Origin of the sequence: Pseudarthrobacter sp. NIBRBAC000502770 (genome assembly GCF_006517815.1) — a bacterium.
GTDB lineage: Bacteria > Actinomycetota > Actinomycetes > Actinomycetales > Micrococcaceae > Arthrobacter > Arthrobacter niigatensis.
On record NZ_CP041197.1, the window covers coordinates 1 to 53,788 of the forward strand.

60 protein-coding genes (1 of these 60 cut by a window edge) are annotated in these 53,788 nt (G+C 65.3%); 38 read left to right on the forward strand and 22 right to left on the reverse strand.

Going from position 1 to position 53,788, the window contains the following annotated elements; translation table 11 throughout:
• The first annotated feature begins 47 nt into the window (after nt 1-47).
• The 3 genes from NIBR502770_RS21380 (at nt 48) to NIBR502770_RS21050 (ending at nt 1,837) form a co-directional block, all read left to right on the forward strand.
• Complete coding sequence (locus NIBR502770_RS21380; protein WP_246857236.1) at nt 48-329, forward strand: hypothetical protein; 282 nt, start codon at nt 48-50, stop codon at nt 327-329.
• Nucleotides 330-557: 228 nt separating this feature from the next.
• Nucleotides 558-1,472 carry a ParA family protein gene (locus tag NIBR502770_RS00010; protein ID WP_141180579.1) on the forward strand — a complete coding sequence of 305 codons (915 nt, stop codon included), beginning with the start codon at nt 558-560 and terminating at the stop codon, nt 1,470-1,472.
• 152 nt (nt 1,473-1,624) lie between these two features.
• On the forward strand, nt 1,625-1,837 hold the full coding sequence (locus tag NIBR502770_RS21050; protein ID WP_246857240.1) for a hypothetical protein: 213 nt from the start codon (nt 1,625-1,627) through the stop codon (nt 1,835-1,837).
• Nucleotides 1,838-1,922: 85 nt separating this feature from the next.
• On the opposite strand, the gene NIBR502770_RS00015 is transcribed toward NIBR502770_RS21050, so the two are convergent.
• Complete coding sequence (locus tag NIBR502770_RS00015) at nt 1,923-2,558, reverse strand: TlpA disulfide reductase family protein (RefSeq protein ID WP_141180580.1); 636 nt, start codon at nt 2,556-2,558, stop codon at nt 1,923-1,925.
• Nucleotides 2,559-2,574: 16 nt separating this feature from the next.
• Nucleotides 2,575-3,324, reverse strand: a complete 750-nt coding sequence (locus NIBR502770_RS00020; protein WP_141180581.1) for a cytochrome c biogenesis CcdA family protein — start codon at nt 3,322-3,324, stop codon at nt 2,575-2,577.
• A 191-nt stretch (nt 3,325-3,515) separates the two neighbouring features.
• On the opposite strand from NIBR502770_RS00020, the gene NIBR502770_RS00025 reads away from it, so the two are divergent.
• The 6 genes from NIBR502770_RS00025 to NIBR502770_RS00050 are packed head-to-tail and all read left to right on the forward strand — an operon-like array spanning nt 3,516 to nt 9,158.
• Nucleotides 3,516-3,899 (forward strand): helix-turn-helix transcriptional regulator, encoded by a 384-nt coding sequence (locus NIBR502770_RS00025; RefSeq protein WP_141180582.1) that lies wholly within the window; start codon nt 3,516-3,518, stop codon nt 3,897-3,899.
• Nucleotides 3,896-5,851: a cation-translocating P-type ATPase gene (locus NIBR502770_RS00030; protein WP_141180583.1), complete on the forward strand. Its 1,956-nt coding sequence runs from the start codon at nt 3,896-3,898 to the stop codon at nt 5,849-5,851. The genes NIBR502770_RS00025 and NIBR502770_RS00030 overlap by 4 nt, the downstream gene beginning before the upstream one ends.
• Nucleotides 5,848-6,357 (forward strand): signal peptidase II, encoded by a 510-nt coding sequence (lspA, locus tag NIBR502770_RS00035; RefSeq protein WP_141180584.1) that lies wholly within the window; start codon nt 5,848-5,850, stop codon nt 6,355-6,357. Before NIBR502770_RS00030 ends, lspA begins: the two co-directional genes overlap by 4 nt.
• 49 nt (nt 6,358-6,406) lie before the next feature.
• On the forward strand, nt 6,407-7,006 hold the full coding sequence (locus NIBR502770_RS00040) for a cadmium resistance transporter (RefSeq protein WP_141180585.1): 600 nt from the start codon (nt 6,407-6,409) through the stop codon (nt 7,004-7,006).
• 37 nt (nt 7,007-7,043) lie between these two features.
• Nucleotides 7,044-8,414, forward strand: a complete 1,371-nt coding sequence (locus NIBR502770_RS00045; protein WP_141180586.1) for a phenylacetate--CoA ligase family protein — start codon at nt 7,044-7,046, stop codon at nt 8,412-8,414.
• Nucleotides 8,415-8,468: 54 nt separating this feature from the next.
• Entirely contained in the window at nt 8,469-9,158 is a 690-nt protein-coding gene (locus NIBR502770_RS00050) for a thioredoxin domain-containing protein (protein ID WP_141180587.1), read from the forward strand.
• A 28-nt stretch (nt 9,159-9,186) separates the two neighbouring features.
• On the opposite strand, the gene NIBR502770_RS00055 is transcribed toward NIBR502770_RS00050, so the two are convergent.
• From NIBR502770_RS00055 to NIBR502770_RS00085, 7 genes are all read right to left on the reverse strand, one after another.
• Nucleotides 9,187-10,254, reverse strand: coding sequence for an ATP-dependent DNA ligase (locus NIBR502770_RS00055; RefSeq protein ID WP_141180588.1), 1,068 nt, complete (start codon nt 10,252-10,254; stop codon nt 9,187-9,189).
• Nucleotides 10,241-10,525 carry a hypothetical protein gene (locus tag NIBR502770_RS00060; protein ID WP_141180589.1) on the reverse strand — a complete coding sequence of 95 codons (285 nt, stop codon included), beginning with the start codon at nt 10,523-10,525 and terminating at the stop codon, nt 10,241-10,243. Before NIBR502770_RS00060 ends, NIBR502770_RS00055 begins: the two co-directional genes overlap by 14 nt.
• A 43-nt stretch (nt 10,526-10,568) precedes the next feature.
• Nucleotides 10,569-10,943: a hypothetical protein gene (locus NIBR502770_RS00065; RefSeq protein ID WP_141180590.1), complete on the reverse strand. Its 375-nt coding sequence runs from the start codon at nt 10,941-10,943 to the stop codon at nt 10,569-10,571.
• Entirely contained in the window at nt 10,940-11,278 is a 339-nt protein-coding gene (locus NIBR502770_RS00070; RefSeq protein ID WP_141180591.1) for a hypothetical protein, read from the reverse strand. Before NIBR502770_RS00070 ends, NIBR502770_RS00065 begins: the two co-directional genes overlap by 4 nt.
• A 44-nt stretch (nt 11,279-11,322) precedes the next feature.
• Complete coding sequence (locus NIBR502770_RS00075) at nt 11,323-12,603, reverse strand: Y-family DNA polymerase (protein ID WP_246857241.1); 1,281 nt, start codon at nt 12,601-12,603, stop codon at nt 11,323-11,325.
• 10 nt (nt 12,604-12,613) lie between these two features.
• Nucleotides 12,614-13,045, reverse strand: a complete 432-nt coding sequence (locus tag NIBR502770_RS00080; protein ID WP_141180593.1) for a LexA family transcriptional regulator — start codon at nt 13,043-13,045, stop codon at nt 12,614-12,616.
• A gap of 348 nt (nt 13,046-13,393) precedes the next feature.
• Nucleotides 13,394-14,050 carry a helicase associated domain-containing protein gene (locus NIBR502770_RS00085; RefSeq protein WP_141180594.1) on the reverse strand — a complete coding sequence of 219 codons (657 nt, stop codon included), beginning with the start codon at nt 14,048-14,050 and terminating at the stop codon, nt 13,394-13,396.
• 435 nt (nt 14,051-14,485) lie between these two features.
• On the opposite strand from NIBR502770_RS00085, the gene NIBR502770_RS00090 reads away from it, so the two are divergent.
• Nucleotides 14,486-15,463: a DUF4192 domain-containing protein gene (locus tag NIBR502770_RS00090; protein WP_141180595.1), complete on the forward strand. Its 978-nt coding sequence runs from the start codon at nt 14,486-14,488 to the stop codon at nt 15,461-15,463.
• A 189-nt stretch (nt 15,464-15,652) separates the two neighbouring features.
• A complete protein-coding gene (locus NIBR502770_RS21055; protein WP_168223087.1) occupies nt 15,653-15,802 on the forward strand; it encodes a hypothetical protein in 150 nt (49 codons plus the stop codon).
• A gap of 85 nt (nt 15,803-15,887) precedes the next feature.
• Here the strand turns inward: NIBR502770_RS21055 and NIBR502770_RS00095 are convergent, their stop codons facing one another.
• On the reverse strand, nt 15,888-16,133 hold the full coding sequence (locus NIBR502770_RS00095; RefSeq protein ID WP_141180596.1) for a hypothetical protein: 246 nt from the start codon (nt 16,131-16,133) through the stop codon (nt 15,888-15,890).
• Between the two features lie 415 nt (nt 16,134-16,548).
• Here NIBR502770_RS00095 and NIBR502770_RS00100 point away from each other — a divergent pair, with 415 nt between their 5' ends.
• On the forward strand, nt 16,549-16,977 hold the full coding sequence (locus NIBR502770_RS00100) for a hypothetical protein (RefSeq protein ID WP_141180597.1): 429 nt from the start codon (nt 16,549-16,551) through the stop codon (nt 16,975-16,977).
• 635 nt (nt 16,978-17,612) lie between these two features.
• Nucleotides 17,613-18,956: a ParB/RepB/Spo0J family partition protein gene (locus NIBR502770_RS00105; RefSeq protein WP_141180598.1), complete on the forward strand. Its 1,344-nt coding sequence runs from the start codon at nt 17,613-17,615 to the stop codon at nt 18,954-18,956.
• Nucleotides 18,957-19,306: 350 nt separating this feature from the next.
• Here the strand turns inward: NIBR502770_RS00105 and NIBR502770_RS00110 are convergent, their stop codons facing one another.
• Nucleotides 19,307-20,680: an ATP-binding protein gene (locus NIBR502770_RS00110; RefSeq protein WP_141180599.1), complete on the reverse strand. Its 1,374-nt coding sequence runs from the start codon at nt 20,678-20,680 to the stop codon at nt 19,307-19,309.
• A gap of 182 nt (nt 20,681-20,862) precedes the next feature.
• Complete coding sequence (locus NIBR502770_RS00115) at nt 20,863-21,888, reverse strand: hypothetical protein (protein WP_141180600.1); 1,026 nt, start codon at nt 21,886-21,888, stop codon at nt 20,863-20,865.
• Nucleotides 21,889-22,173: 285 nt separating this feature from the next.
• Here NIBR502770_RS00115 and NIBR502770_RS00120 point away from each other — a divergent pair, with 285 nt between their 5' ends.
• Nucleotides 22,174-22,764, forward strand: a complete 591-nt coding sequence (locus tag NIBR502770_RS00120) for a recombinase family protein (RefSeq protein ID WP_141180601.1) — start codon at nt 22,174-22,176, stop codon at nt 22,762-22,764.
• A gap of 81 nt (nt 22,765-22,845) precedes the next feature.
• Here the strand turns inward: NIBR502770_RS00120 and NIBR502770_RS00125 are convergent, their stop codons facing one another.
• Together NIBR502770_RS00125 and NIBR502770_RS00130 are read right to left on the reverse strand one after the other, a co-directional pair.
• The gene (locus tag NIBR502770_RS00125) at nt 22,846-23,526 is read right to left on the reverse strand and encodes a haloacid dehalogenase type II (RefSeq protein WP_141180602.1); all 681 of its coding nucleotides are present in this window, start codon (nt 23,524-23,526) and stop codon (nt 22,846-22,848) included.
• 93 nt (nt 23,527-23,619) lie between these two features.
• Nucleotides 23,620-24,009: a heavy metal-responsive transcriptional regulator gene (locus NIBR502770_RS00130; protein ID WP_141180650.1), complete on the reverse strand. Its 390-nt coding sequence runs from the start codon at nt 24,007-24,009 to the stop codon at nt 23,620-23,622.
• Nucleotides 24,010-24,292: 283 nt separating this feature from the next.
• Between NIBR502770_RS00130 and merA the strand changes: the two genes are divergently transcribed.
• From merA to NIBR502770_RS00155, 5 genes are all read left to right on the forward strand, one after another.
• Nucleotides 24,293-25,735, forward strand: a complete 1,443-nt coding sequence (gene merA, locus NIBR502770_RS00135; protein ID WP_141180603.1) for a mercury(II) reductase — start codon at nt 24,293-24,295, stop codon at nt 25,733-25,735.
• Between the two features lie 49 nt (nt 25,736-25,784).
• Complete coding sequence (gene merB / locus NIBR502770_RS00140) at nt 25,785-26,450, forward strand: organomercurial lyase MerB (protein ID WP_141180604.1); 666 nt, start codon at nt 25,785-25,787, stop codon at nt 26,448-26,450.
• 340 nt (nt 26,451-26,790) lie between these two features.
• The gene (locus NIBR502770_RS21385; RefSeq protein ID WP_246857238.1) at nt 26,791-27,144 is read left to right on the forward strand and encodes a hypothetical protein; all 354 of its coding nucleotides are present in this window, start codon (nt 26,791-26,793) and stop codon (nt 27,142-27,144) included.
• A 154-nt stretch (nt 27,145-27,298) separates the two neighbouring features.
• On the forward strand, nt 27,299-28,648 hold the full coding sequence (locus NIBR502770_RS00150; RefSeq protein WP_141180606.1) for an NAD(P)/FAD-dependent oxidoreductase: 1,350 nt from the start codon (nt 27,299-27,301) through the stop codon (nt 28,646-28,648).
• A gap of 77 nt (nt 28,649-28,725) precedes the next feature.
• On the forward strand, nt 28,726-29,232 hold the full coding sequence (locus NIBR502770_RS00155) for a DUF1440 domain-containing protein (protein WP_141180607.1): 507 nt from the start codon (nt 28,726-28,728) through the stop codon (nt 29,230-29,232).
• Nucleotides 29,233-29,347: 115 nt separating this feature from the next.
• Here the strand turns inward: NIBR502770_RS00155 and NIBR502770_RS00160 are convergent, their stop codons facing one another.
• Nucleotides 29,348-30,319 carry a cytochrome c biogenesis CcdA family protein gene (locus tag NIBR502770_RS00160; RefSeq protein ID WP_141180608.1) on the reverse strand — a complete coding sequence of 324 codons (972 nt, stop codon included), beginning with the start codon at nt 30,317-30,319 and terminating at the stop codon, nt 29,348-29,350.
• A gap of 13 nt (nt 30,320-30,332) precedes the next feature.
• A complete protein-coding gene (locus tag NIBR502770_RS00165) occupies nt 30,333-30,842 on the reverse strand; it encodes a TlpA disulfide reductase family protein (RefSeq protein WP_210418845.1) in 510 nt (169 codons plus the stop codon).
• Between the two features lie 588 nt (nt 30,843-31,430).
• Between NIBR502770_RS00165 and NIBR502770_RS00170 the strand changes: the two genes are divergently transcribed.
• From NIBR502770_RS00170 to NIBR502770_RS00185, 4 genes are all read left to right on the forward strand, one after another.
• Entirely contained in the window at nt 31,431-31,838 is a 408-nt protein-coding gene (locus NIBR502770_RS00170) for a hypothetical protein (protein ID WP_141180609.1), read from the forward strand.
• Between the two features lie 146 nt (nt 31,839-31,984).
• A complete protein-coding gene (locus NIBR502770_RS00175) occupies nt 31,985-33,157 on the forward strand; it encodes an ATP-binding protein (RefSeq protein WP_141180610.1) in 1,173 nt (390 codons plus the stop codon).
• 37 nt (nt 33,158-33,194) lie between these two features.
• Nucleotides 33,195-33,506, forward strand: coding sequence for a thioredoxin family protein (locus tag NIBR502770_RS00180; RefSeq protein WP_141180611.1), 312 nt, complete (start codon nt 33,195-33,197; stop codon nt 33,504-33,506).
• Nucleotides 33,507-33,739: 233 nt separating this feature from the next.
• Nucleotides 33,740-34,078: a YnfA family protein gene (locus tag NIBR502770_RS00185; RefSeq protein WP_141180612.1), complete on the forward strand. Its 339-nt coding sequence runs from the start codon at nt 33,740-33,742 to the stop codon at nt 34,076-34,078.
• Nucleotides 34,079-34,204: 126 nt separating this feature from the next.
• Here NIBR502770_RS00185 and NIBR502770_RS00190 read toward each other — a convergent pair whose 3' ends face one another.
• Nucleotides 34,205-34,735 carry a DinB family protein gene (locus NIBR502770_RS00190; RefSeq protein ID WP_141180613.1) on the reverse strand — a complete coding sequence of 177 codons (531 nt, stop codon included), beginning with the start codon at nt 34,733-34,735 and terminating at the stop codon, nt 34,205-34,207.
• A 587-nt stretch (nt 34,736-35,322) separates the two neighbouring features.
• Nucleotides 35,323-35,628 carry a hypothetical protein gene (locus NIBR502770_RS00195; RefSeq protein WP_141180614.1) on the reverse strand — a complete coding sequence of 102 codons (306 nt, stop codon included), beginning with the start codon at nt 35,626-35,628 and terminating at the stop codon, nt 35,323-35,325.
• 248 nt (nt 35,629-35,876) lie between these two features.
• Here NIBR502770_RS00195 and mobC point away from each other — a divergent pair, with 248 nt between their 5' ends.
• From mobC to NIBR502770_RS00210, 3 genes are read left to right on the forward strand one after another with little or no spacing between them, the layout of a single operon-like run.
• A complete protein-coding gene (gene mobC / locus NIBR502770_RS00200) occupies nt 35,877-36,272 on the forward strand; it encodes a plasmid mobilization relaxosome protein MobC (RefSeq protein WP_246857239.1) in 396 nt (131 codons plus the stop codon).
• A 7-nt stretch (nt 36,273-36,279) separates the two neighbouring features.
• Nucleotides 36,280-37,884 carry a relaxase/mobilization nuclease domain-containing protein gene (locus NIBR502770_RS00205; RefSeq protein ID WP_141180615.1) on the forward strand — a complete coding sequence of 535 codons (1,605 nt, stop codon included), beginning with the start codon at nt 36,280-36,282 and terminating at the stop codon, nt 37,882-37,884.
• A gap of 9 nt (nt 37,885-37,893) precedes the next feature.
• Nucleotides 37,894-38,652 (forward strand): hypothetical protein, encoded by a 759-nt coding sequence (locus tag NIBR502770_RS00210; protein ID WP_141180616.1) that lies wholly within the window; start codon nt 37,894-37,896, stop codon nt 38,650-38,652.
• 131 nt (nt 38,653-38,783) lie between these two features.
• Here the strand turns inward: NIBR502770_RS00210 and NIBR502770_RS00215 are convergent, their stop codons facing one another.
• The 4 genes from NIBR502770_RS00215 to NIBR502770_RS21305 all read right to left on the reverse strand — a co-directional run bounded on the left by NIBR502770_RS00215 (nt 38,784) and on the right by NIBR502770_RS21305 (nt 43,899).
• Nucleotides 38,784-39,065 (reverse strand): hypothetical protein, encoded by a 282-nt coding sequence (locus NIBR502770_RS00215; protein WP_141180617.1) that lies wholly within the window; start codon nt 39,063-39,065, stop codon nt 38,784-38,786.
• Nucleotides 39,066-40,233: 1,168 nt separating this feature from the next.
• Nucleotides 40,234-42,738, reverse strand: coding sequence for a cation-translocating P-type ATPase (locus NIBR502770_RS00220; protein ID WP_141180618.1), 2,505 nt, complete (start codon nt 42,736-42,738; stop codon nt 40,234-40,236).
• A 77-nt stretch (nt 42,739-42,815) separates the two neighbouring features.
• A complete protein-coding gene (locus tag NIBR502770_RS21390; RefSeq protein WP_246857230.1) occupies nt 42,816-43,154 on the reverse strand; it encodes a heavy-metal-associated domain-containing protein in 339 nt (112 codons plus the stop codon).
• A 352-nt stretch (nt 43,155-43,506) separates the two neighbouring features.
• Nucleotides 43,507-43,899 carry a hypothetical protein gene (locus tag NIBR502770_RS21305; protein WP_210418843.1) on the reverse strand — a complete coding sequence of 131 codons (393 nt, stop codon included), beginning with the start codon at nt 43,897-43,899 and terminating at the stop codon, nt 43,507-43,509.
• Nucleotides 43,900-44,155: 256 nt separating this feature from the next.
• Between NIBR502770_RS21305 and NIBR502770_RS00235 the strand changes: the two genes are divergently transcribed.
• The 12 genes from NIBR502770_RS00235 to NIBR502770_RS00290 form a co-directional block, all read left to right on the forward strand.
• The gene (locus NIBR502770_RS00235; RefSeq protein WP_141180620.1) at nt 44,156-44,473 is read left to right on the forward strand and encodes a metal-sensitive transcriptional regulator; all 318 of its coding nucleotides are present in this window, start codon (nt 44,156-44,158) and stop codon (nt 44,471-44,473) included.
• A gap of 19 nt (nt 44,474-44,492) precedes the next feature.
• Entirely contained in the window at nt 44,493-44,720 is a 228-nt protein-coding gene (locus NIBR502770_RS00240) for a heavy-metal-associated domain-containing protein (protein WP_141180621.1), read from the forward strand.
• A 53-nt stretch (nt 44,721-44,773) separates the two neighbouring features.
• Nucleotides 44,774-47,023: a cation-translocating P-type ATPase gene (locus NIBR502770_RS00245; protein WP_141180653.1), complete on the forward strand. Its 2,250-nt coding sequence runs from the start codon at nt 44,774-44,776 to the stop codon at nt 47,021-47,023.
• 194 nt (nt 47,024-47,217) lie between these two features.
• A complete protein-coding gene (locus NIBR502770_RS00250) occupies nt 47,218-47,691 on the forward strand; it encodes a hypothetical protein (protein ID WP_141180622.1) in 474 nt (157 codons plus the stop codon).
• Nucleotides 47,692-47,830: 139 nt separating this feature from the next.
• Nucleotides 47,831-48,433: a DUF305 domain-containing protein gene (locus NIBR502770_RS00255; RefSeq protein ID WP_141180623.1), complete on the forward strand. Its 603-nt coding sequence runs from the start codon at nt 47,831-47,833 to the stop codon at nt 48,431-48,433.
• A gap of 69 nt (nt 48,434-48,502) precedes the next feature.
• On the forward strand, nt 48,503-49,384 hold the full coding sequence (locus tag NIBR502770_RS00260; RefSeq protein ID WP_141180624.1) for a F510_1955 family glycosylhydrolase: 882 nt from the start codon (nt 48,503-48,505) through the stop codon (nt 49,382-49,384).
• A gap of 4 nt (nt 49,385-49,388) precedes the next feature.
• On the forward strand, nt 49,389-50,138 hold the full coding sequence (locus NIBR502770_RS00265; RefSeq protein ID WP_141180625.1) for a cytochrome c biogenesis CcdA family protein: 750 nt from the start codon (nt 49,389-49,391) through the stop codon (nt 50,136-50,138).
• A gap of 36 nt (nt 50,139-50,174) precedes the next feature.
• Entirely contained in the window at nt 50,175-51,755 is a 1,581-nt protein-coding gene (locus tag NIBR502770_RS00270; RefSeq protein ID WP_141180626.1) for a multicopper oxidase family protein, read from the forward strand.
• Between the two features lie 12 nt (nt 51,756-51,767).
• Nucleotides 51,768-52,673: a prolipoprotein diacylglyceryl transferase gene (gene lgt / locus NIBR502770_RS00275; protein WP_141180627.1), complete on the forward strand. Its 906-nt coding sequence runs from the start codon at nt 51,768-51,770 to the stop codon at nt 52,671-52,673.
• Complete coding sequence (locus tag NIBR502770_RS00280) at nt 52,670-53,305, forward strand: DUF3105 domain-containing protein (RefSeq protein WP_141180628.1); 636 nt, start codon at nt 52,670-52,672, stop codon at nt 53,303-53,305. The genes lgt and NIBR502770_RS00280 overlap by 4 nt, the downstream gene beginning before the upstream one ends.
• Before the next feature lie 30 nt (nt 53,306-53,335).
• Nucleotides 53,336-53,590 carry a hypothetical protein gene (locus NIBR502770_RS00285; RefSeq protein WP_141180629.1) on the forward strand — a complete coding sequence of 85 codons (255 nt, stop codon included), beginning with the start codon at nt 53,336-53,338 and terminating at the stop codon, nt 53,588-53,590.
• A gap of 2 nt (nt 53,591-53,592) precedes the next feature.
• Nucleotides 53,593-53,788 carry the 5' end (the start) of a cytochrome c oxidase assembly protein gene (locus NIBR502770_RS00290; RefSeq protein WP_141180630.1) on the forward strand. The gene runs 722 nt beyond the window's last position, so the window shows 196 of its 918 coding nt (coding positions 1-196); it begins with the start codon at nt 53,593-53,595; the stop codon falls past the right edge of the window.

Here is a 53,788-nt window from a genome sequence, read left to right on the forward strand (position 1 = left end):
GTTCCACAGGACTCAGCCGTACAGCCGTCGAGACGGCCCTAGGCGCCATGAGCAGCTTTAACATGATCGAACGTCGGTACGGGCAATGGAGAATTACGGCCGGGACCAGCCTGACGGCGCTAGCCCGCCGGCTCGGGGCACTTGACGATGCTGCCGAGCAGATCAGCCGCCATCGAAAGCAGCGCGCAGCCTGGCACGCATGGCTCGACCGAAACCTGGTACCTGAACTTTCAGAATACGAAGTGGCAGACCCCGACTTGGACCTCTACTGGATCCCTCCCTCGGAAAGCGAACTGGACTGGGGCGGGACGTTGTGGCGAGTGGCATGACGCTGCGCCGCGCGCAGACGTCGGGGATGTATCTGCGTGCCCTGATGTGGCAGGTTTGTTGGGTTTGCTTGTAAAGCAAGTGAAACCAGCAAACAAAGTGATTAAGTATTCACTTGATTCACATGTTTCGCTGGATTCACAAGTGAAAAAAGCGATGACACGGAAACCAGCTTCACAAGTTAAACCAGTGTTGCTGGCTACGCTGGAATCACTTTGGAAGGGGATTTGATGAAACACGATCTGGACCGCGGTGCCCTTAGCCGCGTTATCGCGGTAATCAACGGCAAAGGAGGTGTCTTCAAGACCAGCCTGGTGGCCAACGTAGGCGGACTCCTTGCCGAGGGCGGATCGCGTGTGCTTCTCGTGGATCTCGACCCTCAAGGAAACCTCGCCGAGGACCTTGGCTACGCCGACCAAGGTGACGGCGGCAGAAGTCTGGCGGCTTCGCTATGTTTCGGGGGAGAACCCGACCTGCTGGCCGACGTCCGACCCAACCTGGATGTCATTGCCGGCGGCCCCCATCTAGACGATGCTGCGGCATTCCTTGGAGCCAAAGCCCAGAAGGATCGTGATGCTGCGCAGCTGGCTTTGGCCAAACTGCTTGCCAGCGTCGCGGGGGAGTACGATCTGGTTCTGCTGGACTGTCCGCCTGGAAATGAGCCTCTGCAGGCTGCCGCGGTAGCTGCCGCCCGTTACGCACTGGTGCCGCTGAAGACAGATATGTCCAGCCGTAAGGGTGTCGCCGCCGTCGCGGCACGCATGGACAGCGTCGTCGGCCTCAATCCTTCTCTGGACCTGCTGGGCGTCGTCCTCGTCGGTACAGGTACGAATTCCAAGCAGGTTCACAAGGTCACCCGCGACCACCTCACCGCCGATTTTGGGACAGACGAAGTGTTGTTCCCGATGAGCATCCGCCACGCGGAGGCCACTGCCCAGGCGTGCCGTGAGCGTGGATTGCTGGCCCACGAGCTCGAGCGGGAACTCAGCAAGGGACCGAAATGGTGGGAGGTCCTGCGCGGTGAAGCCAAGGCCGGCAATGCCGGGCCGAAGTCGGCTTCCAGCGTGGCGGAAGATCTCCATGCAGTCGCCATGGAAGTGACTCGTCGGATCGCCGTCGCAGAATCCCAGGAGGTCAACGCGTGAGCGCCGAACCAACACCCAGCCGACCCGCGCTCGGTTTGCCCCCGCGTCGCACGCCAGCGCCGGCCGCCGAGGCGCCGCTGGCACGGATGCTCCCCGGACACCGCCCGGAGACCCCAAAGAAGGCTGAACCCAAAGAAACTGAAACAGCGAATATGACGGTGAGCATCCCCGCCGCGCTGCGGAACCGGGCGCGGGCCGCGTACCGGGCTACCAGCTATGCCGAAGGGGATAACACCTGGAGTCACTTCGTGGCGAAAGCTATCGAGGCAGAGACGGCCCGCCGCGAAGCTGAACACAATGACGGTGCGATGTACCCATCTTGGGGTGAAAACCTCCCAGGTGGGCGTCGGCTCAAAGACGGCTGAACGGCATCAGCTGGGCGACCACGGTGGTGGAGGCGGACATGAGGACGGCGCGGAGGAAAGTCGGGCTCCCTGACGCTGTTGGGCGTCAGGATTCCTTCAGCACACTGCCGATTAAGGCCTTGAGTGTACTTTTCTCGGCGATGCCGAGCACACGTGCGGTGACTCTGCCTTGTTTGTCCAGGACGAGGGTTGTCGGTACCGCGCGCGGGGGAACGTAGTCGGCCAAGGCGAGCAGGATTGCCCCGTTGGCGTCGTTGAAGCTGGGATAGGTGGTGCCGAAGGTGCGCTCGAAGGCGGCGGCTGTGGCGGCGGTGTCGCGCAGGTTGATTCCGTAGAAGAGCACTCCCTCGCTCTTGTGTTCCTGATACAGGGCTTCCAGAGTCGGGGCTTCGGTGCGGCAGGGTGCGCATGCGGCGTACCAGACGTTCAGAACCGTCACCGATCCCCGCCAGGCCGTGGAATTGACGATGGTGCCGTCGTAGAGCGGGCCCTCCATCTCGACAGGGGCGCCTCTGTCGTTGGGGGCGTATTCGGAGACCGAGCCGTCGCCGGCGATGTAATTTTTGTTATCCCCGGCCCGGGCCTGCGCGGCCAGGGAATCCGGGGGTGTGGGTGTGCAGCCGGCCACGAGCAGGGCACCGGACGCGATGCCCAGCAGGAGGCTGCGCCGGCCTGGCAAGGATGCACCAGGGGCTGAGCGTGCGGGTGGTTGGGTGTTCATGATCCGGTCCTTGCGTTTAGACAGGGGTGGTGATGGTCGCGGCGAGGTTCTGCAGCTGGTAGATCCAGAGCATCCATACTCCGGAGACCATCAGGAGTCCGACGAGGATGAGGAGGGATCCGCCGATGATGTTGAAGGTGCGGATGTGCCGGCGGATGAAACCCAGGGTTCTGGTGACCCAGTTCAGGCCCAGGGCGACAAGGACAAAGGGGATTCCCAGTCCCAGGCAATAGATGAAACCCAGCAGGGCACCCCGCCAGGGATCCCCGGTGGTGGTGCTCAGCGCCAGGACCGCGCTGAGCGTGGGCCCCATGCAGGGTGTCCATCCGAGGCCGAAGATGACACCGAGCAGAGGGGCTCCGGCGAGGCCAGTCCGCGGCCGGAAGGAGAGCTGGCGGGTGCTCTGGAGGAAGGAGAGGCTGCCGACGAGGACGAGTCCCATCAGGACGACGAACACGCCCAGGGAACGGATCAGTGTGCCCTGCCACTGCACGAGCCAGCCGCCGATCACCCCGAACGCCGCACCGTACAGGGTGAACACTGCGGCGAAGCCAAGGATGAACAGACCGACCCCGGTCAGGACCCGCCGCCGGTTGTCCGGCCGTGACGGGTCGGTCAGCCCGGAGACGTACCCCAGGTACCCGGGCACCAGTGGAAGGATGCAGGGGGAGATGAAGGAGACAGTCCCGGCGGTCATCGCCAGTGGCATGGCCACCAGCAGGGCGCCGGACTGCACCATTTCGGCGAAATATCCGCCAATGCTCATCGGGTGTCTCCTGGGTCATTGTGTATGAAGCCCTGCCCAAGGGGCAGCAGCACGGCCCCCGTTGGGGCACAGTCCGCGCAGAATGTCCCGGCTGTGTCGGAGCGCCAGCACCGTGGGGACCGTGACGGGCATCTTTTCTGACGTTACAGCATTGCGGCGATGACAGCATAAATATGCGCTATTATCGTCGTATGACGATTGAACCTGTTTCCGCTGACCCTTGCAGCCAGCTCAGTCCCGCGGCGGCGCTGTTCCATTCCCTTAGCGACCAGACCCGGTTGAGCATTGTGAAGCGGATGGCCGGCGGCGAGGTCCGCGTCGGTGACCTCACGGCAGAACTGGGCCTGGCCCAGTCCACCGTCTCAGCCCACGTGGCATGCCTGCGTGATTGCGGCCTGGTCGAAGGCCGGGTCCAGGGCCGCAGCGTGTACTACTCGCTGTCCCGCCCTGAACTGATGGACGTGCTCGCCCAGGCTGAGATCCTGCTTGCCGCCACCGGCAACGCGGTCAGCCTGTGCCCGAACTACGGCACCGGCAGTACGGGTGCCCCCCTGACGGAAGAGAACACACGATGAGTGATGCCTGCGGCTGCAGCGACGAGAAGACCGGGACCGGCGAGTCCGAAGAGGCGGAGGAAGCCGTAGGTTTCTGGCAGGTCACCGAGGTCAGGGCAGCCGCCGTTTCCGGTGTCCTGCTCCTCGCGGCGTGGATCGCCTCCTTGGCCGGCGGGCCGGTGTGGCTGACCCTTCCCCTGGAGATCCTGGCGCTGCTGGTTGCCGCGTGGACGTTCGTTCCTTCCACCCTGCGGCGCCTGGTCAAGGGCAAGATCGGGGTCGGGACGCTGATGACGATTGCCGCCGCCGGCGCTGTCGCCCTCGGGCAGTTCGAGGAGGCGGCCATGCTGGCCTTCCTCTACGCCATCTCCGAAGGCCTTGAGGAGTATTCGCTGGCGAAGACCCGGCGCGGCCTGCGCGCCCTGCTGGACCTGGTCCCGGCCGAGGCGACCGTCCTGCGCGACGGCACCGAAGTCACCGTCGCCCCGGCAGAACTCATTCCCGGGGACAGGATGGTTGTCCGGCCCGGGGAGCGTCTGGCCACCGACGGCAGAATCATTACCGGCCGTACGTCCCTGGACACCTCGGCGCTGACCGGCGAATCCGTTCCGGTCGAGGCCGGCCCGGGCAGCGAGGTCTACGCCGGGGCGATCAACGGTACCGGCCCGCTCGAGGTCGAAGTGACCAGCACCGCGGAGAACAACTCGCTGGCCAGGATTGTGCACATCGTGGAGGCCGAGCAGTCCCGCAAGGGCCCGGGCCAGCGCCTGGCCGACTCGATCGCCAGCAAGCTCGTCCCCGGCATCCTGATCGCCGCCGCCCTGATCATCGTTTTCGGCTTCATCGTCGGGGAACCGCTGCTGTGGTTCGAACGTGCCCTCGTCGTCCTGGTCGCAGCCTCGCCATGCGCCCTGGCCATCTCCGTCCCTGTCACGGTCGTCGCCTCCGTCGGGGCGGCCAGCCGCATCGGCGTGCTCATTAAGGGCGGCGGCGCCTTGGAAACCCTCGGCAAAATCCGCACCATCGCACTGGACAAAACCGGAACCCTGACCCGGAACAAGCCCGCCGTGATTGACGTCGCCGCGACCGGAACCGCGACCAGGGACCAGGTCCTGGCCCTTGCCGCCGGATTGGAGGCCCGCAGCGAACACCCGCTGGCCCGCGCCATTCTCGCCGCGACACCGGACCGGGCGGCCGTCACCGACGTCGACACCATCCCCGGCGCGGGCCTGGAAGGCCAGCTCGAGGGCAGGACCGTCCGTCTCGGCCGGCCCGGCTGGATCGACGCCGGCCCCCTGACCTCCGAGGTCGAGCGGATGCAGCACGCCGGCGCGACCGCAGTCCTGATCGAGGACGACGGCCAGGTCATCGGAGCCATCGCGGTCCGCGACGAGCTGCGACCCGAAGCCCGCGAGGTCATCGCCCGGCTCACTGCATCCGGCTACACCACTGCGATGCTTACCGGAGACAACCTCATCACCGCCACCGCGCTGGGTAAGGCCGCGGGCATCACCGAGGTCCACGCCGACCTCCGCCCCGAGGACAAGGCGGAGATCATCCGCACGCTCAAGGCCCGCCAGCCCACCGCCATGGTCGGGGACGGCGTCAACGACGCCCCGGCCCTCGCGACCGCCGACACCGGCATCGCGATGGGAGCCATGGGCACCGACGTCGCGATCGAAACCGCCGACATCGCCCTAATGGGCGAGGACCTGAATCACCTGCCCCAGGTACTGGACCACGCGCGCAGAACCCGGCGCATCATGCTCCAGAACGTGGGCCTGTCCCTGCTGCTGATCGCCGTGCTGATCCCGCTGGCGCTGTTCGGCATGCTCGGCCTGGCTGCCGTGGTCCTGATCCACGAACTGGCCGAAATCGTCGTGATTGCCAACGGCGTCCGGGCAGGCCGGCTCAGCGGCAAGACCGCGCTCAGCCACGCCCGGTCCGCCCCCGCACTGGAACCGGCAGCATGAGCGCCGAAGCCGCAGCCCCTCCGGTCGTACCGGCCCGGACGGCACGACGGTTCAGGACGGTGCTGCTGCTCTGGGCAGCCGTCCTGGCTGCGGCCGACCTGGTCCTCAAAGCCCTCGCCGAAGCCCTGCTCTCCACCGGCACGGCGACCGAGCTGGGGCCGATCAACATCAAGCTGCTCTACAACCGCGGTGTCGCATTCAGTCTCGGTGCGGACCTTGCCCCCTGGGTCGTCATCGCCGCCACCGGGCTGATCATTGCAGCTCTGATCTGGTACACCGTCTCCGCCGCCCCTGCCATGACCGGACTGTCCCGGGCCGGAGCGGCCATGCTGCTCGGCGGCGCTGCCGGAAACTTCATTGACCGGCTCGACGGGGGCGGTGTCGTGGACTACCTGCACAGCGGCTGGTTCCCCACCTTCAACCTCGCGGACGTGTTCGTCACCACCGGGATAGCACTTCTGGTCCTCGGCACAATCCTGTCCCCGCGGGCACGGACCGGCGAATAAAACTCTCTTCCGCTTCGCCGGCCGCGCAGGCCCTGGAAAGGACCCACTCATGCTTGCCACCATCGCGGCCGCGGCGGCGATGTTCGCCGCCACCAACATTGACGACATCGTCGTTCTGACCGTCCTGTTCCTGGCCTCCGCCAAAGGCAGGCCGCGGCCCTGGGAGATCGTCGGCGGGCAATATCTGGGGTTCATCACCCTGGTCGGCATCAGCGTCCTGGCGGCCCTCGGGCTGACCCTCGTCCCGGATGAATGGGTGGGATGGCTCGGCCTGGTCCCGCTGGCCATCGGCGTGGTCGGGCTGATCCGGTTCCTGCGGACTCGAGGGGAGGAGGAGGCGGAGGGGTCATTCACTGCAGTCGGTCTGGCCAGCGTCGCTGGCATCACCATCGCCAACGGCGCCGATAACATCGCGATCTACACCCCGATCTTCCGCACCATGGGCACCCAGGACACCGTTGTGACCATCATGGTGTTCCTGATCCTGGTCGCCGTGTGGTGCGCACTCGGACGCGTCGTCGGCACCCACCCGAAGGTCACCGAAACCCTCGAAAGGATCGAACACTGGCTGGTCCCCGGTGTCTTCATCGGGCTGGGCCTGTTCATCCTCATCAGCTCCGGCGTCGTGTCACGGCTGTTCAGCACCTGAGCAGTTATAGCACGCGCCGCCAGAGTCAGGAGAAACCATGAGAGAAACACCGTTCCGTCTGTTGCTCGATGCCCGCACCGCCCGGAAACAGGGCAGCGCCGGCATCATGCGGCGGCAACGGCAGCGACTCTCAGAGATGGTCACCCACGCGCGGACATGCTCACCGTTTTACCGCCGGCTTTATCAGGGCCTGCCGGCCCGGGTCACCGACCCGCGCCTGCTGCCGGTGACGAACAAGGCCGACCTGATGGCCCATTTCGATGACTGGCCCACAGACCCCGCCATCACCCTGGAAGAAACCCAGACGTTCGCTGCAGACCCCTCACTGGTCGGCGAGAAATTTCTCAACCGCTATACCCTCGCCACTACGTCCGGGACCACCGGCACCCGGGGATTGTTCCTGCTCGACACCACATCCCTCGCCGTCGCCCAGGCCCTGACGTTCCGGATGCTCAGCTCCTGGCTCTCACCAGCAGACCTCGCAGGGATCATCCGCGGCCGCGGGCGGATAGCCATGGTCATCGCGACCGGCGGCCACTTCGCCTCGGCAGCGGCCGCGGCCTCACTCCGAAAGGGGCCAGCCCGGCGCAGTGTGGGCGTGTTCCCGGTCCAGACGCCCATGCCGGACCTCGTCGCCTTGCTGAACGACTTCCGACCGGCCATTCTTGCCCCCTACGCCTCCACCGGCTGGCTGCTGGCAGGCGAGCAGGAAGCAGGACGCCTGAACATCCAGCCCGCCGCCGTTATTCTCTCCGCAGAGGGCCTGCCCGCCACAGAGTACGCCAGGATCAGCGCAGCGTTCCGAGGAGCCAAGGTCCGTCAAGGCTACGCGGCGACCGAATGCCCCTTCCTGAGCTACAGCTGCCCGGAAGGCTGGCTCCACGTCAACAGCGACTGGGCCATCCTGGAACCGGTCGACGCGGACCACGCACCCGTCCCGCCCGGCCAGCCCTCGCACACCGTGCTGCTGAGCAACCTCGCCAACCGCGTCCAGCCCATCCTGCGCTACGACCTCGGCGACAGCGTCACCGCAAAGCCTGACCCCTGCCTGTGCGGGGACCCGACACCGGCCATCCAGGTGGAGGGCCGGACCGCGGAACTGCTGACCTTCCCGCGAAGCGACGGACTCCCCGTCTCAGTGACACCGCTGACACTGGCTACAGTGCTCGACAGCGTGCAGGGCCTGACCCGCGGCCAGATTGTCCAGACAGGACTCGACAGCCTCAGCCTCCGGCTGCAGCCCGCCGCCGGTGCTAATCCCGAGAACGTTTGGGAAGCTGCCTGCACTGAAATAACCCGCGTGTTGACGAGTTTTGGTTTGGGCGGTGTCACCATCACGAGGGACGCCGGGCTGCCGCAGCTCACTCCGGGCGGCAAGCACCGCACAGTCGTTCCGTTGCCGCCGTAGAAGCCAATCCTGCATTGACGTCCGCCCCGACCTGACCACGAAAGCATCCCACTGATGACACAAGCTCCACCGACCACCACAACCACTGACGCTGCACGGAAAATACGCATGATCATCTGGATCATCCTGGGAGCCGTCGTGGCCGCCGGTTTGATCTGGTACGCCGTGTTCACCACGACCAAGCCCGCGCCGGCGGCCCTGCAACCGGTCGGCGACGCCCAGTTGGTCAGGGAAGACAGCCACCGGGTCACCAACCCGGGGACCGAAAAAGCCCAGCTCGTGGAATTCCTGGACTTCGAATGCGAATCCTGCCGCGCGGCCGTGCCTCTGGTGGAGGAACTGAAAAGGGAATACGGGGACCGGATCACCTTCGTCCATCGCTATTTCCCTCTCCCCGGGCACCGGAACTCCGGCACAGCCGCCCTGGCCGTCGAAGCAGCCGCTCAGCAGGGCAAGTACGAGCAGATGGACACCAAGATGTTCGAGACCCAGCCGCACTGGGGCGAAAAACAGGACTCCCAGGCCGCCCTGTTCCGCACCTACGCCCAGGAACTTGGCCTGGACCTGACCCAGTACGACGCGGCCGTCGCTAACGAAGCGACCAAGGTCCGGATCCGTAAAGACGTAGACGACGGCACAGCTCTGGGCGTCACCGGCACGCCCACGTTCTTCCTCAACGGGGAGGAGCTCACCCTCAACACCGAAGAACAATTCCGGCAGCTGCTCGACGACGCCTCCAAATAGACCCCGATAGCGGGGGAGCGGCGCCCGGTCACTGCTCTACTGTGTTCGCTCGCGCCGGGCGAAGTGGACGCAGCATGTCGGGCAGGATGATGTCCGTGGGGGACAGTTCCGGTCTCGCGCGGAGGACGCGGAGTGGGTGGCGGAAGGACCTGCCGGACCAGGCCGTATCGGCGGAGACTTCCACTGCCACAGGTTCGACCAAGGTCAGCGCCACGGGTTCCTTGTCGCGGTTGAACCGGTCCAGGGTGGTGCCTTTCACGGCGGGCGGCCAGGGGTGGGCGCCGCGGGGAGGTTGCAGCCACCGCGCCAGTTCCCGCGCAGCTGCCGTCTTCAACGGTGTGGATCTGCCGACGATCCGCAGTTCCCCGTCCAGGACAAGGCCGGCCACGACTTCCCGGGGTTCGGTGATCGGCCCGATGACTGCTCCGCAGATGATTTCCACGGTTTCGCGGTGTTTGAGTTTCAGCCAGGAACGGGCACCTGGTGTGTAGGGCTGGTCGATGCCCTTGATGACCAGTCCCTCAATCCCGGTGTGCGGCAAGTCCTCGAACCACCTGGCCGCCTCGTCCGGGTCGGTGGTGGCGGGGGAGAGCGAGAGCGGAGGCGCCCACCCGCGGGCCAGTTCTTCCAGGAGCGCCCGCCGCTCACTGAGCGGCAGCGCCCTGGCATCATGTCCGGCCACGGCCAGAACATCGAAGGCGACATAACTGGCCGGGGTCTGCCGGACCAGGCCGGAGAGGGTCTTAGCGCCGGCGCCCAGGCGTTGCTGCAATGCGGAGAAATCCAGCCTGCCCCCGGCCCAGATCACGGCTTCGCCGTCGACCACGCACCCGGGCGGGACCTCCGATGCGAAGGCTGCCGTGAGTTCGGGGAAGTACCCGGTGAGCTCTTTGCCCTGCCTGGACCACAGGGTCACCCCGTGGTCGTCGTGGATCGCGATGCAGCGGTAACCGTCCCATTTGGGCTCATAGGACAGAGTCCCGGACAACGTACCGGCGCGTGGCATCCTCGTGACGGCCCGGGCCAGGGCCACCTTCGGCGGCGGGACAAGGCCCGCCGGCAGCCCGGACACGGATGGCGCTCTAGCTGCCGCCATCGAGGCCTTCCAGCGCCTCTACCTCGGCGGCGTCCAGCAATGCTGCCGGATCGTCGCCGGTGGCCCGGGCCAGATCGTCCAGGGATTTGAAGTGCACCCGGGCGAGGGTGATGGCCACCAGCTCCAGGAAGGCGGTGCCGTTGCGCTGCTCGAGGTCGTCCAGATAGTCGAGCATGCGCCCTTCCAGGGCGCTGGGTCCTTCGGATTCTTCGGCGGCGAGCCGCGTCAGCGTCAGAGCCGCGAGGTCCGGGCTGTCGTAAATGAGTCCCATGGGCCAACGCTACCCACCCCGCCGGTGCGGTCAAGGGTCGGTGTTAGCGCCAGCGGTAGGATTCCAGCGCGCGGAGCAGGGGAGCGGGGCCGCCTTTCAGATGGTCGACCGGGCGTGCTCCAGCAAGGTCCCTGGTTGGGGTGACCATCCAGAGCGTGAAGTAGTTGTGCGGGATCTGCAGCTCCATCGCACGCTGGAACAGCTCAAGGACGGTGGGGTGGAGCTGTCCGCCGGGGAGGAACTGGAATCCGGGGCAGAAGGTGCCGTCGTCGATGAAGACGCGGACGAGCTGGCGCATCACGGGTTCGGGGTCTTCCATCAGCTCGAAGAGCCGGCGCCGCACCTGCCCGAGGGTTGGCAGTGTGAATTCCGTCCGGATCCCTGCCCACGTCTGATCGTTGATGGTTTGGCGCGTCACTCTTCGTTGGTCGTTTCGTCGGCGTCGCTGATGTTTTCCAGGAGCCAGTGCGTGGACAGCGGGTTCCGGCGCAGCGTGGCGGTCCGGAGGGCGGAATGGGTGCCGGAGCGGACCTGAACTTGCCAGTATTCGATGCTGACCAGGTCGCCGCTGCCTACGGCTGCTGTGCGGCGGGTGTCCCACCATGCGTCTCTTCCGTACCAGTGCCGGGATTCGGTGGCGGGGTCGACAAGCCAGATCCGTCCGTCGTGCCGGATGGCGAGGGGTTTGCCTGCCGCGTCGAGTCGGACCAGTGTGTCGTTGGTCTGCGGGGCGATGTCGGCGATGGTGCTCATGGGGTGGTGTTCTTTCGTGGTGCGGTCGTGCTGGCGTGTTTGGGTTAGGCGGCTTTGACGAGGGGGAGTTCGTCCCAGTGGGTGGTGTAGCGGGGGGAGAGCATGTCGCGTTTCATGGTCCAGTCCGGCCCGCCCCGGATTCCGGCGTGGCCGAGGCCGATGGATCCGCGCCCGTACCGGCGGGTGACGTCTTCGAGGAGGGTTCCGACGTGGCGTTCCTCGTGGGGGTTTTCGAAGAGGGCCAGGGGTGCCTGGTTGCCGGTGGGCCGGAGGTCAGTGACCATGATGCCGGCCCGGGCGTACCGGATGCCCTCGCAGATGCGGGGCAGGAGTGCGTGGGCTGCCTTGGTGAGCAGGACCGGGTCCGCGGTGGGCATCGGCAGGGGCACGCACACCGAGGGGTAGGCGGTGTCTTTGGGGTTGAAGTGTGAAGTGCCGGCGAAGGCGGTGAGGACCTTGGCCTGGAGGCCGTGTTTGGCCAGCCGGGCCGAGGCCTGCTGGCCGTAGACGCTCATGACCTGCCGCATTCCCGCCGCGGTGGTGATGGGGGTGGCGAAGGAGCGGGAGAAGATGAGCTGGTCCCGGCCGATCCGTTCTTCCTCCATCGGGATGCAGGGGGTTCCCTGGAGTTCCAGGACGGTGCGCATCATGACGACGGAGAAGCGGTCCCGGATCATCACCGGATCGGCCCGGGACAGGTCATGGATGGAGTGGATCCCTAGGGCGTTGAGGCGTTTGGTCAGGCGGGTGGCGACGCCCCAGATCTCGATCACGGACAGGCGGCGCATCAGGGCTTCCCTGTCGGCTGCGGGCACGGAGTCCCAGTGGCAGACCCCGTCGAACGCCGGGTTGTTCTTGGCCCATTTGTTCGCCAGTTTCGCCAGGGTCTTGGTCCCGGCGATCCCGACGCAGACAGGTACCCCGACGTTACGCCGCACAGCTGTCTTCATGTCCCGGCCCAGGGCCAGGAGTTCTCCCGGGGCGCCTTTGACGCCGAGGAAGGCCTCGTCGATGCTGTAGACCTCCAGCCAGGCGCTGTACCGGCCGAGCAGTTCCATCACGCGGGCGCTGATGTCGCCGTAGAGCTCGTAGTTACTGGAGAGGGCGACGAGTCCCCATTGTTTGGCCCGCGGAGCGAGTTTGAACCACGGCTCACCCATGGGGATCCCGAGGGCCTTGGCCTCGGGGGAGCGGGTGACGGCGCAGCCGTCGTTGTTGGACAGGACGATGACGGGACGGCCCTCCAGGGACGGGTTGAACGCCCGCTCGGCCGACGCGTAGAAGCAGTTCACATCCACATGCGCGATCTGCGGCATGTGCCGCATCGTGGCCGGCTTAGACATGATGCAAGCAGCGGGTCGCGACGCCCCAGATGACCAGATCCGCGACCGACGGGACCAGGATGTCCGGGTACGCCGGATTCTCCGCCTGCAGCACCACCCCGGTTCCCGTGACCCGCAGCCGCTTGATGGTCAGCTCCCCGTCCAGGACGGCGATGACCACGGACCCGTCCTTGGGTTCCAGAGCGCGGTTCACGATCAGTTCGTCGCCGTCGCTGATGCCGGCGCCCTCCATCGACTCCCCGGACACCCTCACGACATAGGTGCTGGTGATGTCCTTGATCAGGTGCTCGTTCAGATCGATCCGGCCGTCAAAATAGTCCTGCGCCGGCGACGGATACCCGGCCGCGACGGGTACCGGAGAAATCAGCACCGACAACAACGACACGCCCGCATCTATCACACGGGGACCGACAACAACGCCCACAACACACCTTTATTCGAATATATGTTCGATTCATTCAGTCTACTGGTGTGGGCCGACAAAAGAACCATCGAGGGTCTGGCGGGCTTTCGACGGGACGGGTTGTACGCCAATGGGGACAGCCTGAGCTGTGCGGAGGGCTCCGCCTGCCCCCAGTGGGCACAACACGGTTGGGTCGTCTGCTGGTTGGCCACACGGTGGTTTTTGGTTGGGCGTATGAGGAAAGCCTCCGCGCGAATCCGAGGACTCAAGCGCAGAGGCTCCCGGCTCTCCAAGCTGGGGGGACTGGAGAGCCGATGCAAGTGTACTAGCGGGTCTTGCCTCGTGGCCGCTGGAGATGCGGCCTTCCGGTCAGCGCAGGGGAGGGCGGCCGCGGGTCCGACCGGTCTGCCACCCGGGAGCTGCATTGTTCAGGAGCTTGACCTTCAGAGGATCGAGTTCGCCGCGGCGGCATTTGTACCGCTGCGCGTGGACCCAGACCCCGAGGGTATGTTCACGCTCTGACTCGTAATCGTGGTGGCGTGGCCAGTCGTTGCCTTCCAACCGGAACTCCACGAGCTCGGCCAGCCGCTCGTACCACCGCGCCTCGTCCTCCACCTTCCGGCGGTTTTCGACCCACCCCGGCACCTGGGCAAGGCCGTCGCTGTAGGCCGGGTCCAGGGTCCCCTGGGCTGCTTCGCGCCGGCGTACGGACAGCCAACGGGCCATTGACCGTTCGCTCCGGTCGCCGGACCGGCCGTCAGGCAGCCGGCCTTCGGCTGAGGCCCAGGCGATGACCTCTTCCATCCGGGCGAGATCCGTGGGGGAGCGGGATGGAACAGGTCCGGCGCCGGCCGCTGCCTGGTGCTCGGCCTCCAGTCCCGGATCCTGGCGGCGGGCGATGGCCAGGTGGTATCCGACAGCGGCCGGCGGCACGCGCACGAGGTCAGCGATGCGTTGCCGGCTCAGTCCGAGCCGGTACATCAGCACCCATTCGGCGTCAGGAGCGCGCCGCAACCGCCTGTCCATAATGAACCCCATCCTGCCACGGCCCTCCCGGACAGGGGCAGGCACCGCGGCCCTACAGACACTGCTTTCGGGCGTCCGCTGGCGCGGCCGGCTGTTGGGTCCAGTGCCTCCGTCGCAGGGCTCCGGATGCCCTGGCCCTGTCTTGTCTACGACGTCTTTTGGTTGCTGTCCTTCGGATTCTAGGCGTCCGCTCCACCCCGTCTAGCCCCTCCTTCGTCGGGGCCTGCGGTGCAGGAAATGTCCCTCCGGCGCTCCTGCGTCGCTGATTTCCTTGAGGGAATTTCCTGCACCTTGCCCTGCGGGTAGACAGGGCTCCGTCGGCCGCCGAGCAAGCAAGCTTGCCAGCAACCAAAAAACAACGGGGGGAGAAGGGGGCGCTGGCCGGTCACCTAAGCCGCCCCACCCACCGGAATCCTCTGCAAAAGGAGCAACACCATGCTTGAAAAGATCAACCTCACCGGTCCCGCCGACCTGCTGGCCACCATCCCGCACCTGCTGGGCATCACGCCCTCGGAATCGTTCGTCGTCCTCACCGCCCACGCCGGCGCGCTCGGCGCGACCCTGCGGGTGGACGCACCCGAACACGTCGAGCCGGTCAACTACGCGCAGACGCTGACCAGCCACGCCGCCAACGATGAGAAGGCCACGGCGTCCTACCTCGTCGTCTACACCGACGAGAACCAGGACAGCTACCCCTACGCCGCGCACGTCGCCGCACTGGTGTCCGAGCTGGCCGCAGCCCGGATGCCCGTGCGGCACGTCTGGCTCGTGACCTCCACTCACTGGACGGAGTTCGGCACGGACGAGGAGCGCCCGCTGGAGCAAATCACCGACAGCCACGCCAACGCGACGTTTACCTTCTTCGGCAGCGCCACGGACATCGACGTCTACAACCCCGCCCTGCTGGGCACCTGGGCCATGCCGGTGGAAGCACCCGAAGGCACCGAAGCAGACATCCAGAAAGCATGCGCCGCGTGGGCGGCCGTGCTGGACAGCACCGGAACCCCGGACAGCGAAACGGCCCGGGACCTTGCGGGAGCGTTCCAGCACAAGATGGTCCGGGACTTCCTGTTCCGCGAGACCATCACCACCCAGAACGGCAACTTCGCCGACGTCATCCTCGGTACCTTCACCGGACGCCCCGACTGGAACCGGGTGGACCGGGCCCAGGCCATCGCGTTCGAACTGATGAAGGCAGTCCCGGCAGGCCAGCGCGCACCGATGCTGACCCTGATGGGGTGGCTGGAATGGCTCAAAGGCAACGGCACCCAAGCCAGCCGGTACCTCAAGCACGCGGACACGGACGCCCCCGGGTTCCGGCTGGCAGGGCTGCTGCAGGAATTGATCAACCGCGGCTCAGTCGCAGAGGTCGCTCGCGACCCGGAAACCTCCTACCAGCGCCACAACAACTAAACGGACAGGGCCGGACCGGGATCACCAAGAGATCCCGGTCCGGCCTTTTGCCGGTGGCGGGGCGGCCTCCCCCGCTGCGCTCCGCCGGCCGCCGGACGCTCGCGCGGGCGCAGCTCAGAACCCAGCTAGCGTGTAGAAACCACGGCTACAGTGAACCCAGGAACACTGCACCGACCAGGAAGCGTGAGCATGGGAACTGACTACATCCTGACCGACGACGACAAGCCGGCGGCCGAGCCCAGCCTGGCTGAAGATGTCATCGAGATTCGTCTGCTCACCGCCGGCGAACCAACGGGGCCCGCGAATATCGGCTGGGCCCAGGAACACCCCAACCTCTAACGCCCAGGCAGCGGGACGCTGCCCACCCAAATTTCCTTTGCAGAGGGAAACGGCGAAAGGCCGGCACTGCGGTGCCGGCCTTTCCTCATGCCCGGGTTTGTGCCAACAACCGCCGCCACAACAGGAACGCCGCCAGGGCATTCAGGGCGGTAATGAAGACATCGCCAGCTGCCGGCCGGGCAATCACAAGATCAACGACAACCAGCGCCAGCGACCCCGCCGCGGCAACTGTGAACACCACGGCCAGGACCCAGAGGACCCGCGGGGAATCCAGCACAGAACCGCGCCCCGCACGGCCCGGGCGGTTATCACGCGGAACCGGCTCAGTCATGCCCTCACCCTACTCAGGAAGGGCATGCTCGCAGGGCTCGCACCCATTCGGGCGTCCGCTGGCGCGGCCGGCTGTTGGGTCCAGTGCTGTCCGTCGCAGGGCTCCGGCCCGCCCTGGCCCTGTCTTGTCTACGACGTCTTTTGGTTGCTGTCCTTCGGATTCTAGGCGTCCGCTCCACCCCGTCTAGCCCCTCCTTCGTCGGGGCCTGCGGTGCAGGAAATGTCCCTCCGGCGCTCCTGCGTCGCTGATTTCCTTGAGGGAATTTCCTGCACCTTGCCCTGCGGGTAGACAGGGCTCCGTCGGCCGCCGAGCAAGCGAGCTTGCCAGCAACCAAAAAACAACGGGGGGAGCGGGAAGCTGGCCGGTGACCTGAGCCGCCCCACCCACCGGAATCCTCTGCAAAAGGAGCAACACCATGAACGCAGTAACCACTATGACGGTGACCACCCGGGACACCGGGGAAACCATCGACGGCGTGACCGTGCTGGGCGATTACCACGAGAACGGCGGCTACGACTGGATGGAACTCATCGGTGAACACGGCTGGGCCGTCATCCCCAGCTGGGGGAGTGACGGCTGGGACCTTGGCAATTGGCCCTACGTCATGGTCGCCGCGACCCGCACCGCTGACAGCATCGGAAACCTGTTCGGCGTCGCCACCTACTGCGAGGGAGACGTGAGCTGCACGTTCTACCGGACCAAGGCCCGCCAATGGGACGCGATCAGCGAACAGGCGTTCTTCCAGTGGAAGAACGGCCAGGCCCACGGCCCGGACGACCTGCCCGAAGCCGCCGCGGAATTGCCGAGCCGGTACCGGATGCCGTACATGGCCAACGTCGCCTAAACCTCCTGAAACTTTGCCGGGCGGAACCACCGCCCGGCAAGGTGACGCCCTCCTCACTAATGGACCGGGACCGGCCGAAAGGTTCGGGCGGTCCGCCGCCGGTGGTTGGCTTCCGTCGCTGGTCACCGGCGGCGCACCGCCGTTTCGGTGAAGGACCGCCGGAGGAACAGGCAGCGGGCCGGCCAGGCTAGGAGCGGGGCCGGCATGGGCGGATCCAGGGGAGACGAAGCCAGGGGCATGCTCGCAGGGCTCGCACCCATTCGGGCGTCCGCTGGCGCGGCCGGCTGTGGGTCCAGTGCTGTCCGTCGCAGGGCTCCGGCCAGCCCTGGCCCTGTCTTGTCTACGACGTCTTTTGGTTGCTGTCCTCCGGATTCTAGGCGTCCGCTCCACCCCGTCTAGCCCCGGTTCCGCAAGCTCCACCGGGGCCTGCGGGGCAGGAAATGTCCCTCCGGCGCTCCTGCGTCGCTGATTTCCTCCGGGAATTTCCTTCACCTTGCCCTGCGGGTAGACAGGGCTCCGTCGGCCGCCGAGCAAGCGAGCTTGCCAGCAACCAAAAAACAACGGGGGAGAGGGGAAGCTGGCCGGTCACCTGAGCCGCCCCACCCACCGGAATCCTCTGCAAAAGGAGCAACACCATGAACACCACACCCACCCTCGAAATGCTCAACCCGGCCACCCTGACCGTGGACATCAACGTCCGCAAAGACGCCGCCCTGACCCCCGATTTCATTGCCAGCATCAAAGAGCACGGCGTGATGGAACCCGTCATCGCCCACCGCAAGGACGACGGGACCGTGCACGTCCTGATGGGACAGCGCCGCACCCGCGCCGCCGTTGAAGCCGGACGCACCAGCATCCCGGTGATGATCATCGAGTCCCCCGAGGAAGCAGAACGGATCGTGACCCAGGTCGTGGAGAACATCCAGCGCGCCGAACTGACCGAAGCGGACGAGGCCGACGCCTACCACCAGCTGTCCCTGATCGGCGTCTCAGCCGCCGCGATCGCCAAGAAAACCGGACGCACCAAGACCATCGTGGAAGGGGCGCTGAAAGCCAAATCCTCGACCGCCGGATCCACCGCCCTGGGCAAGGGATACACCATCGACGAAGCGCTCATCATGGCCGAATTTGAAGGGGACCAGGACGCCACGGAGGAATTAGAGTCCGTGATCGCGGACGAACCCGATCAGCTCCTGCACGTCGCGCAGATGCTCCGGGACCGCCGCGACCGCGCCGCCGCCCTCGCCGCACTCATCGCCGAGCTCGAGGCGGAGGGCAAGACCATCGTGGAGGACGCCGGGCACTACTCCAACGAAGAGAACCTGTACGTCTCGGCCGCGAAGCGGGCCGACGGGAAACCGGCCACCGACGAGGACGCCAACGCCTACCTGATCAGCACCGACTACCGGGGCCAGCACAACGCCCAGCCCGTCATCACCGGCTGGCAGGACCGGGGCTTCACCCCGAAGTACGAACGCTACGACGGCGGCACGCAGGCCCAGAAAGGCCCGATGACCGAGGAACAGAAAGCCGAGCGGAAAACCCTGATCGCCAATAACCGCGAGATGGAAAGCGCCACGAAGGTCAGGCGTGAATTCGTGAAGACCCTGCTGTCGCGCAAGACCGCGCCGAAGGGCTGGCAGTACTTCACCGTCCACGCCATCACCCACGACCCCGAAACCGCCAGCGGCTACGACGGCAAAGTCGCCACCGAGATGATCGGGGCCAAGACCGGAGAGGACACCGATCGGTGGGGCTGGAACCCGTTGCGGGACCACACCGCCAAAACCACCACACGCCCAGAATTCTCCCTCATCGCCCTGATCTGCGCCGGGTATGAAAAGACCCTCCAGAAAGACTCATGGCGGTCCGCCGAGAAGCGGCACTTCCACTACCTGAACCAGCTCACCACATGGGGATACACCGCCAGCGCCGTCGAGCAGATCATCATCGACAATCACACCACCGACACCGAGTAACCGGACAGTGAACCGGGCGGCTGGCCCCAGGGGCAGCCGCCCGGCCCACTCACCCCGGCAAGGGCCAGGAACCTTCCAGAAGTGGGGCGGTCCGTCGCCCCGGGCGAACCACAGCAGCCACTCACCAGCGACGGACCGCCATTAACCGCGACCACGCGCCGGCGCACCACCACCCCCGCGGGACCAGGAACAACGAGGTACCAGGCCGCGGCAGCACCACAAAACAGTTCAGCTAAGCTGAACCACATATTTCCTTTGCAGAGGGAAAACCAGGCAGGGCCGGCTCACGCCGGCCCTGCCTTCTTAACGTCACGCACGGACCTTCCGGAATGCCCTCGGCGGTCCGCGGATTAGGCCAGGAGTCCGTCGCTCTTCCATTTCAAGGCATAAGCCAGGTATGGCTCCAGGATGTCGATTTCGCCGTGCCTGCGGGAGTTGTATTCGAACAAAGGCTGATGTTTGTTGTTTGGCAGGGACTCATCCGGTGCTGCTGCTGGTAGCTCGTCATCCTCGGTTTCAAGGTCATCCGCGTGTTGAGCGCTCAGCGTTCTGGAGGAGATCTTAGTGAGTTGGTTCAGCTTGGTAACGAGGTTGAGTCGCGCGTATTCATCGTTCGAACCGTTTGTCAGCAGCTGTGTGACGATAGGTTTCAAGTCGCGAACCTTCGTCGAAAGGACCGGGCCGCCGGCCTTTAGGGCAGCGAAGATTAGCTGGTATCCGTCCAATTTGCGGCCGTCCTGCAAGTCAAATACCCGACGGTCCTGACCTCGTACCGGAGGTCCGAAGACCAAGGTCTCGAGCCATTCGTAGGCCCTCTCATCCACCTGTTCCTCGAAGAAATCGGACCACGTCGCAGGAGCCTGAAGGGGCGTGGGCTGCTGTTGCTCTACCTTGATGCCGTTGACGTCGCGGACAAAGCTGAGGCACAGCGCCTGCATGAGCTGAGGGCTACCGTAACTTTCACGGGCTAGCATTTGTCCGTATGCGCCGCTGGGGTCCAGGAGATTGAGTTTGTGGAAACCGAGCTTAGCTATCTCTTCTAGCTCAGAGAGTGTCCATCCCTCCAGCGTTGCCACTTTGTTCCGACCGATCATGTCCTGGATTTGGGTCACTGCTTCGTTGCGGTGATGAGGCAATGTGATGAGTACGCCAGTGGCGCCATTTGCGCAGAGTCCCTTGAGGCTGGCGACAACCTGAGCGCGCACGGAGGGCGGCATGTAGTGGAAGTCATCGATGATGATTACAGCAGATTGATCGACTTCGTTCAGGGCGCGAATGGCCGCCGTGACAGCTTGGTCTGCGGGAATTTCGGCGGACCAACCCTTGGCAATAATGCGCGAGTGCTCGCCGCCAATTTGGCTTTCGGCGCTACCAAGCAGGAGGTCGAGCTTGGCTTTGAATCCCCATTTCGAGGTGTCACCATTTGTCTTGTTGCCATTTTGGGACGTTGGTATGTCGAGTTGGGCCGCTAGACGTACCCAGAAATCCTTGGCATCGGTGATCCAGCTGCCGTCAATGTAAAAGGCATCGGGCACAGTCCTGCGAACCAATACCGTTTTGCCCATTTTCGTGGGGCCTACCACAGGGATGAGGTATCCCTTCTGGTGCACATATTGGCGGATCCTGGCGACCTGGGGAGCATTTTCCCGTTCGACATGTGTGTATTCGGAGTCGAGCCCAGGCACAAAGACCTTATCGACAGCTAGCAAGGGTTTTGAGGTCATGGCTAGAGCCTACGACGGCCGCCCTCGTGCACCCTCGTTCTTCGCTGCTGATGTGTGGCGGTTCGCGAGGAGAAAGGAAAACCTGGCTTTCCATGACTGCGGGACCTTGCGCTGCTTTAGATCCGAAAGTCAGTCAAAAGCGATCGCTCACGATGTGTCGGAGTCTCTTGGGAAGGAAGGCGTCACTCGCTGGCTACGGTTTGTTCCTCATTGGCGCCGATCTTTCGCCAGAACCACACAACATAGCCAAGGATGGCTAGTAGCCCAACGACGAAGCTGACGATGAGACCAACCTTCGCCCAATTTGCCAAGGCATCCGGCTCAAGGGCCATCACAACCACTGGCACTAGGATCCCCAAGAGTGAGAGGACGCCTAGCATCCAAATCGCGGAAAGAACCCCGAGCGGCTTACCAACCCGAACCAACTCGTCATTCAAGCGGCTCCGCTCGGCGATAGCTGACTTGAGTTGCGTACTCAAATCCGACTCGGCCCGAAGTGCTTCATCAGCCCGTCGGGCATTTACTTCATGCACCCAAGGGGGCGTTATGCCGGCGATCAATGATCGATGATCGAATGCGCCTCCAAACATCCCAGGAGGTGAGGGCAGCCGCTTCCGCAGATGTTCGAACGCGCTCTCGTACAGATCTCGATCAGTGTCGATGGAAAGACCACGGGCGACAAGGTCCTCAAGGTCCAGCTCTCGGGTATCGCCTCTCCTGAAGGCCGCCTTAATGTCTTTCACCGCCTGCACGGTGCGCTCCCGCAATTCAAGTGCGTACGGCTTGAGCTCCTCCTCGGTAGTTCCCCTCGGAACAAAGTCATGAAGCATTTCGTCCAAATCCAGTTCGGGATCCTCAAGGAACTTATCCACAGCCTCGTCATGGAAATCTCGTTGAGCCCTTCCGAGCCTTACCTTGCGGGCATCGTCCAGATCCGATTGGACATGGGATATGCGACCTGAAGCTGCGGCCAGAAGCCGTCGAAGTCCTTCTCTTTCGCTAGAGATGGCCACTAGGCGGCTCACAAGAAACCCGCCGATAATGGCAACGAGAACGGCTGAGGCCTGGCTTAGCGTAGCCAAAAGGGTACTTGGATCACCGGCATTCTGTTGCGGCGCATTGACGATCACGGTGATCGGGTCGCACTGCATGACGGTCTGGAGTAACGGTGTTCTGGAGAAGCATGAAAGGAATTCGGATGAGACCACCGATCGATAATAGACGTGGCCTCGGCGGGAACGCCTCCTGAAGGGTTCCAGTTTCGAAGTGGTCAAGGGTGGTGATGAGCCCGGGCGGCCACGGCGATGCTCAGGGGAATCGAGCTGCGGCGTTCCCGTTTCGTACTTGAGGCCTCCAAGGTGGCGTCAAAAACGACCGTTTCTTACCGAATCCGGGCAAGCCTCCTAAAAACAGCCGGATTGCCCCAATAGGGTTGGTCAGAACTGGTTTCCGAAATGAAATCCGGTCAAAACGTGAGGTGGAGGGTTTTTGACGTGTCGGGCAATGTGATCGGCTATGCGAGGGTCAGCACCCGGGGGCAGTCTCTGGATTCCCAGGTTGATGCGCTGGTGTCGGCGGGGGCGGTCCGCGTGTTTCAGGAATACGCTTCCGGGGCGACGCAGGCCCGGGCGCGGTGGATGGAGTGCCTGGACTACCTGCAACCGGGCAACGTCCTGATGGTTGCTGACCTCACCAGGCTGGGTCGTAGCACGGCGGATCTGGCTGACATTGTGACAGTGCTGGGGCGGCGGGGGATAGGGTTCCGTTCCCTGGCCGAGCCATGGCTAGATACCACCAGTGCGCACGGCAAGCTCATCTTTGACATGTTCGCCTCCCTGGCAGAGTACGAGCGTTCGAGGTTGTCCGAAAGGACAAAGGCTGGCCTGGCTGCGGCGAAGGCGCGCGGCCGGCTGGGTGGACGCCCCCGCACCATGACGGCGGGGAAGCTTGAAACGGCCCGACAGTTACGCGGCGAGGGTCATACCTTGAAGGAGACAGCTCAAAGGCTTAGCGTCAGCGTCTCATCGCTGACCAGGGCCCTCAGTCAAAACGGAGTCCCGGAAACCAAGTCCGCACGCTCTTAGCTGTCTAGCCCTGAGCTCCGCACCCTCGATTCTCAAAATCCGATTGTGAGAGAGGCACCAGCCGGGCGGGGCCGGTTTTCGTCAGCGCGCAGCTGCCAGGGCCGCGGGAAGTTCGGTCAGGGCTGTGATGATGAATTCAGGAGTCTCAAAGTGGCCCGGGTAGCTACCCCCGGTCCTGTTCAGCCAGGCCGTGCGCAATCCGGCGCGGGCGGCGCCGTGGATGTCCCACGGATGCACGGCGACCAGCAGCATGCCGGCCGGGTCAGCCCCGGAAGCAGCGGCGGCATATTCATAAGAGGCCCGGGCAGGCTTCCAGGCGGGCGCGTCTTCGACCGAAAGCAGCGATTCGAACGCGTCCCGGATCCCGGCTTCGCTGAACAGCTTGTCGGCGATCTGGGCGGAGCCGTTGCTGAGCGTGATCAGTCGGAACCCTGCAGCGGCGAGTGCCCTGATCCCCTCGGGTACATCTGGATGTACCCCGAGGCCGGTCATGCCGGCCATGACATGGTCGACCGCTGCGGCGAGGGGGCGGTTGAGTTCCACGCCGGTCAGGAGTCCCCGGAGTGCGTCGGCCCCGATGGCGGCGAATGAGCCGTTGTCTCCGCTGGCCGTCAGTGCGAAGCCGTCACGTAGCAGTGTGGCGAACCAGAGTTTGGCCAGTTCAGCCGGCGCTCCGACCTGGCTGAAGCGTTCCCCCATGGGTGACATGTCTGACAGGGTTTCGTTGACATCAAAGACAATGACTGAAATGGCGGTGGTCATGGATTCTCCTGTGGTCGCATGTACGTCTTGAGTGCAAGTCTGCCGGGCACTGGGGAATTCAGTAGCGGCCAACTGGCAGGGCCGTGGCTTTCGTTAGAGGTAGCTGCAGATGCGTTCGGGGTCGCAGGATGCGGGGTTTCCTGCGGCCGCGGCGTCATGGAATTCGGCGACGGTTGCCCGGAGCGCTGTGAGTTCGGCGATCTGGGCATCGAGGTGGCGGAGTTGACTGGCCAGCAGATCCTTCACGTGTACGCAGGGGGCCTGCCCGAGGTCGCGGACGGTGAGGATGTCGCTGATCTGGGCCAGGGTCAGTCCGGCGGTGCGGCCGCGGCGGATGAATTCCAGCCGGCTGACCGTCTCGTGGGGATAGTCGCGGTATCCGTTCGGGGCCCTGTCGGCGGCCGGCAGCAGGCCCCGGTCCTCGTAGAACCGCAGTGTCTTAGCCGTCAAGCCCGCAGCTGCGGCGGTCTCGCCAATGCGCATCATGCACCTCTTCGTCCCGGGGAATTTCCCTCTTGACCTTCCAGTCTACTGGAAGGTCAATAACGGGCACCGCAGGAACATGTGTGGGCCACCCCGGACCGAGGGGAACTCATCTTTTTCTTGGGGGGTGAAGCCGGGACGGGGCTCCGCGCTTGTGTGCCGGCGATGAGTCCACCTCTTGACCTTCCCCCGTGGTGGAAGGTGCAGACTTGGGGCAGACCCATTCACGAGGCGCCGTTGCGGATATTGCAGGCGGCGCTGCTGTATGACTTTGGAGGATTTCATGTCTGAACCAACACCTGATTTTGATCTGGCCATCATCGGTTCCGGCGGCGGGGCGTTCGCGGCCGCGATCCGGGCGACCAACCTGGGCAAACGCGTGCTGATGATCGAGCGTTCCACCGTCGGCGGGACGTGCGTGAACACCGGCTGTGTGCCGTCCAAGGCGCTCCTCGCGGCGGCCGAGGCCCGACACGTTGCCCTGGACGCTTCCGGCCGGTTCCCCGGCATCAGCACCTCTGCCGAGCCGGTGGATATGGGTGCGCTCGTCGGCGGGAAACGTTCCCTTGTGGAGACGATGCGCGCGGATAAGTACGTGGACCTAGCGGCGGATTACGGCTGGGAGCTGCGTCAGGGCAACGCCGTTTTCGCCGGCACCCCGCAGGAACCGGTCCTGGAAATCACCGGTGAGGGCGGCGCACGCGAGTCCGTCACTGCGGCGCACTATCTGGTGGCCACAGGCTCCAGTCCTTGGGCGCCCCCGATCGAGGGACTGCAGGACACGGACTACGTGACGTCAACCACGGCGATGGAACTGGACGAGGTTCCGGACTCTTTGCTGGTGCTCGGCGGCGGCTATGTGGCGCTGGAACAGGCCCAGCTCTTCGCCCGGCTCGGGTCCAAGGTGACCATGCTGGTCCGGTCCCGGCTGGCATCGGCCGAGGAACCCGAAGCGTCCCGGGCCCTGATGGGCGTCTTCGCCGATGAGGGCATCCGCGTGGTCCGCCGTGCCGCCGTTTCCGCCGTACGGACCGACCCGGCCACCGGAGAGATCGTCGCGACCGCTGCCGTCTCAGGCGGGCAAGAAGAATTCCGGGCCACCCGGCTGCTCGTCGCCATGGGCCGGCGCCCGGTCACCGACGGCCTGAACCTGGACGCCGTCGGCGTCAAGACCGGGGACGGCGGAGAGATCCTGGTCAACAGCCAGCTGACCAGCTCCAACGACCGGATCTGGGCAGCCGGGGACGTGACCGGACACCGCGAATTCGTCTACGTCGCAGCCGCCCACGGCTCCCTGGCCGTCGAAAACGCCTTCAACAACGCAGGCCGCGAGGTCGACTACCGGCACCTGCCCCGTGTCACCTTCACCAGCCCCGCGCTGGCCGCGGTCGGGATGACCGATAAGGAAGCCAACGCGGCGGGCATCCGGTGCGAGTGCCGGGTCCTGCCCTTGGAATACGTGCCCCGGGCCCTGGTGAACAGGGACACCCGCGGTTTTATCAAGATCGTCGCAGACGCCTCCACCGGGCGGATTGTGGGAATCACCGCCGTGGGCAAGGAAGCAGGAGACCTCGCCGCCGCCGGTGTCTACATCCTCGAGGCAGGCATGACCGTGCACCAGGTGGCGAACCTCTGGTCCCCGTACCTGACCATGGCCGAGGGGATCAAGATCGCGGCCCAGTCCTTCAGTACCGACATCTCCAAACTCTCTTGCTGCGCCTCCTGACGCCTGCCTGTCAGTCTCACGGCCCAATCCCCAACCGAAGGGAAAAACGATGACAAACAACATCAACCAGGTCACCGACCGCCTCGCCTCCGCCGAAACCGGCATGCAGCCCTGGCTGTGGCTGCCCCTGCTGAAGCTCCTCGCCCAGGGCGACCCGGTCGACGTGAATGACCTCACCGCTGCCACCGGCCGCACTGAGCCGGAGATCCGCGCCGCACTGGAGACCATGGCCGACACCGAGTACGACGGGTCCGGGCGGATCATCGGGCAGGGCCTGACGATGCGTCCCACCCAGCACCGCTTCGAAGTCGACGGCGAACAGCTTTATACCTGGTGCGCCTTGGACACCCTGATTTTCCCCACCCTTCTGGGTGGTTCCGCGCGGATCGAATCCGCCTACAAATCAACGGGAACACCCGTACGGGTGCGGGTCGAGGGCTCCGGTGTCACCAGTGTTGAGCCGGCCACCGCCGTGGTCTCACTGGTTAATCCGGAGGACATGAGCTCTGTCCGCTCATCCTTTTGTAACCAGGTCCACTTCTTCGCCTCACCCGAAGAAGCGGAACCTTGGCTCAAGAACCACCCCGACGGCACCGTCATCCCCGTCGACGAGGCATACCGCCTGGCCTCCACCATGGCCGACCAAATGCTCGCCGGGATCCCCACGCAGGGCAGGGAGAAACCGGGCAACGGGGCGCAAAGCTGCAGCTGCTAAATCCCGTCGCACCGGCGCCCTTTCCAGTGCCGGACCGTTTGATTTGAAAGGCCACCCCTCACGCATGAGACAGCGTTGGTTCACCCTACCCGCCGCCGCCTTGGCAGCTTTGGCTCTGGCCGGGTGTTCCGGTACCCCGACGTCTCCGGCACAGGGGGCGACATCGGCCCCTGCCCCGACCGTTCCGGCAGCTCCGGCGGGACCGTCCGCGACTACGTGGGACCTGGATCCGGCCGGGGCGGCCGGGAGGATCCAGGCCGCGGGGCTGCCTGTCCTGACTGCCGAGGGAACGGCGGAACATTTTCATGCCCATCTGGACGTGGTCGTGCACGGGAAACCCGTGACGGTTCCGGGGGGCATCGGGGTTAGTGTCGGCCCGGACGGTAAACCCGACGGAATATCCTCCCTGCACACCCATGACACCTCCGGGATAATCCATATCGAGGCGCCCACGGCCGGCCAGCGCTATACCCTGGGCCAGGTTCTGCAGGAATGGGGAATGCTCGGCGGCACCGGATGTATCGGCCCGGAATGCAGTTCCGACGCGGGCAAGTGGACGGTGTACGTCAACGGAAAAGCCAAGACATGGGGTCTCACGGAAGTTGTCCTGGCTGCCCATGACGAGATCGCGCTGGTATACGGGAACGAAGCGGCCATGATCCAGCCGAAATACGCGTTCCCGCCCGGCCTCTGAACGACAAGGCTCCTCCCGCAACCACCGCCCTCACCCGTGCCTGGCCCGTGTGAAACCGGGAAGAAAGCGCACGGAGTAAGTCCGGAATCCGGGGCCACGCTACGGGAAGCTCGACTAGAACCTGAACGGCCAATGACGATTGAAGGGACAAACGATGAGCGAACATTTTGACGTGGCAGTGCTGGGGATGGGGCCCGGCGGGGAAGTCGCCGCAGGCCGGCTGCTGAAAGCCGGGAAGAAGGTCGCGGTCATCGAGCGCGAGCTCATCGGCGGGGAATGCGCGTACTGGGCCTGCGTGCCGTCCAAAACCGTGCTCAGGCCACCCGAGGCCCGAACGGAAGTGCACCGGGCGGCCGGTGTTACGGGCGCGGAGCTGGACTGGGCCGAAACCAGCGACTACCGCGATTACATGATCAGGCATCTTGATGACAAGGACCAGATCGACGGGTACGCCCGCCACGGTGCCGTGGTCATTAAAGAGGAGGCCCGGATCACCGGACCCGGACGGATCCGGGCCGGAGACCGGGAACTGAGCGCCGAGCACATCATCATCGCGACCGGTTCCGCCCCGGTCATCCCGGCCTTGGAGGGCCTGGATCAGATCACGGCCTGGACAAACCGGGAAACCTATACGGCCACGACCCTGCCGGAACGCGCTGTGGTCGTCGGCGGCAGCGCCGTCGGGATTGAGACGGCCACGTTCCTGGCCCGCTTCGGAGTCACCGTCACCCTGATCCACCGCGGGGACCGGCTCCTGGAACGTGAAGAACCCCGCGCCGGTGAACTGGTCGGCAAATACCTCCCCGAATCCGGGATCGACATCCGCCTGGGAGTAAACGCCCGTCGCGGCCGTCGTGCAGGCGGGCAGAGCGTCCTTGACCTCGACGACGGCACCGAGGTGGCGGCCGACGTCGTCATCTTTGCCACCGGCCGCACCCCGCGCACCCAGGATCTGGGGTTCGAGCAGGCGGGAGTGATCCTGGGTGACCGCGGGCAGGTGCAGGTTGATGAACATTGCCGTGCGGGTGAGAAGATCTGGGCGATCGGGGACGTCACCGGAATTATGGCCTTCACCCACGTCGCGAAGTACCAGGGCCGTATCGCGGCCGACGCTATTCTCGGCCAACCCCGGAAGGCCTTCTACGAGGGCATTCCCCGGGTCGTGTTCGCCGACCCGGAAATCGCCGCCGCCGGCCTCACCCAGGCCCGGGCAGACCAGGAGGGCCTGAACACCACAGCGGCGGAAATCGACCTCGCCGCAGCCATCACCCGGCCCTGGACCTACGAACGGGATCCCCGCGGACACCTCGGGCTTTTGGCAGACACCGACCGGAAGGTCCTGATCGGCGCCTGGGCGGTGGCCCCGATGGCCGGGGAATGGATCCACCAGGCCTCCCTGGCCATCCGCGCCCGGATCCCCATCGCCACGTTGCGGGACCAGGTCGCCCAGTACCCGACCTACAACGAGGCGTACCAGGCCGCCCTGGACAAACTCGACATCTAGCCGCCGCACACACCCCAAAGGTTGTAGCCTCCGGGGAATCCGGGATTACACGATTGCCACAAAGGGAGAAGGCCATCATGAAAATCACCGAAGCATTCGAAGACCTGGTCACCGCCTGGGTCGCCGGCTACGTCGGGACCAAGGCCATGGAACCGGTGAGCATGAAACTCTACGAACTGGAATCCGCACAGGACCGGGCCAGGGAAGACGCCGCCCGACCCGGGCCGCCCTATGAACTGGCCGCGAAGAAGATCTTCGGTGCCGGCGGGATCATGCTGGAGGGAAAAGCGCTGGAGCGAGCTTCGCTGTTCATGCATTATGGGCTTGCACTGAGCTGGTCGCCCCTGTATGTGCTGCTGCGCCGCACGACCGGGATGAGAGTGGTCCCGGCCGGCCTGGCCACGGGGACGGCGATGTCGTTGATCGCCGATGAATTGCTGACGCCCCTGGCCGGGTTCAGCGCCCCGAACCGCGCATACCCGCTGGTGACCCATCTGCGTGGCTTTGCCGCCCACCAGGTGTTCGGGCTCGCCGTAGCCGCAACCTGCGAGACGCTCTGGGCACTGCGGGGACGCCGACCGTGATCTTCCCCGACGGTCTCGAACCCAAGCTCAGCTGACTGCCGGTCGGCGGCTCGACGGCGCCGGGGTCCAGGTGTGTTCATCAAACCGCCTTGCCCCGGCGCCTCGTGCTCCTGCGTCAGGCCGGCGGGGCGTCGCGTGATGCAGGGGTCGTGCGGTTCAGGTCGGCGGCGGAGTGGTTGGCGGCATTTACGGGCGGTTCGGCTGCGGGTGCGCAGCAGTTCTCCTCGGGTTCCTTCGGCACCGGCCCGGCGGTGCGCCTGCGTGTCCCGAGGGCCGCGAGCAGCACGGCCGCGGCGAGGGAGAGGGCGAGAACCGCGATGAGGGTGGTATTGGCCCCGATGAACCCGGTCACTGCCGAAGATGCGACGTTCATCCCTCCGGCGATGCCCTGATTGGGTTGGCCGGTGGCCAGCGCGGGAGCCCAGTAAGCGACAAGGTAGGCACCGGAAAGTACGAGGACGGCTCCGGCGACACGGGGCAGGTAGCGTGAGGCCCGGTGCAGTCCTTTGGCCAAGGCTCCGCTGGCCAGTGCCGAGGAGAGCGCCAGCAGGATCAGGACCATGCTCGCCCCTCCGGCGTAGGCCACGAAGACCGAAATCAGGGCTGTGATGCTGTTCGCGGCCAGAGCCTGGGCGATGACTGCCAGCAGCACCGCCAGGGTGCAGGAGAGCGATGCGACGGCGTAGGCGGCGCCGAAGGCGATCATCGAGCCCGGACCGCGGCCGGGCCGGTTGATCCGGTTCGAGTTCAGGGTCAGCCCCACGCGGCGGCCGGCGAGCATCGCGATGCCGACTCCGGCGAGCAGGACCCCGATCAGGACGGCCACCCATGGGACGGCGCCGATGATGCTGCGCAGCCCGAAAGCAACGAGCAGTCCGGTAATGGTGAAGATCCCGGCGAATCCGAGGCTGACCAGGGCTCCTGCGGCGAGGCCGCTGAGGGCTCGGCGGAGCAGTCCCGGACCTGCGGCGCCGGTGTCGTCCCGGCCGATGTAGTAGGCCAGGAAAGCCGGAAGCATGGCGAATCCGCAGGGGTTCACGGTCGAAAGCATGCCGGCGCCGAAAGCGAAGGCGAGTGTTCCTGTCATGGGGCGTTCCCTCCTACGAGCCGGCGGCCGCGAGGGCCTTGGCAGTTTCGTCGGCGGAGGGATCGACGCCGCGGAAGATTTCCTTACCTGACGAGTTCAGGACGACCGTCGTCCCGAGGGAATCGACGTTGAAGTGTTTCAACAGGGTCCCGTCGTCCCGCACCATAGTGACCGGCGGGTTGCCGACAGAGGCGATGAACTGGTTCAGGACCTCGGTCGGCTCGCTGGGATCAAGATCGACGGTCACGGCCTGCGCGCCTGGGGCGGCCTTGGCCAGGCCCGAGGCAACATTCTTCACCCCGGTGGCGCAGGGGCCGCAGGAGGCGGTAAAGAAATAGATGACGGTCGGCTTACCCGTCGGAAGCGTCAGCGGCGAGCCGTTAAGGGTTTTCACCGAGACAGACGCAACCGCGGGCCCCGAACCGGTGCCGGCGCTTGAGGCAGCCGCTGCACTCGGCGGTGCGCCTGCGCCGGTGGTCGAGCCGCAGCCGGCGAGCAGTATTGCGGTCAGCAGTGCGCCCATCAGTGCACCTGCGCGGGCCGCGGGCCGCTGGCGCGGGTGTTGCCGTGTCGGACGGGGTTCTGACGGTGGTGTGGAAGCGGTCATGGGCGGCTGTTCCTTCCGTTCGTGGATGAAGTGTCCCGGCTCTCCGGTTTCTGTGCGGAAGCGTTGGCCCCGGTCTTTTGGGGGTCACAGCAGTCAGCTATCTTCGGGGAGCGAGCTTCAGCAGCGGATGACCCGCCCTCGGACTGGCCGCCCGGTACTTCATTTGCCCGCGCACGGACGCGGCGGCGGCTCAGAGTAAACGCGACGGCTCCCGCAACAATGAGCGCACCGATTGCAAGGACGGCAGGATTTCCGATTACCCCGCCCGCCAAGGCGAGTCCGCCTCCTGCGATCAGAACCGGGCCGGCACAACAGATAACGGCCAGGGTAACGGCCCCGACAGCGAATAGAATGCCGGGCATTCCCCCCGAAGGGGCGGACGGACGATCAGACATACGATTTCTCCTCAAGAGTGTGTGAAAACAATCTCCCGAGACCAGTGTCGACCTTCCACCAGAGGGGAAGGTCAAGCCTCCCTGTGGAGCTCAGCAAGCCGGGCAAGTTATGGCCCTGATAGCTTCATTCGCCCTGGTCTCAGCACACTTGCAGGCGAGCTGCCGCCGGGACGGCCAGTGCAGACGACTTCGGGACGAGCTGCGCAACGGTGGCACCATCAGAATCCGGACCCGCACCGGCGCGAACCGCACGCTCCGGTTGCGCGTCCAGCAGATGCCGGGCGAGGTGATGACCTGGACCGGCGGTCTGCCTCTGGGTCTGTTCACCGGCGTGCGCACACTCAAGCTCGAACCCCGCGGCGGCATGACGCACCTGCGGGTGAAGGAGGAGTTTACCGGCCCGCTGCGGGGGCTGCCCTGGAAGGCCAGCCCCGACATGCAGCAGGCGTTCACCGACTACGTCGACGCCGTCAAGGAACGTGCCGAAATCCTGGACGGACACCGCAACCCGGGATGATGAGCCACGCCGGAAGTCGGGTCTTCCAGGAGCGAGACACGGCTTGTCCGGGCCACGGTGTCTGTCTGTTTCTGAGTTCATAAAAAAATATACGAGGGTATAAAGAAATCCTTATACCGGCTCATATTCTTCTATAGACTTCTCGTGTGGACTCCGACATGAACCCCTTCGCCCCCGGCTCCGGACTCAAGCCTCCCGCGCTGGAGGGACGCGAAGCAGAAATCGAAGCGTTCGACCGCCTGATCGTCAGGACCAAACGCCAAGCCACTGAGCGGGGAATGCTCCTGTCCGGACTCCGGGGAGTCGGCAAGACCGTGCTGCTGAACAACTTCGCCGCACAAGCTGAGCGACATGACTGGTTCGTTGTGCAGATAGAAGCCCAACCCTCGCCGGACGGCCGCAAGGCCACACGGCAAAAACTGGCCCGGGCAATCGAGGCGGGGGCAAGGAGGCTGCGGACCAGGTCCGCCTGGGACTACGTCAAGGGTGTCCTGGGCAGCATCGGCTCCTTCAACGTAACCCTCGGCGTGACGGGAGTATCAGCCACACTCGGCACCACAGAGGGCCGCGCGGACTCCGGAAACCTGGACATCGACCTCGAAGAGCTCGTTGAAGACATCGCAACGGCCATGGCCAAATCCCGCAGCGGCTTCGGGATCTTCATCGACGAAATGCAGGACCTCGACGACGAGCTGCTGGGTGCACTGATTTCGGTCCAGCACATGGCCGGCCAGAAAGGCTGGCCGTTCTTCATCATCGGGGCCGGGCTGCCCAACCTGCCTGGAAAGCTCAGCGCCACAAGGTCCTACTCAGAACGCCTCTTTGACTACCGCACCATCGGAGCCCTCGATCACGCGTCGGCAGCCGACGCCATCAGCCTCCCGATGAACCAGCTCGGTGCCCACGTGGACACAGATGCCCTACGGGCGCTCGTTACGGCAGCAGACGGGTATCCCTTCTTCCTGCAGGCCTACGGCAAGGCCGTTTGGGACGTGGCCTCCAGCAAAACAGTCAACCTCGACGACGCCCGCCTGGCCATCGAAATAGGCACGGAACAACTCGACGCCGGCTTCTTCAGGGCACGCTGGCAGCGGGCGACACCCGCGGAACGCCAGTATCTCCGCGCCATGGCCGACGACCACGACGAAGCCTCATCCACCGCCCAAGTGGCCTCCCGGCTCAACCGGGCAGCCAGCCAGCTGACCGTCGCCCGCTCCAGCCTCATCTCCAAAGGCCTCATCTACGCCCCCGACCATGGCGCCGTCCGCTTCACCGTTCCCGGCATGTCAGGCTTCATCAGCCGCCAGTTCGAAGAGTAACCACACTGGAAGCCAGTCCGGCAGGGACAATAGCTTCATGAGACTAGAACTGCTCCATATTGATGAGTGTCCCAACTCAGCCAAAGCATACGAGCGTCTTGAAGCAGCGCTGACCGCCCTGGGACGCACCGACGTTGAAGTCCATATGCGTCTTCTCGAGTCCGCATCAGATATTGAGGGCACCGGATTTGCCGGTTCACCGACGATCACCGTCAACGGAACCGATATCTTCCCGAACGGAGCATCCTCGAACGATTTGGCCTGCCGCATCTACATGACTCCCAATGGATATGCAGGCCTGCCCACCCTTGAGCAGCTAACGAAAGCCCTCAGGAACAGTGGACTCTGACACCGCCACCTGCTCGTGCTGCGGCAGGGTGAAGCAGCGTCGAAAATTGCATGCCCTTGGGACCGAACCTGCCTACATCTGCCGGCGCTGTGGCCTGTGGGTTGCCCTCCGGCTCCAACGGGATCACGCCGAACAAAACTGACGACGGCGCTGCCACGTGCCGGGCACTACCCACATCTGGTGAGCTGCTGGTGGTCCGGCTTCAATCGCGACCGGCAGGCGATGATGGATCCATGACGATCGCAAAATCCGTACTGCTTTTCATTCTTGCCGCAGCTGCCGAAATTGGCGGGGCCTGGCTGGTCTGGCAAGCCGTACGGGAGGGCAGGTCGTGGTGGTGGGCAGGGCTCGGAGTCATCGCCCTTGGCATCTATGGATTTGTTGCCACGCTTCAGCCTGACGCGCACTTTGGACGCATCCTGGCTGCCTACGGTGGCGTGTTTGTGGCCGGGTCCCTTGCCTGGGGCATGGTTTTTGACGGTTTCCGACCCGACCGCTGGGACGTCGTCGGTGCAACAGTCTGCCTGGCGGGTGTCGCCATCATCATGTTCGCGCCGCGGAACGCCGGCTGACTCCGAGGAGCTGCTGAACAGGGGCTTCGCTCGCCGGAGGATGGAACCGGGTTCAAGGCACTCTCACGTGAGCATCCGGCCAGCCGCCTGTCACGCTGCAGCCAGTTCATAAGTACGACTGGCCCGTTATCGGAGCGGTTGGCTGAGACTTAGCTGCCGGGCATGGAAGTCGAAATGAAGTGTGGGGTAGGCGTAGACGTCGTTGAGTGTCATGGTCGGGGCGAAGAACGGGTCCCACCGGTCCGGAAATGGCATCGACCGTGACAACGACCTGGGGCTCTCGCGTTCCAGCCGGCGCGAAATGGCGGTGATGGTTTTGTCGAGTTTCCGGGCCATCCGCTGCTTGTTGTAGACGAGGGCCGCAGCCCGGGAGCCCCAGTAGTTCACGACGTCAAAGGGCCGGGTTCCGGCGTTCAGGACGGCAGCGAACGCTGTGCCGACCGGCCTGGGGAGCCGGCTGATGACATGGACCATCGGTAGCAGCGCGCGGACGATCATGTAGCCGAACACCATGTGAAAGAGCAGTTCCTCATTGGTCCACCGGGTCCCGTTACTCCCTCGTCGAAGATCAGCGGCCGTCGCGCTCTCCAGCCAGGCACCAAGGGCGTCGCAGGCGCCCCCGTAGCCGGCCACGATGTCCGCTTTGGTTGGTTCCACGTCGTGCCGTCCCCTTCTTCATGCCTGAATCCGGCCGCGGTCCGGGTGTGTCCGCGAGCCGCTGCCCATGGCTTCATTATGGGGCGCGACAGCGCGAGCCGGGGCGTTTGACAGCACTTAGGGCAAAGACAGTATTCGCCGGTCACTTGTCGACGGGTCCGACCAGCGGGGGACAGCTCCGGTCCGTGCGCGGAGTGGGTGGCGGAACGACCTGCCTGACCAGGCCGAGTCGGGGGAGACTTCCACTGCACAGGTTCGACCAGGGGCAGCGATACCGGCTCCTTGTCGCGGTTGGACCGGACCAGGGTGGTGCCTTTCACGGTCGGGGGCCAGTCGTCAGGACTGATCAAAGCCGGCCCCCTCTCGTGGTGACGGGGCCGGCTGTCTTGGTCCATGGGGACGGCCGGGTCGTGCTGTACCGACGCTCTGGAGGCTGTGCAGGATCGCCGGTCTCATCGGTCAGCTAGGCTCCCGTGGTGACCTGGCGATGGTGTGCAGCCGTTCCGTTGGGTCCGGTCGTCCACCTGTGTGCGGGAAAAGCCCGAAGGGTTGAGCTTTTGCCGTGCCCAAGTGGGCGAGGGGCAACGCTACTCTCCGCTGTTGCTTTCCTTCTGACCAACCGCAGCGCTACCGCTTTCGCCGCGGTTGGCCGTCTTGCGCCGGCGCCCCGCAGCGCCTGATTCGAGACCTAGCTTCTTGAGCTCTTCGGGGCTCCATCCGTCCTTGGTGGCGCGGACGTAAGCGCGCTTGTCGTCTCGTTCGGCCTCCGTCAACTGTTCCTTCAGATCCGAGATCCGCTGGCGGGTCTTCACCAGTGCAGTGACAGACTCAATGCGCGAATCAAGGAGGGCCCTGGCCTGGTTGCGTGTCTGTTCAATGTCGATGATTGCCATGCCCTCAGCCTAGCCCGACGGAGTGACGTTTTCACGGCCCCTCGGAATCTGTCAGTGGTGCTGGCTCTACGGAACCACCTGCCTAGTTGCTGAAATTCAGCAGAAGTATCGCCGACGGAGCAAGCTGGTAACTTAGCCCGGCTAAGTTTGCTCGATCCTCGACTTGTCGTCTCGGATGCGGCACACTTGTCAGTGTGATCCCCGGGTTTCCGGGTTCGCTGCGCTGGCAAATTCGAAGGGCGGGACAAGTGAGTGAAGGCAACGGCTTCGCCGGCTGGAAGTCCCGTCGTCGGCGGGCGAATGTTGACGGCGGCCGGATGCACCGTCACGAGGTCAAGGTCAGTCCGGAAGAGGAAGCCAAGCTTCTTGCCCTGGCGGAGAAGCACCGCGTGACCATCCCGCGGCTTTTGATTGAGGCTGCGCTCAGCGAGGGAACGGAGAACCCGTCGGAGCGGCGTGATCAGTTCATGCAGCTCTCTACGCTGCAGCGTCTCGTCGGGACCGTGGCGAACAACATCAACCAGATCGCCAAGCACGCGAATGCGACGGGGGAAGTGCCCGCAGAAGCTGCCGCTTCCATCGCCCACGCGCGGGCTGTCATTATCCGAATCGACCGTCAGCTCGCCGACATGGCCGGGCGGTAGTTGCTCCGTGATTCCGAACATTACCCAGGGCGACCGCATGGCGGGTCTGATGATCTACCTCGCGGGCCCGGGACGTGCAAACGAACACGAAGAACCGCACCTCGTTGCCGGCGATTCGGCGCTGATGGCCTGGCACGACGACAACGAGCTGAACCGCGACGCTGCCCTCGATATTGCCAACGCCCTGGACCGGGCCAAGCAGTTTTTCGAAACCGAGGTAGACGGCGGACACGTCTTCCACTGCTCACTGAGTTTGGCCGCAGAAGAAGGCCAGCTCAGCGAGGAGCGGTGGAGTGCCATCGCCAACGACTTCATGAAGGAACTGGACTTCACCGAGGACGGCGGAAGAGCCCCCGCCCGGTGGGTCGCGGTCCGTCACGGACTGAGCAAAAACGGCAACGACCACATCCACATCGTGGCCAGCATGGTCCGGGACGACGGCACCAAATGGAACAGCTGGAAGAGTAAATACAAGTCCCAGCAAGCTGCCAGGACACTGGAGAAGAAGTACGGGCTGAACGCTGTCGGGACCCTGCGCGCCGAGCGCGGATTCACCCCGGCTGAACAGTCCAAAGCCATCCGCCACGGACTGACGGAAGTTGAGCGGCACAGCCTCGCCCGCAAGGTGCGCGTCTGCGCCGCAGCATCGACAGATGAGGCAGAGTTTGTCCGCCGGGCACGCCAGGAGGGCATGCTCGTGCGCCCCCGCTACGCGGCCGGCCGCACCGACGTCGTGACCGGGTACTCCGTGGCCGAACGCCCCCGGAAGGGCGAGCGTGCCGTCTGGTTCGGCGGGAACTCCCTGGGTCGTGACCTCGCCCTGCCCAAGCTCCGGGCCGAGTGGGAAAGCACCCCGGAGTCAGCGGCGTCCGCTGTCGCGGAATGGAACGCCGCAGCACGCAACCGCAGACCGGCAAGCCCCGGCCGGGAGACCCTGCAGCCGTCGGCCGAGCTGTGGAACAAGTACGCCAACGACGTCCAGGCACTGCGCGAGAAGCTGGCCACGACCCCGTACGGTGACCACGTTGCCTGGGCGCAGGCAGCCCGCGAAACATCGGCAGCTTTCGGTGCATGGTCCAGACGCATCGAACCCACTCCCGGGCCGCTGGCGGACGCCGCACGGGAGCTGTCCAAATCAGCCCAGCTCCGGCGCTACCCGTCACGGCCGGCAGTTGCTTTGCCGTCGGCACGCGGGGCCACCATGATCCTCCTGGCCGCGACGTCCAAGAGCGACCGGGCCGCCTATGCTCTCATGTTCCGGCAGCTCGCCCAGACCGCCCGTGCCATCCACGACATGCACAAGGCCACCGATGACCTCCGCCGGGTCCGGGGCCTCTCCGCAGCCGTGGTCGCCGCCGGCAGGGTCGTTGAAGCCAGCGCCACCGCCCAAACCATCACGGCGCGGCCTCTGACCATGGAAACACTGCGGGAGCAGCACCCGGAAGCCAGCGAAGAAGCCCTCCGGGCACGGCTCATCGCGGAACGGTCACGGGGCGGCTCGCCCGTCCCCACGACACTCACTAAACCGGACCGAACACTGCAGCAGGCCGGGTCCATCCGGCCCGAAGAGCCGAACCGAGACCAGCATCCGAATCCAGGCATCGAGCGATAGGGGAAGAGCATGAGCGAAGCAGACGGAATGGACGATGCAGTAGACGGTGCGATGCGGACCGGGCTGATGGTAGCCAGCCGGATAGGGGAGCAGCTGGCCAGAATGCGGGAAGAAGAGCAGCGCAATATCGCCGCCGCCGAGGAACACCGGGCACGCCAGCTGCAGGAACGCTTCGACGCCCAGCACGCGGCAGCCCGGGCCCAGCTCGCACCGGTTCCACGGGATGACTGGTGGGACAAAGCCACCCCCGAAATGATCGAATGCGTCCACGAGACAGCCATGGCATGGAAGGCCTACGACCCCGAAGCCGCCCAGGCATCAGAGAAGATCCGAGAACAGGTGCGAAGCCGCTACGGAATCGACGTGAACAACCCGGGGTCGGATGAACGGTCCGTTTCTGAAGCCCTCGCCCGCGCGCAGCAGGCCCGCTCCGAAGCCGAAACCGAACGGACCAAAGCCTCGGCTGCGCGCACCGATGAAGCCGCAGCCGGCGCCGCAGTTGCAAGCGCCAACAGACAGGACAACGCCGCCCACAAGGCGCAGGCCGGAGCGGCCTACGATTCCCCCGAACGGCGCCAGCAACTGGCCGAACGCCTCGAAGGCAAGGGTGACCGCGAGGCGGTCAACTCCCGGCTAGTCGCGGACAAACACCAGGGCACTCACCCGACGGCCGCGGTCGCGGTGAAGCCCTCGCTGGCAAAGACCTCGAGGATGGCCAAGACGGCTACCAAGGGACCGTCGTTGGAACGCGGGGGCCTCCAACGATAGAGAGAAACCGAAGCGAATCCGGCCGGATGGCGGGCTCGCTTCCGCGTCTGCGCCCCGGGACCTGATCTTCGGTGCAACCGCATCCCCGATTGGCATGTACGAAGCACTGGGGCTGGATCTTGCGTTCCCGCCTAGGCGGCTCCGGCTTCCTGATAGGTAATCAATACAATTGCCGACGCCACATATTGGATTATCGGCAGGGGGCCGGGATGCGCGGGCGAACCCGGACTAGTCGGAACTGAAGTAACGGCATGCGTCCCGGACTCGATGGACCACAGCCGGCTCCCCTCTTCTTCGAGCAGCGCCAACGCGTCGGCGAGAGAATCGTCGAGCATCGTCTGGAGTTCCATCATCGCGTCCGCGACGGTGGAACAACCGTCGGTCGCGACTACTAGCGATTGGGTTTTCGTCATAACAATGAACCTTCCATGCGCCGGGCGATGGCGGCGTGGGCATGTTTGATATGCAGGATTTTCGGGCAGGGCGAGAGCCGGCACATGTTCGCCGGCATCGCCGGCAGCGGTCCAGGCTCGGGTGCTGCCGCGGACGGGCCGGCAGCACGGGCCGGCTCTGCGGACTTCCGGGCGGCGGCTTTACGTCCGGCTGATAGAAAGTTGAACGAGTGATGGCGTTAGTGAGCCACCATGGATTGGGCCGGAAGCGGGGGAAACTGACGCACTGCAGTCCGCGAGGGGCGCGGCAGTTACTGCGGCATGCAGGACTTGCGGATTCGGTGCCATGACGCGGCCCGGATCGCGGACGCTGGGGCCAGACGCGCTGTGAGCACAATCATGGTTGCTCGTCAGGAGTGACTCCGGCCCGGCAGCATGCGGAACGGCAGTGAATGACGTCTCCGAACTTGGCCGCTGGTCGACATGAAACGCCGGCACCGCGCCAATCGTCGGATTCTCCGCCACGGGGTGGGCATGGGCCGAACCTAGCGATTGGATCCCGTGAGCAGTGGCTGTCGAAGGATGGGACCCGGTGAGACAGCTGGCAACGGTGCACGCGAGCAGGAGTACGAAAGCCAGCACGGCACTAACAATGCGCAGTTGCACCCAGTCCCGTCGCGTGCTGGAACTTTCCACCTGCCAGGCCAAGTCCGCCCCCTCTGCATATTTGAGGTCAGCCTACCGGACCGAGGCACCGGAACTAGAGGCGAGATCAGGTCCACAGGAAGAGCGCGGGATCCATTGGAACCGTGGACGCAAAATACGGTACCCGCGGATCAGGATTCGGCAACACAGAACGCCGGTATTGGACTTTACGGTCGGGAAGGGGACCTGATGGCTGCCGTGCATGTCGGCCGATTGCCGCGCCGCGGCAAGCAGGCTTGTGGCTGCTCTCGGTGGGCTGCTCTGCCGGGGATACCTGACCGCTTCTGGGACTCCTCCCCCAGGGAAAATCAAACGCCGATATCGGATATTACGTCAACTTAGGTTGACGGAAGCTTCGATATCGGCGTCTATGAATCAGCCTAATGCGATCCCACGGACCGGGTCAGACCGGCCAGGATGATCCACAGTCTGCCCCTCCCATCCTCGCCGATGTGAACCTGACCGTGCCGGCCACGGCAGTTTCCTATCGGCCCGGAACCGGGGCAAGCGGACGGGATGCTGCGACAGGGGCTGCTCCCGGCTGGCCCGGACGGGGAAGCCGCAGTCTCTTGAGGAGCAAGGCGTTGACGGCGACCAGGAAGCTGGAGCCTGACATCGAGAGCGCCGCGATCTCGGGGCTGAGCACCACTCCGGCGAATGCGAAGACGCCGGCGGCGATCGGAAGGGCAATTGCGTTATAGCCGACGGCCCAGCCGAGGTTCTGGCGCATTTTGCGCAGGGTTCCCTTGCCGATCCGCAGTGCGATCGGCACGTCGAGCGGATCGGAGCGCATCAGCACGACGTCGGCGGTTTCAATAGCCACGTCAGTTCCGGCGCCGATGGCGATGCCGAGGTCCGCCTGGGCCAGGGCCGGGGCGTCGTTGACGCCGTCGCCGACCATGGCGACTTTCTTCCCGGCCTGTTGCAGTTCTGCGACCTTGGCGGATTTGTCGCCCGGGAGCACCTCGGCGATGACGGTGTCGATGCCAAGCTGGGAAGCGATCCGCCGGGCGGTTGCCTCGTTGTCACCGGTGAGCATGACGACTTCGATGCCGGCCTCATGGAGTGCTGTGACGGCGGCGGCCGCGGTGTCCCGGGCGGCGTCGGCGAGGGCGATGACCGCTGCGGCGCGTCCGTCGACGGCGGCGAGCACCGCTGTGCGTCCCGTTGCGGCCAGGTCGTCACGGACCGCGGCCAGGGCGCCCAGGTCGATCCCCTGATCGGCCATGAGCTTCCGGTTTCCGACCAGGATCCTGTGTCCGTCGACGGAGGCTCCGGCGCCGTGGCCGGGCACGTTCAGAAACTCGGAGGCAGCCAGCACAGGCGCACCCTGCTCGCGTGCATACCGGACGACGGCGGCGGCCAGCGGGTGTTCGGATTCCTGCTCCACGGCGGCGACGAGGGCCAGGAGTTCGATTTCGTCGATGCCATCGACGACGACGTCGGTCACTTCGGGTTCGCCCTTCGTCAGGGTCCCGGTCTTATCCATGACCACGGTGTCGATCCGGGCCGACGTTTCCAGGGCCGTGGCGTTCTTGAACAGCACGCCTCGTTTGGCGCCCAGTCCGGTGCCGACCATGATGGCCGTCGGTGTGGCCAGCCCCAGGGCATCGGGGCAGGTGATGACCACGACCGTGATGGCGAACAGCAGGGCTGTCTGCACTCCGGCGCCTAGGGCGAGCCAGGCAGCGAAGGTCACGGTTCCTCCGATGAGGGCGACCAGAACCAGCCAGAACGCGGCCCGGTCGGCCAGGCGCTGCCCGGGGGCCTTGGAGTTCTGGGCCTCCTGGACGAGGGCGACGATCTGGGCCAGGGCGGTGTCGGCGCCGACCTTGGTGGCGCGGACCCGCATCGTGCCGGTGGTGTTGATCGATGCCCCGATCACCTCCGAGCCGACCGTCTTGCTGACTGGCAGGCTTTCGCCGGTGACCATCGATTCATCGACCTCGGACTGTCCTTCCTCGACCTCGCCGTCGACAGGGATCTTCGACCCTGGGCGGACGAGTAGCAGGTCGCCGGTTTGGACCTCGGATGTGGGGACTTCCACGGCTTCGCCGTCGCGGATGACGACCGCGACCGGCGGTGCCAGTTCGAGCAGAGTACGAATGGCCTCGTTGGCTCCGCCACGGGCGCGCATTTCAAACCAGTGGCCAAGCAGCACGAAGGATGTCAGGACGGTGGCAGCCTCGTAAAACACCTCGCCGCCGCCGGTCAGCGTGACCCCGAGGCTGTAGAGCCAGCCGGCTCCGACGGCGATCGCGACCAGCACCATCATGTCCAGGGTGCGGGCCTTCAGCGCCCGGTAGGCGCCGTCGAAGAAGATCCAGGCGGAGTAGAAGATCACCGGCAGGGAAAGGATGAGGGCCATGACGTCGTCGCGGAGGCCGAACGGCGTCGGGGCGGTGAATCCGAGCATGTCGCGGCCCATCGGGGAGAACAGCGTCACGCCGACAGACAGGACGGCGGCGACAAGGAACCTGTTGCGCATGTCCCGGACCATGTCATCCATCGACATTCCGCCGTGGTGGCCGCCGTGGCCCATCATCTCCTGTGGGCTGCGCGGCTCTGGCCCGGGAGCGTGCACGTGGCCAGGCACAGTCATGCCGGGAGGCATCTCATGACCCGTGTCCGTCACCGCCTGCGCGGACGCGGGGTGGGCAGCGTGACCATCATGCTCGCCGTGGTGGTGCTCGCCGGTTGCCGGGGCGGCGGTGGCCGACGCGGCTGCCGGTTCCTCCATGGGGAAGCAGATGTGCTTCGGCACTGACTGTCCACGGCAGTGGTAGCCGCAATCGGTGATCCAGCCGCTGATCTGCTCAACGGAGGTCCGGGACGGGTCGAAGGTGACCGTGGCCGTTTGGGCAACAGCGTTCGCATCAACGGCGGTGATGCCTGGTTGACTGCCGAGCACTTTTTCGATGATGGCTTTGGACGTTGCCCATTGCAGACCCTGGACTTCGACCGTTGTGCTTTTGAGTGTTTGTGGCATTGCTACTCTTCCGATATTGATGCCAGGCATCAGGGACGCCGGTCCGGCCCCTGGTTTCTAGGAAGCGGGTGTATGGCCTAGCTCCTGTGCAGGCTGTATCCGGCCTTTGCCACGGCTCCTCTGACATCGTCCAGCGACAGTTGTGAGCGGCTGGCGACGGTGACCGTGGATGTCTTGCCCGGAGCCAGGGAAACGCGTACATCCGTGACGCCGGTGACCTTTTTCAACTGCGTGGTCACTCCCGAGGCGCACCCTGCGCAGGTCATGCCCTCGACCTCGTAGTCGGTCACGACGATGGAGCCGGTGTCCTTTTGAGGGCGGCCGATCTGCAGCCCGGACGTCGGTGCCGGAGCGCAGCAGGAGCAGCCGGAAGTTTCGGCGGCGGGAGTAGATGGGGTGGGGTAAATATCGCTCACGGTTCGGTCCATTCATTCGCTGTTTAGGAACGGGACCGCTCGGTGTGCAGCCCCGCGGGACCTTCGCTGCGTGTGAACCTGTCGGCTCGGACGCGACTTTCCGGTGAACTGACCGTATACCCCCTAGGGGTATACGGTCAAGGTTTGTTGAATCCTATTAGTCACAGGCAGGACGACCTCGCGCACGCCCCTGTAGCGCCGCCCCGCAGCATGGAGTCGTACCGAGCCCTGCCGGCCAGAGGCTTGGCCCCCACCCTGTACGTGCCGGCTCCATCGGTTTAGCCGGCGTTCAACGACCCCGGCGACCCCACCCACCGAGTTGCCGCGACTGCCTGCGAGGCCTAACGCAAGATCAACCGCAGCACAATAATGAAAGTCCGGACAGGAAGAGCAGGCTCCGAATCCACACGCCCAGGGTTTCAGCAGCCTTCACCTGAGCCGGGTCGAGCGGCGTTTCAAGGTCGTAGATTGCCGACGCCGCCCACAACTGGTAGCGGACGACCTCTCTGCGGAAGATAAACCAGATCCCCGCCAACAGCATCAGCCCAAGTCCAAGTTCGGCAGTCATCCCGCTCTCCGCTGGAGCGATACCCATCCCAGGGACCAGAATGACGTAGAGACCAAGGGCAGCCAGGATGGCGCCAGCTGCGAGAACCATCCGGCGGCTCAGGGCAGGAACGGCATCACCGTCCCGCTCCGGATGGGAGCGGGACGTCATCAGCCCAAGTGCCGCAGCCAGTGCCACAAGCGATCCACCGAACAGGACAGATAACGGTTCGCCCACGAACAGACCTCTTTGCCGACTAGTGAGGCCAGATTACAAGAAGCGGTGACGCCGTCACCATCCCCGGCTCCCTCGCGACGCCTTCGAAGTCTGCCGGTGACCTCTACGACATCACCGCAGGAACTGCACCCCGGAGGGGCGCCCGGTAATACCCCTGGGGGTAGTGGACTTTATACCCTATGGGGGTATACAGTGTTGCCATACCCGAGGAGAAGCCATGAGCGAAACCACTGACGCCACCGCCGCTCTCGTAGCTGAGCACGGTTACACCTCAGACAAAGCCGCCTACCTGAGAAGGCTCAAGCGCATTGAAGGCCAGGTTCGGGGCATTGCCCGGATGGTCGATGAGGATGCGTACTGCATCGACATCCTGACCCAGGTCGCGGCCGTCAACAAGGCACTGCATGCAGTCAGTCTCGGACTGCTGGAAGACCACATCGGCCATTGCGTTGTCAACGCCGCGGCCGAGTCACCTGAGGCGGGCGGGGCGAAAGTCAAGGAAGCAGCAGACGCCATCGGACGCCTGCTGCGCTAGGACTAGAAGGAGAATCACCATGAGCGTCAACACCACCGTCAGCATCTCCGGCATGCACTGCGGCCACTGCGTATCCTCGGTCAGCGAAGAGCTCCAGGAACTTGAGGGCGTCCAGGACGTCGCCGTCGAACTGAACAAGGACGGCATTTCTGTAGCCACCATCACCTCAGCGTCCGAGCTTGACCCGGAAGAAATCAGCGAAGCCATCGCCGAAGCGGGTTACACAGTCGTCGGCGGAGCGTACTAGTGGAGTCAGTAACCTTGGCCAACACGCGCGTCATTGACCTCGATATTCAGGGCATGACCTGCGCCTCCTGCGTTGCGCGGGTTGAACGCAAACTCGGGAAACTCGATGGCGTCCACGCGGTCGTCAACCTGCCGCTGGAATCCGCCCAGATCACCGTGCCCGAATCAGTCACGGACCAGCAGATCCTCGACACTGTCACCGCCACCGGCTATTCGGCCCGGCTGAAGGCGGCTCCGACTGCCCGCAACCTGCCTGACGATGGTACCGAGGTGGCGGAACTCTCCGGGGACGAACCGGCGGCGGCCGCGGCACTGCGGCACCGGCTGCTGCTCGCCGCCGCCCTCACACTGCCGGCGCTCATCATTTCCATGATTCCGGCCGCGCAGTTCCCGAACTGGGGCTGGTGGGCATTTGCCCTCAGCCTGCCCGTCGTTACTTGGGCGGCCTGGCCCTTCCACCGCGCCGCCGCCGTCAACGCCCGCCACCTGGCCTCCACCATGGACACGCTGGTGTCCATCGGCGTGGGTGCAGCTTTCCTGTTTTCCACATGGCAACTGCTGGCCGATCCGGCCCTGACCGAACACCCGGGCATGGATATGAGCGCCCACGCCCTGTACTTCGAAGTGGCCGCCGTCGTCACAACGTTCCTGCTGCTGGGCAGGTATCTGGAGGCGAACGCGAAACAGAAGGCAGGAAATGCCCTGAAGGCGCTGCTCAATCTGGGAGCTAAGGAGGCCACGGTAATCCGCGACGGGGCCGAGGTCCGGATGCCGGCGGACCGGCTGCAGCCCGGAGATGTCTTCCTCGTCCGTCCGGGGGAAAAGATTGCCACCGACGGGTTCGTCGTGGACGGGCAAAGCGCGGTCGATACCTCGCTCATCACCGGTGAATCGCTGCCGGTAGAGGTCGGCGTGGACGACACCGTGACCGGGGCCACGATCAACACGAATGGCCGGCTACTGGTGAAGGCGACCCGCGTCGGGAGCGAAACAACGCTCGCCCAGATGGGCAAGCTGGTCAGCCAGGCACAAAGCGGAAAAGCCCCCATTGCCCGGCTGGCCGACCGGATCAGCGCCGTTTTCGTCCCGATTGTCCTCGCCATTGCCGCAGCCACCTTCACCATCTGGATGCTCTCCACCGGCGACCAGCAGTCCGCCTTTACCGCCGCTGTCGCGGTCCTGGTCATCGCCTGCCCCTGCGCGCTCGGCCTTGCCACCCCGACCGCCCTGCTGACCGGAACCGGCCGAGGCGCCCAAATGGGAATCCTGATCAAGGGCCCCCAAGTCCTCGAAGACACCCGCACGGTCGACACCATCGTGCTGGACAAAACCGGCACCGTGACCAGCGGGCGACTTTCTGTCGCGGGAATCCACAGCTTCACCGGCGCCGGCGAAGAGGAAATCCTGGCCCTGGCCGGTGCGGTCGAAACCGCCAGCGAGCATCCGATCGCCCAGGCTATCGCCCGCGCTGCCAACCTCAATGGACCGCTGCTGCCGGTGACCGGCTTTGAGAGCGCACCCGGCGGAGGCGTCCGGGGAACCGTCGACGGCCGCCAAGTGGTCGCCGGACGCGCCGGGTGGCTCCAGGACAACGGCATCATCGTGGAGGACCGCCATCGCGCGGCCCTGCAAACACGGGAGGAAACCGGCGCCACCGTCATCTGGGTCGCCGTCGACGGCCTGACCGCGGGAATCATCAGCCTCACCGACACAGTCAAGGACGGCTCCGGCGCGGCTATCGCCCGGCTCAAAGCGCTCGGACTCCGGCCCATCCTGCTGACTGGCGACAATGCCGCCGCCGCGGCGATCGTTGCCGCCGACGTGGGCATCCCGGCCCGGGATGTCCTTGCGGGTGTTCTGCCGGAAGGAAAAGTTGATGCGGTCCGGAAGCTGCAGGCAGCCGGGGCTACGGTGGCGATGGCGGGGGACGGCGTCAACGACGCAGCGGCCCTGGCGCAGGCTGATCTGGGCATAGCCATGGGCAGCGGGACGGACGTCGCGATCGCCGCGGCCGACCTGACGGTCATGGGAAACGACCTCGACCAGGTCGCCCAGGCGATCGAGCTGTCCCGCCGCACCCTGGCCACCATCAAGACCAACCTGTTCTGGGCTTTCTTCTACAACGCCATCGGGATCCCGGTCGCCGCTTTGGGGCTGCTGAATCCGATGATCGCAGGCGCCGCGATGGCCGCCAGTTCGGTCCTGGTCGTCAGCAATTCGCTGCGCCTGCGCCGCTTCGACGGGAGGGCGGTTCCGGATCCCGCAGCGCATCCGCCTGCCGCCCTGCCCGTTCCGGTCGGCTAACCCCGGTTCCAGTTGCAGGCATTCCCGCACCACGAAACACAGGGCCGGTGGAGGCCACCCACGATAGAGAATGCGTGACGGTCTGGTTCCTGGTGTTCACGCCGGCACTGAGAGCACTTGGCCGCTGTCGACGTAGACGCCAAGGTGGCCCGGTATCCTTTATGGAAGGCAACCCGTTTGGGAGGAGGAACTTCGTGATCGACGCTTTACCCCGCCGCGCTGCGGCGTTCCTCCGCCGAGCGAGCCTGCTTGCCGGTCTGCTGGCCATCATCGCCGGGATCTTCGGCATGCATGTCATGACCGGCCCCCACAGCATGCCGGCATCCACCGCCGTCCAGGGCGTGGAGATGCAGCATGTGATGCAGCCACCGGCCACCACGCACTCGTCCCATGCCCCCAGCGCCACACCGGTCATAGACAGTTCACCATTACCGGATACGAGGTCCATGCCGGGACCGTCGTGTGCTGACCTGGGGGGGTGCGCCATGATGGCATCCATGGATGCCTCGTGCATTCCGTCCCCCGGCAACACATCGCTGGCAGCCCCGCTGCCCGGCCAGACCCCTTTTGCAGCGCACAACGATGCCGATGCGCCGACCCCGGCCTCCGCATACTCCTATCTTCCGGGAAGTCCTTCTCCGGGCCAGCTCTGCATCAGCCGGACGTAAGCGGCTGAACCGCGCCGTGTCCTCACCGGCGCATCAACCCTCGCCCTGACGCGCCCTGCCGGAACTCCGGCCTCGTTGCCGTGCGCGTCGCCAGCCATCGGCGCCCCGCGCCGGTTGATGTTCAAGGACCCCGATTTCCATGAAAAAAATTCTGACAATTTCAGCGACCGCCCTCGCAGCTGCCATCGCGCTGGCCGGATGCTCTGCCGGCTCCAGCGGCGGCAGCATGCCCGGCATGAACCATGGCAGCTCCGGAACTTCCTCAAGCTCCGCCCCGGCTGCCGCCGCGGACCACAACGCAGCCGACACCATGTTCACGCAGGGGATGATCCCCCACCACACACAGGCTGTGGAAATGAGCGACATGATGCTCAAGAAACAGGGCATCGACCCGAAAGTGACCGCCCTGGCCACGAAGATCAAAGCGGACCAGGGACCGGAGATCACCACCATGACCGGCTGGCTCAAGACCTGGAACGAGCCGAGCCAAATGTCCGGCGGCCACAGCATGACCGGCATGATGGGCGAGGAGGACATGGGTAAGCTCCAGACCGCCCAGGGCACCGACGCGGCCAAGTTGTTCCTGACCCAGATGATCGCCCACCATCAAGGGGCGGTCATGATGGCCAAGACTGAAGAATCAGGCGGCAAGAACACCGACGCCGTCGCTCTCAGCAAGAACATCGTGGTTTCCCAGCAAGCGGAAATCCAGGAAATGAAGGATCTGCTGGGCACCCTCTAGCCAACGGCACCGGTCCCCCACGGGCCGGTGCCGACGCTCCTTCCTTCCGTCCCCGTCCTGGAGTCCTCAATGCACTTTTCACTGATCCCGCGTCTGCGGTTCGCAGTCGTCGCCGCTGCGGCGGCCAGCCTTGTCCTGACCCTGTCTGCCTGCGCCCCGGCAACCGGCCCCGCCGTTCCAACCCCACCTCAAAACGCCGCGAACACCCTTCCCAGCGCCCACATCCACGGTCTGAGCGTTAACGGCGAAACCGGTCAGGTGCTCCTGGCCACCCACGAAGGCCTGTACGACGTGTCCAAAAAGCCGGCCGTCAAAGTCGGCCCCACCAACGACCTCATGGGGTTCGCCCCCGCCATGGACCAGGGCGTGTTCTATGCTTCGGGCCATCCGGGCCAAGGCTCGTCGCTGCCCAGCCCGCTGGGCCTGATCAAGACCAGCGACGGCGGCAAGACCTGGGAACAGCTCTCCCGGCAGAACGAATCCGACTTCCATGCGCTCACGACGACCAAGTCCGGGATTGTGGCCTTCGACGGAGCACTGCGCACCAGCACAGACGGCAAAACCTGGAAAACAGTCGCCGCCGGGTTCATGCCGGCAGTCCTGGCCGGGAATCCCTACAGCGACACCGTCCTTGCCACCACCCAGGAGGGCGTGCAGCGCTCGACTGACGGCGGTGCCACCTGGGCGCTGGACAAATCCGCCCCGATCATCCAGTTCGCCGCATTCGCCAGCGCCAAGGAAGCCATCGGCGCCGCACCCGACGGGACCGTCTACTATTCCGAGGACGCCGGCTCCACCTGGAAACAGACGGGCAAAATCACCGGCGAGGTCCAGGCCGTCGCCGCAACGGAAGGCACGGACGGGAACCCCTGGATCTGGGCCGCCACCTCCACGGGGCTGGTGGTTTCCACCGACGGCGGGACCACATTCCGGCCCTCTGACGCCGACTGAACCGATGGACATCGGCGGATTCTTCGCATCCACGGTGACCTCCGGGGCCCTGGTCATCGCCATTCCCTTGGCCATGGCGGCAGGGCTGGTGTCATTCCTTTCACCCTGCATCCTGCCCCTGGTGCCGGGCTACCTCGGGTATGTGTCCGGGCTGACCGACCCGACCCAGCCGCGCAACCGCCGCCGGGTCATGGCCGGGGTCGGTCTCTTCGTGCTCGGCTTCGCCGCCGTGTTCACGCTCTACGGGGCGGCGTTCGGAGCGATCGGATCGTGGCTCCTGCGCTGGCAGGATGTCCTGATGCGCGGCCTCGGCGTCCTTGTGATCCTGATGGGCGCGGCCCTGCTCGGATTCATCCCCTGGCTGCAGCAGACCCGCAAGATCACCCTTGGCCGCCGGACAGGGCTGGCCGGCGCACCGCTGCTGGGCATCGTCTTCGGACTCGGCTGGACCCCCTGCATGGGGCCGACGCTCAGCGCCGTCCTGTCCCTGAGCGTCACCACCGCCAGCGCGGGCCGCGGGGCGCTGCTGGCCTTCGCTTACTGCCTGGGCCTGGGCATCCCCTTCGGCCTGACCGCCATGGGCCTGAACTGGGTCAGCACCGCCCTGGCCTTCGTCCGTCGACACATCCGGGTGGTCAACATCGCCGGAGCCTCCATGCTGATCATCCTGGGCGTGCTCATGGTCAGCGGACTCTGGGTGCAGTGGATCTATCAGCTTCAGAACCTCTCCGGGACCTTCCTCACCCCCATCTGACACGCGGCGCTCACGTCCGCCTCCGAAGGACTCCACATGAACAACCACACCGATCACCCCCTGGGCCGGCGCCGCTTTCTGGGCTTGTCCGTGGCCGGGGCCGCCGCCGCAGCCCTGGCGGCATGCACCAACACGCGGGTCCCCGCGGGCCTTCCGGCCCGGGTCCTGTCAACCGACCCGCTCGTCGCCGACTACGAAGCCCGTAGGGCGTTCAGCGGAAAAACGGTCACCCGGAACCTGATCGCCGGATCCTTCCAGACAACGGTCGCCGGGAAGCCGGTCACGACCTGGGGCTACGACGGCGGCCTGACCGCCCCGGTACTCAGGGCCACGGCGGGCGACCGGCTCCAGATATCACTGGCCAACCGGCTGACGGACCCGACGAGTATCCACTGGCATGGCCTTGCGCTGCGGAACGATCAGGACGGCGTCGCGGGGCTCACCCAGGACGCCGTCGCGGCCGGCGCCGGGTTTAGCTACGATTTCAGGCTCCCTCACCCCGGCACGTACTGGTACCACTCCCACGTGGAAATGCAGCGCGAACGCGCCCTCTACGGGGCGCTGATCATCGAGGACCCGGCCGAAAAACTCGTCTACGACCGGGACTGGGTCATCGTCCTGGATGACTGGATGGAAGGCATCACCGGCACCCCGGACGATGTCCTGAACGAGCTCTCCGAAGGCATGTCCATGCCCGGCATGGACCACGGAACCATGTCCGGGTCCATGGAAGCCTCACCCTCGCCTACCGGCACCGATGGAGCCAGGGGCATGGGGATGAAGCACATGCTGATGGGCTCCCGCAGCGACTTCCTCGGCGGCGACGCCGGCGACGTCAGCTACCCGTTCCACCTGTTCAACTCAAAAGGGCCGGAGGAAGCGGAGATCTTGACGGCGAAGGCGGGACAGGTGATCCGTCTGCGGATCATCAATGCCGCCGGCGACACCGCCTACCGCGTCGGCGTCCCGGGCCAGAAAATCACCCTTACCCATACCGACGGATTTCCTGTCCAGCACCAGGAGGTCGACGCTGTCGTGCTGGGCATGGGCGAACGCATCGATGCCCTCCTCACCGTCAGGGAAGGGTTCACCCCCGTGATGGCACTTCCCGAAGGCAAAACCGGCCAGGCTTTGGGTTTCATCAGCACCGGCACGGGCAAACAGCCCCTTGCCGCCACCCTGCCGGACACGCTGGACGGGACCGTCGTGGATGGCGGCCAGCTCAAGGCCGACCCCGTCGTCACCCTGGCGGCCAAAGCGCCGGACCGCACCCACGAACTCAAACTCACCGGCGGTATGGCCAAGTACGACTGGGGCATCAACGGGCGCCGCTTCGACATGAACAAGCCGTTCGAGAACGCCTTCGAGATCAAAGCCGGCGAACGCATCGAGGTGAGATTCATCAACGACACCGACATGTGGCACCCCATGCACCTCCATGGCCACACGTTCCAGGTCGGCGACGGCGGGGCCCGCAAAGACACCGTTATCGTCCGTGCCAAACAGGCCGTCACGGTGATCTTCGACGCCGATAACCCCGGCCAGTGGCTCACCCACTGCCACAACGCCTACCATGCCGAGCGCGGCATGATGGGCGTCTTCTCCTACATCAAATAAGGGACCCCGACCATGAACACCCCTGTCGCGACAGAACTGTTCTTCCCCTCCCCCGCCGTCAGCGCCTTCCAGCTCGGGCCGCTGACCATACGCTTCTACGCCCTCGCCATCCTGACAGGAATCGTCGTCGGCGTCTGGCTCACCGCCCGCCGCCTCCGGGCCCGGGGCGGCACCACGTCCCAGACCCTGGACATCGTGGCCTGGGCGGTGCCCTTCGGCATCGTCGGTGGCAGGCTCTACCACGTCATCACCGACAACCAACTCTATTTCGGCCAGGGCAGGGACCCCTGGGGCGCGCTGCGGATCTGGGAAGGCGGCCTCGGGATCTGGGGAGCCGTCGCCCTCGGGCTCGTCGGCGCCGGGATCGGCGCCCGCCGTGCCGGGGTCCCCTTCGCAGCCTTCGCGGACGCGGCCGCCCCCGGGCTGCTCCTTGCCCAAGGCCTGGGCCGCTGGGGCAACTGGTTCAACAATGAACTCTACGGCGAGCCCACGGACCTGCCCTGGAAACTCCAGATCCACGCCATAAACCCGGCCACCGGACAGGCACTGACCGCCCCCGATGGCACACCGGACGTCCTCGGCTACTTCCAGCCCACCTTCCTCTACGAGTCCCTCTGGTGCCTGGCCGCAGCGTCGCTGCTGATCTTCCTGGACCGCCGGTACACACTCGGTGCCGGGGCGGTCTTCTCCCTCTACGTCGTGTTCTACACCGCTGGGCGCTTCGTCTTCGAACTGATGCGCTCCGACCCCGCAAACCTGATTCTGGGCCTGCGGGTCAACACCTGGGTCTCCGGCCTGCTCTTCCTCGCCGGGCTGGCCCTCTTCCAGCGGCTCAGGACCCGTCCCCGCTCCGCCGTCCCACCCGCACCCGTCCTGAAGCAGGACTCTGAAGCGCCCAGCAAAGGAATACCCGCATGAACAACACCGGCAAACGACCCTCCGAACACCAGGCCATCGTCGCCGCGATCCGCGACCGGCAACAGGCCAAACGGCGCCGGTTCAACATCCTCGTCTACGGCGGCTTCGGCCTGCTCCTGGCCGCCATCATCACCGCCGTCGCCTTCGTTGTTGCCGGGTCCATCCAGCAACGGAACGCGGCGGCCGAAGCGGCCAAAAAACCCATCGACGGGATCCAGACCTTCGCCGGCCTGTCCCGCAACCACGTCCAGAACGCCGTGGCCTACCCCCAGGAGCCCGGCGTCGGGGGCGACCACTCCCCCGTCTGGACAAACTGCGGCATCTACACCGACCCGGTCAACGAACAACGCGCCGTCCATTCCCTGGAACACGGCGCCGTCTGGATCACCTACACCCCCGGCCTGCCCGCGGCCGAGATCACCAGACTCACCGCTCTGGCCAAAGACAAGCCCTACGTCCTGCTCAGCCCGGACAAAGACCAGAGCGCCCCGGTCATCGCCACCGCCTGGGGCACCCAGCTGGCGGTCCCGGACGCCGGCGATCCCCGCATCCCCGCCTTCATCGGCGCCTACGCCCAGTCCCCGAAAGCACCGGAACCTGGAGCCCCCTGCACCGGCGGAACCAACGGCTAAGCGCACCACCGGTCAAGCAAAGGACAACCCGTGAAGAAGTTCCACAAGCCCAAAGCAGCGGCCGACTCCGAGTCCCGCTACCGCCGGCACCGGAGGCTCGTCCGGATCGGCCAGCTCCTCATGGCCGCCGGCGCCCTCGTTCTCATCAGCCATTGGTTCGCCCACCTCGCACCCGCCGGACAGGGACCGGGCATCACGGAGGACATGTTCATCGGCTACCCCACCGGCGGCGTGCTGCTCCTCATCGGCGCCGTTGTCGCCGGGCGCACCGAGACCAGGCGCTGAGCATGCCGCCCTGGGACGTAGTCCTGACCTCGTGGACCCTGAACTGGCCGGCCCTGGCACTCCTGGTCCCCGCCGCCGTCCTGTATGCGCGCGGCCTCCGCACGGCCCGGCGCCGCGGGATCCGCTGGCCGTGGCGGCGGACCCTGACGTTCTACGTCCTGGGACTGGGCAGTTTCGCGGCACTCAGCTTCGGGTTCA

What these genes read in the sequence shown, in the direction of transcription:
- NIBR502770_RS00160 (WP_141180608.1), bottom strand. Translation starts at nt 30,319, where the DNA reads ATGACAGGAACACTCGCCTTCGCTTTCGGCGCCGGCATGCTTTCGACC.
- NIBR502770_RS00130 (WP_141180650.1), bottom strand. Translation starts at nt 24,009, where the DNA reads ATGCGCATTGGCGAGACCGCCGCAGCTGCGGGCTTGACGGCTAAGACA.
- NIBR502770_RS00070 (WP_141180591.1), bottom strand. Translation starts at nt 11,278, where the DNA reads ATGAGCACCATCGCCGACATCGCCCCGCAGACCAACGACACACTGGTC.
- NIBR502770_RS00245 (WP_141180653.1), top strand. Translation starts at nt 44,774, where the DNA reads ATGACCTGCGCCTCCTGCGTTGCGCGGGTTGAACGCAAACTCGGGAAA.
- NIBR502770_RS00165 (WP_210418845.1), bottom strand. Translation starts at nt 30,842, where the DNA reads ATGGGCGCACTGCTGACCGCAATACTGCTCGCCGGCTGCGGCTCGACC.
- NIBR502770_RS00255 (WP_141180623.1), top strand. Translation starts at nt 47,831, where the DNA reads ATGAAAAAAATTCTGACAATTTCAGCGACCGCCCTCGCAGCTGCCATC.
- lgt (WP_141180627.1), top strand. Translation starts at nt 51,768, where the DNA reads ATGAACACCCCTGTCGCGACAGAACTGTTCTTCCCCTCCCCCGCCGTC.
- NIBR502770_RS00125 (WP_141180602.1), bottom strand. Translation starts at nt 23,526, where the DNA reads ATGACCACCGCCATTTCAGTCATTGTCTTTGATGTCAACGAAACCCTG.
- NIBR502770_RS00025 (WP_141180582.1), top strand. Translation starts at nt 3,516, where the DNA reads ATGACGATTGAACCTGTTTCCGCTGACCCTTGCAGCCAGCTCAGTCCC.
- NIBR502770_RS00170 (WP_141180609.1), top strand. Translation starts at nt 31,431, where the DNA reads ATGGCCCTGATAGCTTCATTCGCCCTGGTCTCAGCACACTTGCAGGCG.
- NIBR502770_RS21050 (WP_246857240.1), top strand. Translation starts at nt 1,625, where the DNA reads ATGACGGTGAGCATCCCCGCCGCGCTGCGGAACCGGGCGCGGGCCGCG.
- NIBR502770_RS00235 (WP_141180620.1), top strand. Translation starts at nt 44,156, where the DNA reads ATGAGCGAAACCACTGACGCCACCGCCGCTCTCGTAGCTGAGCACGGT.
- NIBR502770_RS00240 (WP_141180621.1), top strand. Translation starts at nt 44,493, where the DNA reads ATGAGCGTCAACACCACCGTCAGCATCTCCGGCATGCACTGCGGCCAC.
- NIBR502770_RS00180 (WP_141180611.1), top strand. Translation starts at nt 33,195, where the DNA reads ATGAGACTAGAACTGCTCCATATTGATGAGTGTCCCAACTCAGCCAAA.
- NIBR502770_RS00100 (WP_141180597.1), top strand. Translation starts at nt 16,549, where the DNA reads ATGAACGCAGTAACCACTATGACGGTGACCACCCGGGACACCGGGGAA.
- NIBR502770_RS00185 (WP_141180612.1), top strand. Translation starts at nt 33,740, where the DNA reads ATGACGATCGCAAAATCCGTACTGCTTTTCATTCTTGCCGCAGCTGCC.
- NIBR502770_RS00020 (WP_141180581.1), bottom strand. Translation starts at nt 3,324, where the DNA reads ATGAGCATTGGCGGATATTTCGCCGAAATGGTGCAGTCCGGCGCCCTG.
- NIBR502770_RS00260 (WP_141180624.1), top strand. Translation starts at nt 48,503, where the DNA reads ATGCACTTTTCACTGATCCCGCGTCTGCGGTTCGCAGTCGTCGCCGCT.
- NIBR502770_RS00220 (WP_141180618.1), bottom strand. Translation starts at nt 42,738, where the DNA reads ATGCCACAAACACTCAAAAGCACAACGGTCGAAGTCCAGGGTCTGCAA.
- NIBR502770_RS21055 (WP_168223087.1), top strand. Translation starts at nt 15,653, where the DNA reads ATGGGAACTGACTACATCCTGACCGACGACGACAAGCCGGCGGCCGAG.
- NIBR502770_RS00150 (WP_141180606.1), top strand. Translation starts at nt 27,299, where the DNA reads ATGAGCGAACATTTTGACGTGGCAGTGCTGGGGATGGGGCCCGGCGGG.
- NIBR502770_RS00015 (WP_141180580.1), bottom strand. Translation starts at nt 2,558, where the DNA reads ATGAACACCCAACCACCCGCACGCTCAGCCCCTGGTGCATCCTTGCCA.
- NIBR502770_RS00195 (WP_141180614.1), bottom strand. Translation starts at nt 35,628, where the DNA reads ATGGCAATCATCGACATTGAACAGACACGCAACCAGGCCAGGGCCCTC.
- NIBR502770_RS00060 (WP_141180589.1), bottom strand. Translation starts at nt 10,525, where the DNA reads ATGGGACTCATTTACGACAGCCCGGACCTCGCGGCTCTGACGCTGACG.
- NIBR502770_RS00210 (WP_141180616.1), top strand. Translation starts at nt 37,894, where the DNA reads ATGAGCGAAGCAGACGGAATGGACGATGCAGTAGACGGTGCGATGCGG.
- NIBR502770_RS00110 (WP_141180599.1), bottom strand. Translation starts at nt 20,680, where the DNA reads ATGACCTCAAAACCCTTGCTAGCTGTCGATAAGGTCTTTGTGCCTGGG.
- merB (WP_141180604.1), top strand. Translation starts at nt 25,785, where the DNA reads ATGACAAACAACATCAACCAGGTCACCGACCGCCTCGCCTCCGCCGAA.
- lspA (WP_141180584.1), top strand. Translation starts at nt 5,848, where the DNA reads ATGAGCGCCGAAGCCGCAGCCCCTCCGGTCGTACCGGCCCGGACGGCA.
- NIBR502770_RS00045 (WP_141180586.1), top strand. Translation starts at nt 7,044, where the DNA reads ATGAGAGAAACACCGTTCCGTCTGTTGCTCGATGCCCGCACCGCCCGG.
- NIBR502770_RS00215 (WP_141180617.1), bottom strand. Translation starts at nt 39,065, where the DNA reads ATGACGAAAACCCAATCGCTAGTAGTCGCGACCGACGGTTGTTCCACC.
- NIBR502770_RS00085 (WP_141180594.1), bottom strand. Translation starts at nt 14,050, where the DNA reads ATGGACAGGCGGTTGCGGCGCGCTCCTGACGCCGAATGGGTGCTGATG.
- NIBR502770_RS00030 (WP_141180583.1), top strand. Translation starts at nt 3,896, where the DNA reads ATGAGTGATGCCTGCGGCTGCAGCGACGAGAAGACCGGGACCGGCGAG.
- NIBR502770_RS21380 (WP_246857236.1), top strand. Translation starts at nt 48, where the DNA reads ATGAGCAGCTTTAACATGATCGAACGTCGGTACGGGCAATGGAGAATT.
- NIBR502770_RS00105 (WP_141180598.1), top strand. Translation starts at nt 17,613, where the DNA reads ATGAACACCACACCCACCCTCGAAATGCTCAACCCGGCCACCCTGACC.
- NIBR502770_RS00075 (WP_246857241.1), bottom strand. Translation starts at nt 12,603, where the DNA reads ATGCGGCACATGCCGCAGATCGCGCATGTGGATGTGAACTGCTTCTAC.
- NIBR502770_RS00055 (WP_141180588.1), bottom strand. Translation starts at nt 10,254, where the DNA reads ATGGCGGCAGCTAGAGCGCCATCCGTGTCCGGGCTGCCGGCGGGCCTT.
- NIBR502770_RS00270 (WP_141180626.1), top strand. Translation starts at nt 50,175, where the DNA reads ATGAACAACCACACCGATCACCCCCTGGGCCGGCGCCGCTTTCTGGGC.
- NIBR502770_RS00040 (WP_141180585.1), top strand. Translation starts at nt 6,407, where the DNA reads ATGCTTGCCACCATCGCGGCCGCGGCGGCGATGTTCGCCGCCACCAAC.
- NIBR502770_RS00155 (WP_141180607.1), top strand. Translation starts at nt 28,726, where the DNA reads ATGAAAATCACCGAAGCATTCGAAGACCTGGTCACCGCCTGGGTCGCC.
- NIBR502770_RS00280 (WP_141180628.1), top strand. Translation starts at nt 52,670, where the DNA reads ATGAACAACACCGGCAAACGACCCTCCGAACACCAGGCCATCGTCGCC.
- merA (WP_141180603.1), top strand. Translation starts at nt 24,293, where the DNA reads ATGTCTGAACCAACACCTGATTTTGATCTGGCCATCATCGGTTCCGGC.
- NIBR502770_RS00090 (WP_141180595.1), top strand. Translation starts at nt 14,486, where the DNA reads ATGCTTGAAAAGATCAACCTCACCGGTCCCGCCGACCTGCTGGCCACC.
- NIBR502770_RS00010 (WP_141180579.1), top strand. Translation starts at nt 558, where the DNA reads ATGAAACACGATCTGGACCGCGGTGCCCTTAGCCGCGTTATCGCGGTA.
- NIBR502770_RS00095 (WP_141180596.1), bottom strand. Translation starts at nt 16,133, where the DNA reads ATGACTGAGCCGGTTCCGCGTGATAACCGCCCGGGCCGTGCGGGGCGC.
- NIBR502770_RS00050 (WP_141180587.1), top strand. Translation starts at nt 8,469, where the DNA reads ATGACACAAGCTCCACCGACCACCACAACCACTGACGCTGCACGGAAA.
- NIBR502770_RS00265 (WP_141180625.1), top strand. Translation starts at nt 49,389, where the DNA reads ATGGACATCGGCGGATTCTTCGCATCCACGGTGACCTCCGGGGCCCTG.